Consider the following 57,671-nt stretch of genomic DNA (forward strand, 5'->3'; position numbering starts at 1 on the left):
ATTAAGAATTAAGAATTAAGAATTAAGAATTAAGAATTAAGAATTAAGAATTAATTCACTTTGATGCTAGTTGATCAGCCCAGCGAGTTGTTTCTGGTAATCGATACTTAGATGTGCAGCGCAATACATAATCAATTGCTGTGAGTAAGCTGATGCGATGACCAATGGAAACATAGACTGGCTTAACTCCAGTCCGAGTACGGACAACGGCTCCAATGATTTCTCCATCATGGCTCAGCGGTTGCCAATTACCTTTGTTTTCGGGCAACTCCTCATGATCACCAATGAATCGGGACTTAGCCACACCAATGGTAGGAATATCTGTCAGTACCCCCAGATGGCAGGCAAGACCAAAGCGACGAGGATGGGCAATGCCCTGACCATCACACAAAATTAAGTCAGGGATAATGCTAATTTTTTCCAAAGCATCCAGTACTACAGGAACTTCTCGGAATGATAGGAAGCCTGGTATATAGGGAAAGGTAGTGGGTCTGCGTGCGATCGCATTTTCCCTCAGCTGCAAGTCGGGAAAGCTTAAAACTGCTACTGCTGCCTGTGATATAGCGCCATCCTCCTCAAAAGCTACATCTACACCGGCAACATACTGCACTTCCCCCAACTGATCTTCACAAATTACCTCAGGTTGTAGTTGTTGTTGAATTGCTTTAGCGTCTTCACTATTGACTGGCCAAGGGTGGCGTTGTTGGATTTCCATAGTAATTTCATTATTGGTATGTGGAAATTTTCCATTCCCTGGCGCAACTGAAACGATATTTAATTATAATCAATCAATTAATTAACTAGATTCGGTCCCACTGATATCAAAACTGATATCAAAACGTTGGCGCAAGATAAATTCTGCGATCGCTAAATCAACTGGGGTAGTTACCTTCAAATTCGTCTCCTCCCCTTCCACAATCTTTACTGGCAAGCTGCACCGTTCAAACAAAGCGGCATCATCCGTAACTTCCCAGCCAGCCTTACGTCCTTGGTCATGGCACTGTTTCAACAATTTCACCTCAAATCCCTGGGGTGTCTGTGCTGCCCACAATCCTTTCCGATCCGGTGTATCTTGAACAAGATTGGCTTCATCCACCACTTTAATCGTATCCTTAACTGGCACAGCGGCAATTAGACCGGGACAATCCATTAAGACTTCGGCACACCGTGCCAGTAACTCAGGGGTAGCTAAGCATCTAGCACCATCGTGAATCAACACCCTTTCGGCTTCTGCTGGTAAAGCCTGCAAGCCATTATAGACAGATTCTTGCCGTGTTTGCCCCCCCTGAATTAACTCCACAGGTTTAGATAGGGCAAGTTCAGCTAGAATTGCTTTAAACTCTGGCCAGTCATAGGGTTGTCCGATGATCCCAATCCAGCTAATACTACTGGCTTTCTCTGCTGCTAGTAGTGTCCAAGCAAGTATTGGTTTACCTAGAAGTGTTAAAAGAAGCTTATTGCGATCGCTCCCCATCCGTCGTCCCATTCCGGCTGCTGGAATTAATAAATGCACGATTTCTACCTCTTAGCTGCTGCTTCATGGCTGAGCTTAGGATATTATCCCCTGTATAGAATCAGAATTAGTCGTTCCAGCGTCAAGTTAAAATTAAGCTGATCCGTAAGCTCAAGTAATTTGAGATGAGAATACTAGCCCTTGTTCCTGGTGGAATTGGCGACCAAATCCTGTTCTTTCCCACCCTCTCACAACTAAAACAGTATTATCCCAAAGCTGAGATTGACGTTATTGTGGAACCGCGAGCCAAGGGGGCTTATCGGGTTTGTCAGTCAGTCGATGAAGTTCTAACTTTTGATTTTAAAGACCGCAATGGTCTCGCAGATTTTGGTAACTTGTTGGGAGTGATCCGCGATCGCGAGTACGATGCTGCGATGACCCTGGGACGTCGGTGGTCAGTTGGGCTGTTGCTCTGGATGACTGGTATTGTGCGTCGAATTGGTTACCAAGCTGGTTCAAGGGACTTATTTTTTACCAACCCTGTGCCCCTAAAAACTGAGCAGTATGCTGCCCATATGTACCACGACTTACTACTAGGTTTCGGTATTAACGTTCCTTGTCAAGAACTCGCGGTTAGAGTTCCAAAATCAGATATTGAATGGGCAGAAGCTAAACAGCAACAGCTAGACATTCCAGAAATTGGCTACATTCTTATTCATGGCGGTTCTAGTAAACTGGCTCTGTCCCAAGGAATTGATAAAATCTACCCAGTTGAGAAATGGCAGAAGATTGTTGAGGACATTCGCCAAAAACAACCAGATCTGCCCATTGTCTTGCTAAAAGGCCCAGAGGATGCAGAATGGTGCCAGGCTATGATTGAGTATGATCGTGACCTCAAAGTTACTGCTCCAGAAGATATTGGTAAGTTGGCAGCCATGATTGCTGGTGCTAATTTGATGCTGTGTACCGATAGTGCACCGATGCATCTAGCTGTAGCTGTTGGTACTCCTACCATTGCCTTGTTTGGTCCGACAGAAGCCAAAAAACTACTACCTGTCAAGGAGGGGGTATACGGTATTCAATCACCTAGCGGTCGGATTGCTGATATCAAACCGGAAACTGTATTGGAGCAAATTTGGGGTAGTTAGTATACCAGTATGTCTTGAGGAAATTATCAGCCTGCTTTTATCTTTTCCCCAAACTCTGTTTAAGATGGGAAGCTTACGCTATAGGGGTTGATTAAGATAGATCATCAACCCGATGTGGAGTTATACTTTTCACAGGTACTTTGCGCAGGCATCAACTGCCCTTTGATAGTATCTCTTCTCCAACTATAGCGTTTGTTATAGTGATCAGCCCCGGCTTCATCTCCCCATCTTCCTATCCATCTTTTTTATGATGGGTATTCAACCGGACTTGATATCACCCCCTGAAGTTTCGAGCAGATCAAACAAAGTATCATCTAGTTCATAGCCGAGTAACTGAGCCATCGACTTGAGGCGGGCTCGGCTCTGTATACCCCACTGTTTTAACCATTGAGTAAGTACAAATATCTTCTGCATCACGAAAATTTCTAAGGCTTCAGAGTTGTACTGGATGCCTTCTGTACGATTAAATTGGTGGGGCACTAGCATAGCAGTATAGCGGACGAATTCCCCAGATTTCCAATCTAGTAGAAAAGGTAACCAGGGATAGGTAGCATCCAAGCGCACAAACCATAACCGCACCTCTGGGATTTCTGAGAATTCCCGAGGATCCTCAGGATCGCAATCAAAATCAATCTTAAAGCCTAGCTGCTGCTCATAGTTTGCGATCGCACCGTCTTGCAGCCACCCTTCAATCAGTGTCTGAGCTGGAGACAAGTCTAAGGTTTGGAAATGGTTAGTATTTAAGGAAATGATTGTAGTCACGCAATAGTTCCAATATCAATAAAATCAGTCAAGTCTTACACTATTTTCTCCTGCTAGGCATTTCCGTGCTCAAACACCTAGATGTTGCAGATATTTTGAGCAACGACTACAATAGATTCAGCAGGTTTTACTGGGAAGTTGGTGACTGCCAATAGTGTTTTTTGATCTATGCTCATGTATATAAGGGAACTAATCGGATTTGCGGCAGTAGACTGGGAAAATACCCAGAAACTTCAAGCGACATTCGACAGTGCCCACCTGGTTAGCCAGGTCATAAACTGAGGTAAGACGGCTTCTTGGTGAACCTGTAGGATCAGACAATCATCGTCTGAAAGATGTGTGACTAGTGTTCGGCAACTGGTAAGTAATAATCATTACACAGGAATTGGCTGAAAAGTAATAGATCTAGTTCATAACATTAGGTAAGCAGTAGACCTAAATGTTTTAGAGCTAAGTGTCTTAGCCCTAAGTATGTCACTTTGTACTCAGGGAACCTAGTGGATAAATCCAGACCTATACTAGTCTAGCTATTAGTTTCCTCGAAAGCTAATAGCTAATTAGTTAGGAGGTTTGAGTATAAATCAAAACTATTCAAAATTCGGTGTTATCATAGCTGCTTACAGCGCTGGGGTCACTATCACGCTTAGATCCCAGTAAATCAAGGCGCTCTACTCGGATCACAGGTTGTGAGCGATCAGCTCCGGTGGTGCGATCGCTCCAAGTGTCAATTTTCAAAGACCCTTTTACACCAATTAAGCTACCTTTACGCACATAATTAGCAGCTACTTCCGCCGTCTTCCCCCAAATCTCTAAGTTGAACCAGTCAGGCTGATCACTATTGCGTGTCCGTCGTCTCACTGCCAAGGCCAGTTTACACAATACACCCCCAGACTCAAAATACTTAACATCTGGGTCTGTACCTGCACGGCCTACTAAGTGGACAACATTGAGACTCATAGTTATATTGGTACTTTTGTACTGATTATGGCTCTACAATAGCAGATTTAGCTGGTGTATAACAATTACTAACTTATTTTAACTGACGCCAGTCAATCATCCAGAGTATTCTAGTTAACTTAAGCTTAACTTGAGCCAGTGAAACCGTTGTGTATTTGCAGTTGGGTGTATTTGCATAAATTTGCTCTAAAGAGTATCCGGAGAATCATGATTATGTAGTGTACTAGCGTACTAGACTAACTGGATAAAACATAATAGAATCCACCTCAGTTACAGTTTCGGTGCAATTTCGGTTGTACACAGCATTTTGTGAGGCGTAGAAACTAGTGAGTATTTTAAATCACTTTTCCCTGTCACGGGACATGGGTATAGACCTGGGTACAGCTAACACCTTAGTCTATGTATCTGGTAAGGGCATTGTTCTTCAAGAGCCTTCTGTGGTTGCCATTGATCAAGACGACAATCTTCCTCTAGCCGTAGGCGAAGAGGCAAAAAAGATGTTGGGAAGAACCCCAGGTAATGTAGTTGCCCTACGTCCTTTACGGGATGGTGTGATTGCTGACTTCGATACCGCTGAACTGATGTTGAAGCACTTCATCCAGCGGGTAAACGAAGGCAAAGCCCTAGTTTCACCTCGGATTGTGATTGGTATCCCCAGCGGTGTCACAGGTGTGGAGCGACGAGCCGTCATGGAAGCCGCATTACAAGCTGGTGCTAGAGAAGTTAGGTTAATTGATGAACCAGTAGCAGCAGCCATTGGTGCTGGATTACCTGTAGCAGAACCAACCGGTAACATGATTATTGATATCGGTGGAGGCACCACTGAGGTAGCAGTTCTCAGTTTGCAGGGAACAGTTCTAAGTGAATCAGTGCGTGTTGCCGGAGATGAACTGAATGAGGCAATCACTCAGTATATGAAAAAAGTCCATAACCTAGTGATTGGGGAACGGACAGCAGAAGACATCAAAATCCGCATTGGCTCAGCCTATCCGACACCTGAGGATAATGAAGCTGCCATGGAAGTGCGAGGATTACACTTGCTGTCTGGCTTACCACGAACTGTCACCATCAAACGACCAGAGATTCGTGAAAGTATGGCAGAACCCCTTTCTGTTATTGTTGATGCTGTTAAGCGCACTCTAGAACGAACTCCCCCCGAGCTAGCAGCTGATATTATTGATAGAGGTATTATGCTGGCGGGTGGTGGTGCTTTATTGAAAGGATTAGATACACTGATTAGTCATGAAAGTGGCATTGTAACCCATGTGGCCGCTGATCCCCTCAGCTGCGTTGTTTTGGGCACTGGTCGAGTATTAGAGAACTACAAACAGTTAGAGCGGGTGTTTAGTGGGCGTTCCCGTAATATGTAGTAGTCAGCTATTAAATATCAACCTTAAAGAGTATTTTTCTTCAATATATCAAGAGTGTAGATTGAGTGTGGCTAGTGTAAAAACTCACTAGTTAGCCAAAATCTGACTATTTTATGGATAGGCTATGTACATGCTGCGTCGCTGGTGGGGGAGACATGGAGTAGCAATTATGCTGGGGAGTCTTACCCTAATTGCTGCTTGGTTACTTAGAACAACTCAGGGTGCAACAATTTTTGAAATCTATCAATTGATAACCCGCCCTTTTCAATCGCTACCTGCAAGAGAAGAAAGCCTCTCTAATGCGCGGACACTGGAACTACAACAGCAGGTAGAGGAACTCAAAACCCAAAACCAGAAGCTAAAAGAGCTGTTAGGTTATAAAAAAACCCAGAACAAACTAAGAATTGTTGCGCCTGTTGTGGGACGTAGCGCTGACAGTTGGTGGCAAGAAATCATTCTAGGAAGAGGGAGTGAAGCTGGGATCAAAAAGGGCTTCGTTGTTATGGCACCTGGCGGTGTAGTGGGTAGAGTCGTTAGCGTGACACCCCACACCAGTCGTGCCTTGCTGATCAGTGACCCTACTAGTAAGGTAGGTGCCGTGATCAGCCGTAGCCGTAGCATGGGTTTTTTGGGTGGACAAGGAACTAATCGGGCAATAATGCAGTTTTTTGATAAAGTGCCAAACGTCCGTCCTGGTGATGCTGTGGCTACCTCCACTGTTAGCCAGCTTTTCCCAGCTGGTTTACCCCTAGGACGTGTAGAGTCTGTTATTCTTGACAAAAGTCCAGCGCCAGAGGCGATTATTGAGCTGACAGCCCCGATGAGTTATCTGGAGTGGGTGATTATTCATCCCAATCACCCATGACCCATGACTAATCAACAATAACCCATGACTAATAGACCTATTGCAAAAATATTTTGAGTTATAATAATAGTTTTGGTAAAAATTACCTAGATTGTGTACTAGGCTTATACACAAACTGTACTAGGGTTATACAAAAACAAAGTACAAAGCACGTTTGTTAGTCAAAAGCTATCGCTAACTCGGAAATTCCCAGACTAGTTATTATACCACGAAAAACTTTTGCAAGAGGTCTAATCAACAATGACCAACACGTCTCAGTTTTCTATTTGGGTTCGTCGAACAATCAATTGGGCAGTGACAGTTAGTTCAGTTATCCTCTGCTCAATCTTATTACTGACACGTTTACCTGGAATGGAATTACTGGGAATTGCTCCCAACTGGCTATTGATTTGGGTTGTGGCCTGGAGCATTAAACGCACAGCATTTCAAGGAGCATTCGCAGGGTTGGTATTGGGGTTAGTGAAAGATGGTATGACATTCCCTGAGCCTACCCATGTCTATAGCCTTGTCATCGTGGGGGTCTTGACTGCTCTAATTCAAAAGCAGCGGTATATTCAGGAAGATTTTATTTCAGTAGCTTTAATTGTCTTTGGTATGGCTATTGTTGGGGAAACAGTGACTGCTATTCAGTATAGTTTTCAAGGCTCTCGCCACTTAGCACAAATCTGGACAGACCATCAGCGTATTGCCATCTGTTCTGCCATTCTCAGTAGTCTTTGGGCACCAGTCGTCTACTATCCACTCAATCGATGGTGGCAGTGGTGCAATTCAATGGAGGAATCCTAATGCTTTATGAAGGTTGTTCGCGTAGCGTGGCCAAAGGCCAAGGTTCAAGGTTCAAGGTTCAAGGTTCAAGGTTCAAGGTTATGGCTCTACCGCACCTAGTATCGATAAAACCGCGCTTATAACAGTGTCTTGATCCAAAGCGCGAGTGAGGGAAACGCCCGTAGAGCCACTGCATCGCTTTTACAGAGCAAGTTCGGTAGAGCCAACAGCTCTAGAGAATTCTAATACATAAGAGGTAGCAGAAAGTAAGTCGCTACAGATATGCGTGGGTTCAAACCGCTTCAGATATGATTGAGAACGAATGCCACAGGTAAGAGCTATGGTGGGAATTGAGAGGGCTTGTCCTGCGAGAATATCGGCTTCTGTATCACCAATCATCCAAGCAGATACTGATGGTTCAGCCAGGGCAGATTGTTCGGTGTAGGATGAAGTACTATGGTCAGACAGTGCTTCTTGGAGAAGTTGTTGTTTGACCTGAGCATAGTTTTGATAAGCATGGTGGTTTTCTATTGTCCCATAAATGCCGCTAAAAAGACGAGTTAAACCGTAATTGCTCAATATCTGTTTGACCTCAGATGTGCAACGCAATGTCACCAGAACCAGTCGGATACCATAAGAATGCAGCAAAGCTAAGGCCCAGTTTACGTTTGGTTGCAGCTTATCTTTGTTCAATAAGGCAGATTGATTCACAATCTTGATCACACGCCCCAAGAAGAAATCGATTTGCTCTCCTCGTAACCCTGAGCGGATGGCAATTTCCTCGTCAGGGATGCGTTCTTGCTTCATTTGCCAGAACTGCTGTTTACTCATGGTCTGGATCGGTAAGCTTATACCTTTAGCTTGGTAGAACCCTTGAGTATCGGTTAGTGCTAGCTGGTACGTGGTGTAGTAGCGATTGGAAACATCAACAATCGGACCGTCAAAATCACAGAATATGGTCAGTTTTTGCAAGTAGAGGACTGTATTTTGAGGCAGGTAAAATCGGGATAATTGCCTGTCTGGGGCAGCAACACAGTTCATAGATTAGATTTTGGCTGGGCTGGGCTTTTTGACATACTTCTTTACAATGTACCAGTTTTAGTGTATTTTTCCACCTGCTTGAGGCGACATTGATACCATGCTGCATTCTCTGGAGAAACTATGTTGAGGGTTTGAGGGTTTGAGGGTTTGAGGGTTTGAGGGTTTGAGGGTTTGAGGGTTTGAGGATGTGAGGGTTTGAGCGTTGGGGGTCAAAACCAACTATATATAGTTAAATAAACAATCTAACTGTAGCCCTAAGTAACTCGAGCAGCACTTAGGCAAAATTAAGCAACAATTGCATTCCATTACCGCCACTTTGTACTAGCATGTAAAAACCTATATATTGATATATTGATCTGTTTAATCCTGCTGTTGAGCTACTAGGGGCGTAATGAGCGAAAATCTTGCTTTGAGTAGATTAATTCAAAACCCCCATCCTAATATTGGGATAAGACCACTATCTCTTTGTAGCTAGGCATGAGCTACTGTATCAATCCCCTGTGTCTTCAACCAGATGACCCAGGGAACATGACGAATCTGGTTTGTCGCCATTGTGGCTCAGATTTGTTATTACAAGGTCGCTATCGGGTGATGCGCCTGTTGAGTGACCAAAGTGGCTTTGGTAAGGTTTACGAAGCTTACAACGGGGCAGTACCAAAAATTCTAAAAGTGCTTAAGCCAGAGCACAACTCGAAACCCAGAATTATTGAACTCTTTCGCCAAGAGGCAGCTGTATTGAGCAAGCTGACTCATCCCGGTATCCCTGAAATCGAGCCAGAGGGCTACTTTCATTTTTTTCCTAGACATAGTAAAGAGCCCCTGCATTGCATCATAATGGAGAAAATTGATGGACTTAACTTGAAGCAGTGGATGAGGCAACAGGGCAATCACCCAATTCTAGAACCCCAAGCCCTTAAATGGTTAAAGCAGATAGTAGAGATTCTGCATCTTGTTCACCAAGAAAACTATTTCCATCGCGATATCAAGCCAGAAAACATCATGCTCCGTGCCAATGGGCAATTGGTATTGATTGACTTTGGCACTGCTAGGGAGTTGACCTATACCTACCTAGCGGAAATTGGTGGTGGAGGCAGTGTTACCAAGATTAGTTCCCATGGCTATACTCCCCCAGAGCAAGAAAAAGGGTATGCAGTCCCACAGTCCGATTTTTATGCTCTGGGGCGAACCTTTGTTTATTTACTGACTGGGAAATCAGTCACGGATCAGAGTGTTTATGATCCGTTAAATGATCAATTTCATTGGCGTGATCATGCTCCTCAAATCTCTGAGCAGCTAGCCGACTTTATTGATAGTTTGATGGCACCAACGGCAGCAGCTCGACCTCAAAAGACTCAGCAAATTTTAAATGATATCGCTAATATTTCATCTTTGATTAGTATTTCAGAGGCTAATACTAATCTAGAAGCGATTACAAACAGCCAAAAATTTAAAACTAAATCTCAACCCAATATTTCTATAGAAACGGAAGTTGTAAAAACCCCAAGAATCAAAAGATGGTGGTTAGGTGGGATATTGGCTCTGGTGGTTGGATTATTTGGTGCTGGTGGTTGGCTATTGTATCAATCCTATAATCCTTCCCTTAGAAAATCTCAAGAGATATCTCCTGAAGAATTATCTGTAGTTAACACTAAGACCTTCACTGCTCATTCAAGTTGGGTTAATTACCTAGTCATTAGTCAAGATGGCGAATTATTATTTAGTGGTAGTGCGGATAAAACGATTAAAATTTGGAATATTAACACGGGAGAAGCAATCCACACTCTCGAAGGTCATACTAGCTTTGTTAATTATCTAGCTATTAGTCCGGATGGACAACAATTATTTAGTGGTAGTGCCGATAAGACGATTAAAATTTGGGATATTAACACGGGCAAAAAAATCCGCACTCTCCAAGGTCATAATAGCTTTGTTAATCATCTAGCGTTTAGTCCGGATGGACAACAATTATTTAGTGGTAGTGCCGATAAGACGATCAAGATTTGGAATATCAACACGGGCAAAGAAATTCGTGATCTCAAAGGCCATGGAGGTGCCATTAACTTTTTATTAATTAGCCAGAATGATCAAAAATTATTTAGTGCCAGTGCCGATAAGACGATTAAAATTTGGGATATCAACACTGGGGAAGTACTCCGGACTCTCAAAGGTCATAAGAGCTATGTTAATTCTCTAGCCATAAGTCCGGATGGACAACGATTGTTTAGTGCTAGTGCTGACCAAACTATCAAAGTCTGGAATCTAGATACTGGGGAAGAAGTCAATAGTCTCACTGATCATACCAACTATGTGGAAGAATTAGCTATCGGTGCTCATTGTAAGAAGTTGTTCAGTGGGAGTGCAGATAAAACGATAAAAGTGTGGAATGTTGCTAATCAAAAACTAATCTACACCCTAAATGGTTTTCCAAATCAAATTGAATATTTTGCGATTAGTCCTGATTGCCAGACAATTGCTACTAGTGGTGGTAAAAAGATAATCAAACTCTGGCAGGTGCCACAGTTAAGTAATTAGTTTTGCAGTGATTATTATGGCTGAGCTATTGGTGAGCAATTTCGATTTTATGATGTTTAGAGTTAAAGTTAATTAAATGCTAATGGATTTAATGAATGATTACAAATAACATTTCAATAGTAACAAACGAATAGTAACAGACAAATGGACAACTCTCCTGTGACATCTTTTCCTGAAACTCCCTTGGCGCAAGCCATGATACAGCGGTGCATCCAACTAGCACGGCGAGCCCAGGGACGTACTACACCCAACCCTTTAGTGGGTTGTGTAATTGTCCGCAATGGGGAAATTGTCGGGGAAGGGTTTCATCCTGCTGCTGGTCAACCCCACGCGGAAGTGTTTGCCCTCTCAGAGGCTGGGGAAAATGCCCAGGGCGCAACGGTTTACGTGAATCTGGAACCCTGCAATCATTATGGTAGAACCCCTCCTTGTACAGAAGCGTTAATTAAGGCTGGAGTGGCTAAAGTAGTGGTGGGGATGGTGGACCCTGATCCACGGGTATCTGGAAAAGGTATTGAACGGTTAAGGGCGGCTGGGATTGAAGTGCTGGTAGGTGTGGAAGAGGCTGCTTGCCGTCAGCTCAATGAAGGCTTTATTTATCGCATTCTTTACCAGCGTCCATTGGGAATTCTCAAGTATGCCATGACTTTAGATGGCAAAATTGCTGCTACTAGTGGTCATAGCAAATGGATTACAGGGGAAAAGTCCCGCAGTTGGGTGCATCAACTGCGATCAGCTTGCGATGCAGTGATTGTGGGCGGTAATACGGTGCGTCAGGATAACCCTAATTTGACTAGTCACAATCCAAACCTACCGAATCCTCTACGGGTGATCATGAGTCGCACTCTCGACTTACCCAGAGATGCTCGTGTTTGGCAAACGGATGATGTACCGACGTTGGTGTTTACAGAGGTCGGAACTCAGGGAGATTTATATCAACATCTGGTCAACCAGGGTGTAGAGGTGGTGGTATTGAATCCTCTGACGCCTTCTCAAGTCATGGCATATTTATATGACAGGCAGCTTTCGAGGGTGTTATGGGAATGTGGTGGTATCTTAGCTGCAAATGCGATCGCAGATGGTGCAGTCCAAAAAATCGTAGCCTTTATTGCTCCCAAAATCATTGGTGGTCAAGGTGGTCCCTCACCAGTAGGAGATTTGGGCTTGACACTCATGACTGATGCTCTAACCTTAGAACGAGTCACTTGGACTCAGATAGGATCGGATTATGTTGTGGAAGGTTATTTAGCTTCTGATAGGGAATCGGGAGTCGGGAGTGGAGTCGGGAGTCGGGAGTCGGGAGTCGGGGTCAGTAAATTGACTGTACCTGATAAGTATGATAAATATGATCAATCTTATAAAATTTGAGATAAAAACTGCTTAGTACGTTCATGTTGAGGATTGTTGAAAAATTCCTGGGGTGTACTTTCTTCCACCAACTTCCCATCAGCCATTAGTACCACTCGGTCTGCAACTTCTCTAGCAAAACCTACCTCGTGGGTAACGCAAACCATAGTCATCCCAGAATCAGCAAGCGATCGCATGGTATCGAGTACCTCTCGCACCATCTCCGGGTCAAGAGCTGAGGTAGGCTCATCAAATAACATAATTTTAGGCTGCATTGCCAAAGCACGGGCAATAGCTACCCGTTGCTGTTGTCCCCCTGACAGTTGACCGGGATACTTCTTAGCTTGTTCGAGAATACCAACTTTCTCTAACAGCTGCATGGCAATTTCTTCAGCTTTTGCCTTTTTCCAGCGGCGCACCCAAATCGGAGCAAGGGTGACATTTTGCAGTACAGTTAGGTGAGGAAATAAGTTAAATTGTTGGAACACCATCCCCACTTCCTTGCGAATGGTATCAATGTTTCGCAAGTCATGGGATAGTTCAATGTTATCAATAATAATTTTTCCTTTTTGATAGTCTTCTAGAGCATTAAATGTCCGAATAAAGGTTGATTTACCAGACCCACTAGGCCCCATAATCACTACTACTTCTTTTTTCTTGACTTCTAGACTGACACCACGCAGAACATGAAATTGGTTGCTGGTGTACCACTTATGAACATCTTGAGCGATGATCATGGATTCGGTATCTCCGGCATTCACTGGGTCTTGAGGAGAAGTAATCGGTTGTTGATTGGTCATAATTCTTTTCCCTTGAGTAAGGTTTGATTGGGTTACAGGTTGAAAGTTACAGGTTTAAGGTTACAGGTTGAAAGTTACAGGTTGAAAGTTACAGGTTTAAGGTTATATAGCGTTTATCGCAGTTATGAGGTATTTTCTTCTTTGACGTTGATTCCCTGTTAGGTGCGCTTTCCGTTGGCGAATTTAATTCGCCACGGGTCGCACCTCTTCATGCAGCGCAGGGCTATTCCCTATTCCCTATTCCCTATTCCCTATTCCCTGTTTCCTGTTCCCCGTTCCCTGTTCCCTAAAATCCGTAAATTGTGTACCTCATAATAGCTATGATAATTGCTATAATCTAGATTCAATGGTCTACATTTAATTGTTTTTCTAGGCGTCGGCTGGCTGTAGACATGGCGTAACAAAATAACCAGAATAGGACTCCGTCGAATAGATAAACTTCTTGATAGGGGGTTTGAAATTTGGCTTGGGCAAAGATAGAATCACCGATACCAAGTAACTCCACTAGACCTACAACAAATAGGAGAGTTGTGTCTTGAAACAGACTAATAAACTGACCGACAATAGCAGGAATAACAGCTTTGAGTGCTTGAGGTAATACAATCAGTCCTACCGATAGGGGAGTATTTAAACCCAATGCTTTAGCAGCTTCAATTTGACCCGTGGGTATGGATTGCAGTCCTCCTCGCACATTTTCGGCTAGGTAAGCAGCGCTAAATAATGTCAGACCGATTATTGCCCGTAACACCCGGTCTGGTCGCATTCCTGATGGTAGAAATAGTGGAATAATTACTTGTCCGATGAACAAAATCGCAATCAGCGGTAGTCCTCGGATTAGTTCAATGTAAAGGATAGAGAAGCCGCGCACAACTGGTAAGGTACTTTGTCGTCCTAGGGCTAGTAATACACCTAGGGGAAAACAGATTAAAATACTGACCACTGCGGCTAAGACATTCAGCAGTAAGCCACCCCATTGATTAGTGGATACCTGTTTTAGTCCGAGTCCTCCTCCGAGAAGCCACAGGAAGATTAATAAAGCAATAAACCAAGCTAAAGGTAACCAATTTCCCAGTTTCGGTTGAGTTTTAGCAACCTGTTGTCCTCCCCAAGCAGTAGCTACCAGTAAGACTACTATTCCTAACAGCAATAAGCGATAGGGAATTGCTACTGGAAATAACACTAATATCGAACCACTGATCACAAGATATATTAATACATTGCGACTAAATAGAGTGGTAACATTTCTTGCTAAAATTCCCCACGTTATCCCGGAGAGGAATACAATAATTCCTAGAATCAACCATGGACGCCAGTTTTCGCTGGCGGGATAGGTTCCTACAAAAAACAGACGGAAGTTATCTGTAATAACATCCCACTGGGCTTCAGTGGTTACCCATATTATCAAGCCTTTTACGGTTACGAATAAAAACCATAAAACACTAACCGTTAATAGGCTATTATACCAAGTACTAAATAAATTTTTCTTTATCCAGGTAACTGGATTAACCTGTAGTTCAGGGGGTGGTGCTAGTTCAGGAGGTTGAGAATTAACAGTAGTCATTATCTAGTTATAAGTCAACAGTTAACCAATTATTTTTCCTGCAATTGAACTGTCCGATTCAACAGGTTCATCACGAAAGAAATGATCAGGTTAATGGTTAGATAGGTCAGGGGTATGATCACTACGATTATTTCTATTTCATGACCGGCTTGGTTGAAGGTTGTTTGAGCAATGGAGTAGATATCTGGATAGCCAATAGCAGATGCTAAACTGGAGTTTTTGGCTAGGTTCATATACTGGCTGTTTAGGGAAGGGATAATCACCCGCAAGGCTTGGGGAAAAATAACTAACCGCATAGCTAAGCCTGACTTAAGTCCCAAGGATCTTGCTGCTTCCCACTGTCCCTTCTGTACTGACTCTATTCCAGCTCGGACAATTTCCGCGATAAAGGCACCTGTATAAAAGACTAAACCAGCTAGTAAGGCACAGAACTCAATAGTTAGCCGGAGTCCGCCTTCAATATTACCTGTGTCGAGAACTTGGGGTCTTTGCCAACCAAAACCGATGATGATAATTAAGACAGCAGCAATTGCGATCGCAATTAAAGCAAATAACTGCGGCTGACCGGATTTTGCTTGTTCTACCATCACTTTAGTGCGCCACTGCCAGATTAAAACTGCTGCGATCGCACTGACTAGCAAAACCACCAACCACAGAAACAGCTGGGTGGTGAAGGGAGGCCAAGGAATATAAATTCCCCGCTTGCTCAAAAATATCGACCCAGGTAAGTGAATTTTTTCCGACAGTTTTGGCAGTTGGAAGAAAACACCAAAGTACCAAAATAGTAATTGCAGCAGCAGTGGTGTATTGCGCACTATTTCCACATAAAGCAGACTCAGCTTACTCACTAGCCAATTGTCAGAAAAACTAGCTATCCCGGCGGTAATACCAACAATAGTTGTCAGGATAATCCCAAACACCATCACCCGCAATGAATTAGCCAGTCCGATCAATAAAGCATAGCTATAGGGGTCAGTGGCTTTGTAGGGAATGGGAGTATCGCCAATACCAAATTTGGCTTGATCTTGGAGAAAATCAAACCCCAATTTAATCGCTTGTCGCTGAATATTTCGGCTTAAGTTGGTGCCTAGCCATGCCACGACCGCAATCACCACCAGCACAAATAGGACTTGTATGGCAATGCGCCAAAATCGGTCATCTCGCCACAAAGGAGGCTTTTGACCTATATTGCTTGTCATTCGTCAGTTTTTTTGGTTGCAGGTTACAGGTTTAAGGTTTAAAGTTCAAGGTTTAAGATTAAAGGTTACAGGTTAAAAGTTTTAAGCTTCAACCTGTAACCTTTAATCTTCAATAGTTAACAATCCCTTAACGGAAGGGTGGAGAATACAAAATCCCCTCACGAGTCCAAAGGTCATTCAGACCCCGATTAAGTTTGAACTGAGAACTTTTACCCAAGTTCCGGTCATAGACTTCGCCGTAGTTACCCACGTGCTTAATCACTCGCGCTGCAAAATCGTTTTCTAAACCGAGACCTTTGCCTAAGTCACCTTCAACACCCAGGAAGCGTTTGACAGTTGGGTTAGGACTGCTGCCCATTTGTGCCACATTCGCCTTAGTAATGCCTAACTCTTCGGCTTCAATCAAGGCGAAGGTAACCCACTTGACGACATCAAACCAAGCGGAGTCATTATTTATAGTTACTGGTCCCAAGGGTTCCTTGGACATGGTAACATCTAGGAGTATATGATCATTAGGCTTAGGCAGAGTGCTGCGTTTGGCCAATAGTTGGGATTTATCAGAAGTCATGCCGTCACAACGTTCTTCGTCATAGGCAGTATAAGCAGGGTCTGCTTTCTGAAATACCACTGGCTCAAATTCGACACCTGCTTCCCGCATCTTGTCGGTTAAATTCAACTCAGTAGTGGTTCCAGTTTCCACACAGACCGATTTGCCTTGAAAATCTTTCAGTGTTTTAATCCCACTGTTTTTGCGCACCATCATGCCCTGACCATCATAAAAGGTAGTAGGGGCAAATTCTAAGTTATTGGTAGAGCTATCTCGGCTAAGAGTCCAGGTGGTATTGCGGGAGAGCATATCCACTTCACCATTCCGGACGGCGGGAAATCGCTCAGTGGAGTCAAGGTTACGGTACTCTACTGCTTCTGGGTCATCAAACAAAGCAGCAGCAACTGCTTTACAGACATCCACATCTAGCCCGGAGTAGTTACCGCTCCCATCCACAAAGCTAAATCCGGGAATGCCACCGTCAACACCACAAATCAGCTTGCCACGGCTCTTGACTATATCTAAGCGGCTTTGTTTAGCGCTTGTCCCACCTCCTTCACAGGCTGTCAAGGGTGCAACTAATACTAGAGTGGCTAGTACCAGAGAACTCCATTTAGGCATAAGTTTTTTCTTTATCTTGTTTTTTAGATAGACAACGGCCTCACGCGATCAGCTTACATGAGTTTCCGCTGCTTAAGCTTGCTTGCATTTTAGATCAAGTTGGTTAGATTACTTATGCTGCTAGATTACTTATCTAGCAAAGGGAACAGGTAACAGCGAGTAGGGAGTAAGGAGTAGGGAGTAGGGAGTAGGGAAAAGCGGATCTGGGAATATGGCATCAAAAATTATCAGAATTTCGACACGGATGGCTATCCTATCCGTCGGCTGCTAATGGGTAATTACAGTAGACTTCGCTGCAGTTGTCGGGAACGTCAGACCAGGGAACTTTAGTTATTGTAGTTACCAAATTTTAATTGTAATTATTATTATTTTTTTAACAAACTAATAATTAATCAATCGTTTGTATAGAAAAGCGATCGCTTAATTAACCTGAGCCGATCAGGTCATTCCAATCGTCACATCAGCTCACAGAGGTGAATCTCTGGAGGATGTACCAAGGCTCAAGCAAACCTGCGATCGCTTTTTGGGCAAGCTTTGCGAACGCACCGAATACTGTCCTTAACGTTCTGTTGAGAAATTAGCTCTCATGGCAATGCTTTTGTTGAGATTATCGATCAAGCCTATAGAGCTAGAGTTTGTGACTGAACGGACATTGGGAAGAGCATGTACTCATTCCACATGCGCCAGATGTAAGCTGTAATCGCTTTTTTACGAGTTTTCTGATCCTCAAATGAGTACTGGACTATTGAACTAGCTGCAGCCGACTGAATGTCCGTTAGATGAGAGTTACAGCCGCACCCATGTTGGAGCAGAAGACCGTGACCAGCAGCCTTACTCTGGACAAACATCAGCATCCGCGTCACGTTGAAGGCGTGAAGGCAAGCATCGTAGGGACGTTTGACACCCTGCATGCGAGGATCGAAAGCCATAGCCCGTGATTCTAGAATCGAGTCCCGCTCAATCGGGGACAGAAGCATCTGATAGAAAGAGGCTGGTAATTCATAGTTGAACTCTTCAAACACGTCTACAGCAAAAGCGACCACCCGTTCGGCACCATCTGTTGCCACAGCAGTAGTCTTGGCTAATTCAAAATTTGGGTAAGCTGACAACAAATAGTCAGCACCAAAGAACTCTAAAGTATCCCAAGCTCCCTTCTGAAAAAGAGATTGGCAATCGAAACCTTGCTGAAAAATTTCTGGGCTACCGTCAGTTGCCTTGCTTAGAAACAATTGAGCCAAAGCAACCAGAAACTCAAGGTCAGGATGTCCTACTTCTACCTCACCACTGGCAATTTTTTGCCAAACCGTGGGCAGTTGGTCAATGGCAACAGCGTTAATTCCTTCAAGAATAGACCTAGCAGTCAAAACCGAAACAGTTTGTTGAATTGTCATAAAGCAAGTTAGACTTAACCCTGGATTTTTTGGGAATGATACGTTAGCAACTGTTCAGATATTTCCATGGTGGTAATAGCCAAGACAGGCACCTTGCTTAAAATACCATAAAACTACCAATAAGTATTTCTAGAGTGCAGGTAGTCCCAAATCACGACCAAACCTCAAGTCTTGGGATGTTCCGGTGCCTGCTCCGGATGCATCTGTGTATTCAGCAACGCCGTCACTGGCATCCGTGTAATTCTTAAGAAACTATTTTAATTATAATTATAGGTTATATTTTTGTTTATCCTATTTCTATATAAAATTCTGAAATATTACTAAAAATTACTTCCTGTAATGACAACTCCTCGATTGTATTTGCCGAAACCCCGAGAGGCGGTGGACAACTATCTCAGAATCATTTCAATCAATGATGTTTACGACATCAATAATTATCCCTACGTGGAAACAGTGATTAAATCCCTGAAGGAAACATCGGAAGATGCCGTGGTGATTGCCTGCCTCAGCGGGGACTTTCTCTCTCCTTGTTTAATTACCTCACTTGATGGCGGTAAAGCCATGCTGGACGTACTTAAGGTAGTCAACATTGATTATATTTGCTTTGGCAACCATGAATTCGATGTCAGCCTGGATGTCCTAGGTGAGCGTTTTAAAACCTACGAAGGGAAATGCTTAAATAGCAATATCTTGGACTTGCCAATTGTGGATGCCAGTGGTCAGCCACTACCGAAATATGAAATTGTTGAAGTAGGTTCTCGTAGAGTTGCCTTTGCTGGATTTTGCACTAACAATACCGATATTTTCAGACCAGGGACGAACCTAACCATTCAACCCATCTTTGATGCTTTAAAGGAAACCTGGTCTAAGTGTTCCAATGACGCAACCATACTGATTCCGCTGACCCATCAGACAATTGCCGAAGATCGGGAACTAGCCAAGGGGATCCAGCAACATGACCAACTTAGTGGTAAGGTTCCTGTAATTGTTGGGGGGCACGAGCATGAGATTTATATTGAGAAAATTGAGCGGAGCCTGATTGTTAAGGCTGGTGCTGATGCTACTAATGTGGTTGTTGTTGATGTCTGGTGGGATGCTTCCGAGCAGTGCCATAGTGCTGTTCATCTGTTGCCAGCCAGCCATTTTGATGCCGATCCCAACGCCCAAATGTTTGTAGAAATTACCCAAAATTTTCTAGGTTCGCTGATGGATGTGGAAATTTTTGAGGTAAAAGAACCCATGTCCTCTAAACGGACGCGATTCCAACCCGAAAAAGTGGCCTCAACCCTATGTTCTTATATCAAGAAAAGCTTGAATAATGTCGATCTAGTGATGCTCCAGGGAGGATGCGTTCGAGGTAAGCGAGACTATGAAAAAGGTGCAGGCTTTACCTATGGGGATTTGTTAGAAGAGCTGCCATTTGACACCGAAATTGCCTTGATTCAGGTGCCTGGATACGTCTTACAAGAGGCCATTACCGAAACTCGCAGCACCCCTGATCGGGAAGCACCGAATTTTCTTCATGCTGATTTTGATGTAGTAGTTGAAGACTACCCCAGTCTGAAAATTGTCAGCATTAACCACGCCCCATTTGACCCCCAAAAGATGTACACCCTTGGTATTTATCAATTCTTGCTGACGGGGCTTAATGAAATCAAACCGTTGCTAGATTATGTCAACGCAAACGGTGGTGCTCCCCCTTTGGAGCAATGTCTACCTGGCAAAAACCTGATTATGGAAAGCTCCATGAAAGATGCTTGGAGAGTCCTGATTAATTATGAGCAATGGGACGCCGATGGCGATGGGCAAATCACCAGAGAAGAGCTCAAACAGGGTGTCAAAAATGCCTTTGCCTTTCTCGATCAAAATCAGGATGGCTATATTTCCCCGCCAGAACTAAGGGCAGCATTGGCAGAACGGACAGGCCGCACCCAGAAAGGATTAATCAGCCTGATGTTTGAGGTGTTGGATATCGATAAAGATGGTATGGTGTCGATGGATGAGCTGGCATCGTTAGCAATGTAAGGAGAAGACAATGGTTAATTCCCAAGCCCGTCCCATGATTATCGATACTGATGGAGGTGTTGATGATGCCCTCGCGATTATCATGGCTCTGAATTGTGAACAAATTGAGCTCAAATCGGTCACCGTGTTAGCTGGCAATATTGATGTTCATCAAGCTGCGAATAATGTGTTGCGGGTAATTGACATTGTTCAACCAAACCAGCGTCCCCTGGTGGCAAAAGGCTGTGAAAAACCTCTGGTGCGTCCTCCCTTCAATGCTGCAGGCATTCATGGCTCCGATGGACTGGGAGAACTGCATCAGTTCAAAAATGCTGATGGCAGCCCTTGCTATCCCCAACTTACCATCGAGCCTTCTTCAGAAGATGCTATTGATGTATTGGTGAAAGCCGCCCAGGAATATGGCAGCGACTTGACCATTGTGGCTCTAGGACCATTAACCAATATTGCAACAGCTCTGCAGCGCGATCGCACCACCCTGCAAAAGGTAGGCCGCATCGTGATCATGGGTGGAGCGGTGAAGGTTCCGGGCAACATTTCAGCCGCTGCTGAGTTTAACTTCTTTGTGGATCCTGATGCAGCCCAAATGGTAATGGAATCCGGCATTCCCCTGACCCTGGTGGGTTTGGATGTGGCCATGAAGGCACCCCTTCCCCGAAAAGATGTAGAGAATTACGCTCAGAAACATCCGTCAGCAGTGGCTCAGTTCATTGGCGATTGCACGGGCATTTATATGGCATTCTATAGAGACAACGAAGGTTTCCACGGCTGCTACCTGCATGACCCATTAGCTGTGGGTGTTGCCATTGATCCGAGCCTGGTTTCTACAGAATCGGTCTATATGGTGGTAGAAACTGAAGGAAAATTTACCTCTGGTATGTCCCTAGCCGATCTGCGCGATCGTCGGGATGAAGCCACCTATCCTCCCAATGTAGAAGCCTGTTTGGATGTTGATACTGATCGTTTTCTCAAACTATTTTATGAACTGATTTAGAGCAATTCAGTCTTGAGTACAAAGCATATCCTTAAGGTTTTAGCCCTGTTCAATAAATAGCCGCACAGGAGTGGATCTCACCCAACAAAAGCATCAATTTACCATGTCTCAAACATCTGAAATTTCTCAAAACAACTCTCAACCTTTGCCCCTCCATGAGCTGTTATCTCGTTTATTGAAGTCAGAGAAAACATCTCATCGGCATCCCTTGCCCATCATGGGAACTCTGCAAGACCTGAACCAAGCGTGGGAGCGGCGTCCGCTGTTAGATTTTATCAATGCTAGTTTACGCGGTATCGGTCAGGTAGGGTTTGCCAATAATCCTATCACTGGATTACTGATTACTCTTGCGGTTTTTCTTCAGTCGCCCTGGGTAGCCTTGATGCTAGTGGTCGGAGTTGTTGTGGCTACATGGACGGCTTATTTGATGGGTCTCGATCGCGCCAGTATTCGCAATGGCATTTTTGGCTTGAACGGAAGCTTAGTGGGTCTAGCTTTAGGAACGTTTGGCACTTGGGGCAATGGTACTGGAAACTTGCTTTGGGTACTGGCGGTTATCATTTGTGCAGCCCTGAGCACAGTATTGATGCAGTATATCGGGCTATGGATGGCCGTATATTTAGGGCTGCCCTCTATGGGAGTGCCATTTCACATTGTGACCTACAGCTTTCTGGTCATTGCCCTCTACGTTCCGCAACCCTTCTTTGAATTAGGGGCACCACCGCCCTTCCCTAACCCAGCTGAATCCCTAGATGGAGTCAGCGTTTTATCCGGCCTAATCACCGGAATTGGTCAAATCTTTTTTTCAGGCAGCTTAGTATCTGCCTTGTTAATTATCATTGCCTTGGCCTTGTGTAGCCCAATGGGAGCCCTGGTTGCGGTTCTAGGGTCGGTTATTGGTTTGTTCACTGGCATGGTAATGGGGGTAAATCTCAATGTGCTGTACGCTGGACTGTGGGGATACAACTCAGCTTTAACGGCAATTGCTATTGGAGGCATTTTCTATACCCCTAATCGACGAAGCCTTTTGTTTGCAAGTGGTGGAGCTTTTGGGGCAGCCCTGATTGCCTGGGTGCTGAGTCTGGTAATGACACCCTTGAAACTGCCAATTTTGGCCATGTCCTTTCACCTGGGTACTTATGCCTGCTTCGTAATCTTGCAGCGATCGCTTTCTTCCTTGGTACCTGTTGCACCCTACTCCATTGCTAGCCCCGAAGAGCATCGATTCCGCTACCTCACAGCCAAGGAAGTGATTTCGGCCTTCCGTCGGCAGTTGCAGGGAGCCATGGTTGGGCAGCATCACAAGGTATTATTTGACAAAGCACCCCAAGAGATCAAAGGTGACCTGCGTTACATCTTTGATGCTATCGACCGGGATCAAAGCGGCAGCTTGTCTTTGGAAGAACTTAGCTATCACTTCCAGCAAGCGGGGCATAGCATCAGTGACGATGAACTCAACTTTGTCTTTTCCAGCATGGATGTGGATAACAGCGGAGAAATAGGCTTCGAGGAATTTGGGGAATTGCTGCTGCGCCACCGTCGTCTGATGTCGAGACTTAATGAGTTTGCCACATACTTTATTCCCATTGATAAGAATAGCAATGGAGTGGTTGAGCTAGAGGAAATGAATATAGTGTTAGCCAGTGTGGATCAGCCTCCCCTTTCAGAGGATGAAGTGACCTTTTTGCAACAGCGAATTGGAGGCAAAGAGCTTAACTGGGAAGGATTTCTCGAATTGTTGCTAGTGATTTAGATCAATCAATAGAGTTTCTCAACTCCTACCCTGGCGATCAAATAGTACTCGGGGTTTCAGCAACATCTTAAACAACAGTAAAAGCGATCGCATTTCTGATGGACTTTCCCGTCGCTGCCATCGACCCGGACGGCAAAAGAGCATCTCTACCAATGTGCGATGCTGTTGGAGAGTTAATGGGTCAAACATAATCCGTAGACTAGCTTCTTCACTACTGTTGTCAATTTCAGTAACTACTCCTGACAACTGTAGCTTTTCCTCGATCATCTCCAGTGTCACTGGCAACGCTTCAGTGGCAGTGTTTCCGGTATCGAATCGTAAATCAGCCACCTCGGTCAAAGCCACTTGAGCACCAACTTCTGAAATCTTGGTGGTCATACCCCAGACAGTGCGATTTGCGATCTCAAGCCGCACCACTCGGCGCAACTTGAACCACTGGTAAAGGTCCGGATTGGGGACATCCACTACAATCAATAAAGCAATACCCAACATGATCAGGTTATAGATACTCCAAATCCAACCTAGACTCAGACCTTGAATCATCTGAGCGTCAGTAGCTGATATCCCACTCCCCCAATACATCACAGAAGTACTCAAATTTTGCCATAAGCTCACTGCTGTCGCGATAAATAGGATAATCAAAGGCAATCCCAACTTCGAGTTAAACACAAAGCGATCGCTTTTTACGCCCTTAGGTGTTACCTTAAATCCTTTACCAAAAGGATTGAACATGACTTGTATCACTGTCAAGCTCATAGGAACACACCAAGGCAATGAGTAAATATCCGACAACAACCCTGACCGGGAACGGAGGTTTAACCAAGAAAAAACTGTGAGCTGTATCAGATAATAAGGTAGCAAGAAATACAACAATTCAGTAGCCGTTGCTTGTAAGGGAATCACCCCTAGAAAGGAATAAGCTAGGGGCATTAACAGGAATCCGAAGCGAGATAAACCGGTAAACCAATTTAGTAATCCATCTAAATGGGCTAGCCTTTGGATTGGTTTTAACCCCGGAATAGTGAGAGGATTAGCATCAATAAAAAATGCCTGTAATGTTCCTTGAGCCCACCGCAATCGTTGAGCTACATGGGCAGCAATATTTTCTGCGGCTAAACCAGCACTAAGTTTTTCATCTAAATAAATAACCTGGTAACCCATCGCTGCTATGCGAATACCAGTAAAGTAATCTTCAGTCAAAGAATCGGTTACAAAACCACCAGCTGCTTCTATAATATCACGTTTTACAACAAAGGAAGTTCCGGCACAAACCACACCGCCAGCACCATCCCTGATGGGCTGAAGTTGCCGATAAAATATCTCTTCTTCTGGCAGTAGCACATCTTCTAAACCTAAATTGTAGGCAATCGGATCAGGATTATAAAAGCTTTGAGGAGTTTGGACTAATCCCACATTACTTTTGTTAAAAAAGCCTACGGTGCGAGTCAGAAAATTTTTAGTTGGTACAAAATCTGCATCAAAGAATACAATCAAATCCCCTGATGTCTTTGGAATAGCATGGTTTAAGTTTCCTGCTTTGGCATAGGAATTATCTGGACGAGTGATATAGTTACACCCCAATTCAGCAGCTAGTTCTTTGACATTTTGACGTTTGGTATCATCTAATAAATAAACTTTTTTGTTGTCATAATCTATCCCTTGACAACCCATAATTGTTCGCTTTAGTATAAAACAAGGTTCATTATAGGTTGGGATTAAGATATCCACAGAAGGATTAAACCTTCCTGAAATGACATCTAATGATAACTGGGAAGCCTGAGCGCTACGGTTTTTGACCCTTAACATTAAAAATAGCTGGATAATACTGCTGGTTAGCAACAACATTTCCAGTAAAAATAATCCTAGGCTAAAGACACCATTAAGGGGATCCACTAAATTGAGGGTAGAGAAGATTCGCCAGAGCAGATATCTTACCAATAGTGCTAGCAAAATCCCCACCACTAGATTTCTAGACCAAGTTCGAGGACGGGGAGAGAGTTTCGTTACCCCCAAGACAACTACCATTAACATAACTGTTGGTAGCAATAAGTAGTAGTGCTGAGTCACCATTGGTGCTTCCAGCCACATCGGTGGGTTTCTTTGCCAGACATGCAGCTGATCAAATAGCTGTATAATCTGCCCCTGACCAGTCAACCAACCTAAAGCGATCGCACTGAAACTAGTAACTAGAATCAGGATCACGACCGTTGCGGCTCGTAACCTAAAAACTGGTTTGTTAGAAGAACACCTAGAGTTTGAGTAGCTCACTTTGGGAACTGTCATGTCTAAAAACAGGTATAGCGCTGTGGGCAGGGAATAGGTAATAGCAAATTAAAAAGCGTGCTAGTATTCTCAAGCTTGGTAGTATAAAGGTTATAGAATTATTTGCCCCTTGAATTGGGCAACACCATTACACCCATTGCTGTATCATAACTTGTTAGTTTAAACTCAAGCAAACACCTAAAATAGTATGGGAATAATCTAGATGATATTGATAAGAGATTAATCTAACCTGAGGCAAATATTAAAATTCACTTAACTTGCCGATTTCGATATATTTTAATGAATAAAATTTTTTCTGAGCTAGAGTTGAGAAGTATTCACTAAATTTTTTAACAAAAACTCAGGCTAATGCCACCGAAGACTAGACATAATAGCAAATAGAGTAATGTTTCCACGAGATAGATAATCTGATGAAACTTCACTATTTAGCCATCTTTGGTGCTACTGCCTTTTTAAGCGTAGGTTGTGTAGCAGGAGTACCTGGGAATCAGAGTACTGTTCAGGCAAAACCATCCACCTCTACCTCTACGACAACGAAGATTGATGTGTCCAGTGCTCCAGCTGCTAAACCAACTGCAACACTGGCACAGGCAACAAGTAGATCAGGAAATTTTGTAACAGCAGCCCACTCTACTCAAGGCATGGTAAGTTTAGTCACAGACAATGGACAACGTTACCTGAAGTTTGACGAAACCTTTAAGACCGACAATGGACCCGATTTAATGGTGCTGTTGCACCGCCAAACTGTCCCCAAATCCTACAGTAAGGAAAATTATGAAAGTCTTGGTCGTCTTCAGCAGGTCAGTGGCACTCAACGGTACCGTATCCCTGCTGATGTTAATCCAGAAGACTTTAGCTCTGTAGTCATTTGGTGCCGTAAATTCAACGTCACCTTTGGCTACGCCACCCTTAGTAATTAGTAGCACTAATTACTAACTAATAATTAAGGCAAGTTCCTAAGGACTAACGACTAAACAGCCTATAGTATAGGCTGACAAAAAATTCCTTGACTGGAAACGCTAAATAGGTTATGGGATTAATCGTCACAATGATGTTACGCACATCACGAGTGGCTAGATTAAGGATTTGCTGGGCTACCCAATCCCCTGACATGACCCCAAATGGATTGAGATTACTTTTAAATGGTCCGAGGATTACTTTACGTACCACACAAGGAGCATCTAGACGACGCAGGGTAACTAGGTCTCCTAGGGTACGTTTGCTCAGTTCATACAAAGGACTAAAGGCTGGATTAACTTCCGCTTCCGAAGTATTAACCCAAACTTCCTTGCGAGCAATATCTTGGTTCGTCCGAACCGTGGATAAAAACATCTCTAGCAACCGCCAACTTGATAATGTGTTGACCTCGTAGGATTTTGCGATCGCATCGGCTGTCCGTTCTTGATGAACATTGATGCCGTGATTGAGAATTAGAATATCCACATTTTCCAAATGTGGAGCTAGTTCAGACTCTTTACTCACTTGCCAAGTCAAAGTTTTTACTGGCAAGCTTTCACCATTGACATTTAACGTAACAGTTTGTTCTTGGGAGGTCAGAGCAATCACTTTTGCTCCCCGTTGCTGGAGATGGTACAACAGTGATTTTCCCAGAGTTCCCGATGCTCCCGTCACTGCAATAGTTTTTCCTTGGAGCGATAGTGCTGTCCCCATCAGTTTGTCTACTAAAGTGAATGTGCCGCCATAGTAAGCCTTTTGGTTATCAAAGTGATGTCGCCAATGGTAGCTGCGATTCACCATCCAAGGGGAAGGAGGATACAGGAATGGACCCGGAAGGTGGGTCATATCAGTCAACTTATCGGCTCCCTTGATGCCATAGCCACGAGCGATCGCACCCAATACAAATACCATAGTGTACACAGAACCCGCCAAAGCTGCCCAATGCAGATTTGGTGTCCAGGTAAAAGCCAACCACCATAGCACCAAGCCTAACATTAGCATGACCAAGGCTTCTGGTAAATCATTACGCCAGTGCGCCTGTCGATAAATGGTATCACTGACAGCAGTTAAATCCTGACGGAAGACCCGATGATGCCACACATGCAAGCGATATAGAGGTGTCCAGTGATGGGACAGGACGTGATAGAAGTCTCGCACCAGTTCTACCCACAGAATAGAACCCAGTCCCAAAACTCCTATACCTAGCCAGAAATCTACCATGAACATGATTATGATGCCTAGAGTGAACAGTAACTTGTTGTGTTGGCAAATTGCCCATTCACATCATAATTACGTAGGTACAAATAAAACTAAGATACTTACGGTGAACGGTTAACACTGGCCCATTACCGATCACCCCTCACCCCTCATCCTTGGCCAATAGGCCACGGGTGCGCGTTCAACTTTCAACCTTAAACCTTAAACCTTAAACCTTCAACCTTGGCCAATAGGCCACGGGTGCGCGTTCAACCATCAACCATCAACCTTCAACATTCCATCTTCCATATAAGACACTTGGTCAGCTACATCGATAATACGAGGATCGTGGGTTACCATCAGCACTGTGCAGCCTTTTTCCTTAGCCAGACGACGCAGCAACTCAATCACTGTATGACCACTGTGAGAGTCCAAGGCTGCCGTTGGCTCATCTGCCATAATTAGGGGTGGCTCTTTAGCTAAAGCCCGCGCGATCGCTACCCGTTGCTTCTGTCCCCCTGACAAGTCACTCGGTCTAAGATGTCCTTTCCCCTCTAAACCAACCTGCTCTAATAAGGTTTTTGCCTGCTGTCGAGCATTGACCCCATGAATTCCCTTAATGTTTAGCACAACTTCCACATTTTCTGCTGCTGTCAGTGCCGGAAATAGGTTGAAGTGTTGGAAAATAAAGCCAATGTGTTCCCGTCGAAACTCTGCCAGCTTAGTTCTAGACATACCGGTAATTTCTTGACCCAGTAAATAGACTTTTCCCAATGTCGGGGTCAGTAATCCCGCCAAGATTGACAAAAGGGTAGTCTTGCCAGAGCCAGACGGTCCCATTAAAAGTTGGATATCACCACGTTTGACTTCCCAGTCAATTCCTTTGAGGACTTGAACACGGTTTTGTCCTGACTGGAAGTCCATCTGCACCCCTTTAGCAAGAATGGAGCGTATACCATACTTAGGTAAATCTATAACTTTAGATACTTTAGAGCCGCCCTTAATCAGTTTTTTGGGAAACACCATATATTAAACTTTAGCAGCACCAGTTGACTAGACTCTTAGGTCGTACTGCTGGAAATTGACGACTCCCCATCGCTAAAGCTAGGGGATTTTGGCAGGTTGATCGGTGAACCGGCGAGCTAAACCCAATAGAAACGTTTTGTTTCACATCAGAGGGACTCGCCATAAGTCCTACTGCCAGAGATAACACTTACTATGCTACATCTTATCTCTAGATGGGTTTTGTCGGATACTTGTTCCGACTGCTTCTACTTCACCCTTATATTGCTAAGCATCGTAGATAAAAGCGTGGGTGGAAGCTACACCTGTGAACTACCATAGGCTGAGCTTACGCTACAGCAATCTATTCGGAACTCACAACCAACCGCCTAAATTTAGTTGCCCAAACCCAGGTCTTATATTCGTGCCCTCACCAGCAGTCCTAGTTTCTAAGACCGATGATTCTGCTTGGTTGTTTTTTTGCCAACGAAGCTTTTTGACTTGGTTATCGTCAAAGCGCGTTTTTGATGCTACCAACTTCTTAGCACAATTCCGAGAAAAAGGCTCTCCCATACAACGCTTACCAAGCACCGATAGAGCGCGGGACTTCCCCCCTAACCCTTAATTCTGGCAGATAGCTATTTTATATTCTAAAGTATAACAGAAATCTCAACCACTGGGACTATTCCCATCCCATAAAGCTAGGGGCAAAGATAGCTGATTGCTGATTGCTCAATGCTTAACCCCTTTTTGCGCTTTGAGAAACCCAAGGCAGCAATTGATTAACATCTAGCAAAAAGACTGTCAAAGATGTATTTTCTTGGGGAATCACCGCAACATGACTAGCAATTCCTAGGGTATCAGCTTGACGAAAAGACTCTGGTAGGGTACGAATAGCAGTCACAGAAACCTCTATCAAATTCGGTGTTTTGAGTACAGGGATCCCAAATCCTTCACCCATTTTATTTTGAGCAATCAGCAGGAAACGTGCTGGGTTAGAAGTGGTGATTTGGCTAGATTTAAATAACCGGCGATGCAAGTCGATAATAGGAATTTCCTGATCATCGATATGGGCAATGCCTATATCATTAAGTCCACTGCTATAAACAGTTGTGTAATTAATTACTTTGTTGACACACTCAATCGGAAAGGCGAAATTGATGCTGTGTATTCTAAATACAACTAATTTAAATAATGATTTAGTATTATGATTTTTTAAGGGATTAGTATAACTAAGCTTGGAGTCAATTAAGTTTTTTTTCATAATGTCGATTCATCGTGTAAAAAAAGTATAAATGATTAAAAATTACAAGTCTTATAATCAGGATTTTTCAGCAAGGTTAATTAAATATATTAACTCACTATACTAAGTTTGTAAAGTTAGGATTAAAAGTATAATGATGCACTATAATTCAAGGCTCTGGGTGCAAGTAACTGATTAGTACTGGAGACCCCTCAAGAAAGAAGCTAATTGCTTATTGCTTTGAGCTAAACGCTGATTAGGAATGGCTGATAGCACATCAAGTAGCACCATCTGTAGCGCATTAGCTTATAAATTAATACTTAAACTTCAGATTTACTTTGTTCAATAATGTTTTTTATTTTTCCAATAAAATCTTGTTCAATATAAGGTTTAGTAAAGTAAGCGTTAGCACCCAAATGCATTGCCAAACGCTGATGTTTTTCACTGCTACGGGAAGTAAGCATTGCTATAGGAATTTTTGATAACCGAGGGTCTTGGCGACGTTGACCAAGAAACTCAAAACCGTTCATATTCGGCATTTCAATATCACAAATTATCATCTGCACTTTGGAACTTTGCCGTAATTGTTCCAAGGCTTCGTGTCCATCCCGAGCCTGTAACACTCGGTAACCTGCTTTTTGCAAGCTCATAGCCAAGGTTCGTCGTAAACCTGTCGAATCATCCACAATTAAAATTGTGGGAACTGGAGCAGTTTTAGCAGGAGTTTGATTCCGGTTAACCGATGACTTTTTCTTAGTGGTAGCTTCGAGTATATGAGACAAGCTTCTCGGTTTAGTCTCTTCATGGCTTTGAGCTAAACATTGCTCTAACAGGGCGTTACCATCTATCACCGGAATTAAACTACCATCCCCCAAGATGGTACAACCATAGGTATAACTGGGAGCCGCAAGCACTTTGCCAAAGGGTTTAATCACTAGCTCTTGCTCTGTGATCACGCGATCGATTTCTAACGCAAAAGCCTGCTGGTCTCGACGCATTACTACCATAGGTAACGCCCAATCTTCAGGGGTCGGAACATAAACTAAAGCTTTGCTAGGAGTGCTTTCCCTGACTGGACAGTTATATTCCAAAAGATCAGACATGGTATAAGTGGGAACCATTTGTCCGCGCCAGAGCAAAAACCGTTTTGTCCCAGATTTTTGCATCTGATCCCCCTTAGGAACCACAATTTCTTCAATACTGTCTGACGGTAAAGCGATAACAATTGGACCGACTGTAGCAATTAGTAATTTAGCAATCGTTAGAGTTAACGGCAGCCGTAGGGTAAAGGTTGTACCCTTACCTGGGGATGAGGTGACAGAGATTTTACCTTTGAGAGCTCGAATTTGAGAGCGTACTACATCTAAACCTACTCCCCTACCAGACAGTTCACTGACTTTAGCTGCGGTGGAAAATCCTGGCTCAAAAATCATCTTTAACAGACGGGATGGGGGAGCTTTAGCAATTTGTTTGGCTGACAACAATCCCTTGGCCAATACTTGGTTACGAATGCGTTCAATATTGAGACCTTCACCGTCATCCTTGACTTGAATGATGGTTTGATTGCCTTTATGATAGGCCCGAATTTCAATTTGTCCTTGCTCTGATTTACCTCGTTTGCGCCGAATTTGAGGGGATTCAATGCCATGATCAAAAGCATTCCGGAGTAAATGTAGTAAGGGGTCATAAAGTTTTTCGAGCACTGCTCTATCCACCAAAACCCCTGTACCACTAAGCTTGAGTTTGGCTGGCTTGTGGTGTTGGGTAGAAAGATCCCGTAAAGCCCGAGGAAAGCGGTTGAGTACTTGACCCAGAGGCAACATTCGCGCCCACATCAGCTCGTCTCGTAGCTGAGAAAGCATTTGCCGCTGTTGTTCCAAGGTCTGATCAGACTGCTGGGCAAATAGGGTTATATCTCCCACGGCTTCTTTAAGCAGCATCATTTCTTCCTGTAGTCCTTGGATCAAAGAATGGACGTTGCTATAGCTATCCATTTCCAAGGAATCAAACAGGGGTTTGTTCAATGGGTCTAACTCACTATCTAGGCTCTTTTGGCCTGACCACGTTACCGATTGCTGGGGTGAATTTCTCTCACCGAGAGAATTCGTCCCTTGCTGGTTCAACTCATTCTGACTAAGGGAGGCAAAGCTAGAATTTGACACCATTGATCCAGCACTTGAGGCACTAGCTAGACTCTGATCAGATAATTCTTGTAATTGACTAACAATGGATTGACAAAGGTTAAATCTTTGGGTGAGTTCCCGCACTGCTGCTTGTAATTGTTCATTTTGCAGCCCAATACTATTGCGGTTGATCACCAGTTCCCCTACCTGATTGTTCATCCGTTCTAGTCGCTTTAAGTTAACCCGGACTGAACTCTCAGGGGAGATAGAGGTTGGACTTTGGCTGGGATGGTTTGACGGCTTAGGAGTAGCTTGATTAGATCGAGTAGGTTGATGCTGCTGGGATTTAGCCGATTGAGTGGGTGGGTTGATAGCTAATTCATTGGCTAAGAATGCGGCTGCTGGTAGGGTTGGTGATGATGGAACATCTGAAGCAGGCATATCCTGGAGCGGTGGCAGGCTTTCAAAGATTTTTTCAATCTTTTCCACTGCGGCTTCCAGGGTTTTTGGTACCTCTAGGGATGAGTTCTTCAGGGGAGCAGAAGCAGTGCTTGATGGATTTGGCGAATTCGCTACTGGTTTAGATTCTGGGGTAGGGTCAGCCTTAGAGTTACTCAGGTCTTGCTGGTCTTGCTCCGAGCGTCGGACAGTTTCTGGGGTCGAGGAAATGGTTTCCTCTGGGAAAGATGCTTCTGCTTCTTGGACTGGGTTAACTTGATCTTCTGAAGGCGTAGATTGATCAGATGGTAGGTCTTGACTGACTTGCCCCAAGTCACTAGTTGTGAGCTCAGCAAGAATGGGTGGGGTCAGAGTAACTTGCTCAGCTGGCAAGTTCACTTGGGGTTGCTGGGCAGTAGTTTCAGTTTCCTGGGCTAGAGCAACGTCTTCAAAGAGTAAGGTCTGTTGATCTTGGTTAAAGTTGTTAAAAATATCAGTAACATCAACTGAGTCGGTAACCTTCCAAGATGGTGGCTCAACAGTTGCTTGATCTAGGTCAGTTTCCTGATGGGCAACAGTGGGTGAGGTCTCGAAACTCTCTTCGACTAGTGGATTCAGTTGGGATGGTTGGGTAGCGGTTTGCTCGGATAAGGTAAAGTCTTCAAAGGCATTGCTTGCTTCGCCTAGGTTAAAGTCACTAAAGATATCTTCAAATTCAGAGGTGGTATTTAGACTATTTGTGATGTCATTAGCCTGAGTAGCAGGGGCTTCTGTTAAAGCCACTAGAGCAGTCGAGGGATTTCCCCCTTGAGTGCGATCGCCTGCTAGTACAGCAGCTCGTCCTGTGGTAAAATCAGCTAGGGCGAGTTCAATAATTTTCAAGACTTGGTGGGGATGTTGCTCTACTGCCGCTACAGCCGTTTGGGCAATCGCTCCAAATCCGGACAAGTTAAGTAACTCGGCAAAGCCAGCAAATACGTCTGCTTGTGCCTTTAATTCCCCCACGACCTCATAATTTTGGGGATTGGCTAAAACCGCAGCAAGACGTTCTAGTCCCTGAGCCACATCCACATCAAAAATGGAGGATACAATATCAATACCCAAATCACCGGAACTAGGAATGTAGTTATGAACCTGTGTCAGGGCATCACCAAGTCGTTCTTCAATCTGGGCATAAGTGGATTGAGCAGTGGCTAGGGCTTGCTCTGGGTCAAAATAGCCTTGCTCAATTTGCTGGATGAGGGGGTTCCGGAGGCAGTCATAAGCTTTGAGCAGCAAGCTTTCTAACTCAGTATCAAGTTGTACCTCGTCGCTGTAGAAAGCCTTGAAGATATCTTCGAGACGATGAGCCAAGGTTTTAATTGCCTCTAGCCCAACACTGGCAGCACCTCCCTTGATGGAGTGAGCGGCTCGCATTAAATCGTGGATCTTAGCCGTGGTTCGTTCTTGCTGGAGATTCAGTAAGCCTGTCTCGATCAGTTGCAACAGCTCTGGTGCCTCTTCGATAAAAAACTGATAGGCTTGGTCTTGGATCTCAGAGTGAGTTGCCATGGTTCTTCATTGGTCATTGGTCAAGAGAAAATTGGTCATTGGTCATTGGTCATTGGTCATTAACAACATACTAATAACTACAATGACACTAACTCACCTTGAACTTGCCCACACTATCTTGGAGTTGCTCAGCCACTGTTAGCAGTTGTTTGAACGAGTTAGATACTTGGCTGACTTCTGTGGAGGTTCTATTCGCGATCGCTGCTACGTCAGTCATAGTTTCAGTAACTGATTCGCTCGCTTGGGTTTGTTCAACAGCTGTGATGGCAATTGCTTTGACCAACTCATTGATCTTGACCGTTACGGCAGTAATTTGATTCAAACTCTGCCTGGTGTCATCCACCAGTTGAGTCCCAACTACCACTTGCTCAGTTCCCTCTTCCATAGCAGCTGCCACCTCATTGGTTTCCGCCTGAATGTCTGCTACCAGCTTTTCAATTTCCGCCGTTGCCTCTGCCGATTGATGGGCCAAGGCTCGTACTTCATCAGCAACTACCGCAAAGCCTCGACCGGCTTCCCCAGCACGAGCCGCCTCAATAGCGGCATTGAGGGCTAACATATTGGTTTGCTCAGCAAAGCCACTAATCAGGTTGACTACCTTAGAAATCTTTTGGGACGATTCCCCAAGACGTTTGACCTTCTTAGCCGTACTACCTACAGTTTCCCGAATCGCCATAAAACCTTCTACAGTACGGTTCATAGCAGCATCTCCGGCTTCTACCGTTTGAGCTGCTTGTTTGACTGCGGCTTCGGCTTCAGAGGCACTGACAGCCACAGAGCGAGTTGAGACTGTCATGTCATGAATTTTTTGTAAAGCATTAGCAATTTCCTCCGCCTGTCGTAAAGCTTCTGTGGATAGCTCTCGGATCGCTGCTTCATCTTGAGTAGTGGTGGTAGTGACTTGCTTGGTTGCCTGTTGGACTTGCAGTACAAGTTTTCGCAAGCTTTCGATGGTAGCATTGTAGGAATCGGCAATAGTTCCCAATTCATCGGCAGTCACGTGGGCTCGAATTGTGAGGTCTCCTTTACTAACTGGCTCTACTTCCATCAACAGTTCTAGAGCACGCTTTTGCAGATCCTCTTTGAGCTGGCGCTGTTCCTGAGCAAGATTTTCGGCTTCTTGGCGGGCTGCCTCCATTTGTTCTAAGGATGTGGCTCGCTCCATAACATTGCCCACCTGAACAGATAACTGCGTCAGGAAAATGATTTCAGACTCTTGCCACTGGTATGGAGCCGTACAATGATGAGCAATAAGTAAACCGTATAGTGTTTCTCCGTGGACAATTGGTGTCACTAAATTTGCTTTGATTTGCAATCGTTCCATCAACTTCTGGTGGTCACGATGGAAACCTGCTTCAAAGACATTATTGTTGGCAATGACACGTCCATGTTTGTAGTCATCAATCAGCTGCTTTGGAATACAAGCATCTTCAATTTTATTCTCAATCCTATCCTCAACCATATTTTCAACTGCTTTGGGCCAACCGGGTTGAACTGCCTCCAATTCAATGTAGCCACTACCATCAGGATTCAGGCGGTAGATAACTACCCGGTCGGCATTTAATTGATTGAGGGCTTTTTCCACCGCCTCTTGGAAGACAGCTTTGAGGTCGAGAGATTTGTCGATGGGGGTAGCAGCAAGGTTAATAATGACCTCTGTCCGATTTGCCTCTTGACTTACCACCTTTTCCTGACTGGTAACACTGTCAGCCATTTCATTAAACGTCCTCGCGAGCTTACCGATCTCATCGTTAGTGATCAGATTGCTTCGGACTTCACGTGACCCTTGAGCAAATTGCTCGGTTAAGTTTTGTAGGTGTTGGATCGGTTTAGCAATGCCTCGTCCTAGCACCATAGCTAGTAATATATCAGCAGTCACAGCCAAGATCACTACTACCAACTGTAACAGTAGGTTGTCGGTAAGCAGGAAGTTGAGTTGAGCTTCTGAGGTTCCCCGGAGCAAAAGTGCAACTGGCTTACCACTAAAATTATTTAGCGTCCTGGCAGCCATTGTATAGGTTTGACTCCCTATATTGATGCGTTTGGTAATCGGATTACCCTGAGCTGTTACCGCTTGATTCAGAAAAGCGGTATTGGGCAAGGAGACTTTCGGTTGAGCTTCTGCTAAATTGGTACTTTCACCCTGATCTAAGGCAGTTACCAAGACGAATTGACCATCGGCTTGACGTAGATATACCGCACTATAACCTCCCCCAAAAGACTTTAGGGTATCCTCGACGATAGGCAGCTTGCCATTGACAATATCCCCAGAAACGAGTACTCCTAAAACTGCTCCTGTGTCAGTGGCTCTAACCGGTGTCACGGTGTAGCGAATCAACAGATTGTTTTGCTGGAGAATCCCAGCAGGTAGGAAGGGAGACTCTTGAGCAACCTCAGACGAGCTGACCAGTTCACTGGTTTTAATTTGCTGAGGATTTTCCAGGACCTGACTCACTAAGTCATTGGGATCGAAAAACTCCCCAGTTCGATCAGCATTAGCATTGACAATAATTCGCCGATCCTTTCCCACCAACGTGGCATATTCAATCCGACGAGTCTGGATTTCTTGCTGGAGAATATCTTTCACTTGTTTGATCAATCTGGGGCTTAAGGGTTTGCCTTGAGCATAGGTTTCAACCGCTTGAATAATTGCGCTATTGTCAGATTGTCCCCGAAAACCAAACCCCATCTGATTAATTTTGATATTATAGATAATATCCATAACCGCCAATTCGGATTTGGCTTGGTTGATTAACTGAGCACGACCTCCTGTAACAATCAAAAAAGCCCCCACACCTGCTAAGCCAACCACGGAGATAAATTCTGAAGTGAACAAGGCTAAGACCTGCTTCCCTTGTATGGGCAGGTTATAAAACCATTTCAAAAATAAAGATGGAAGTCTTTGGCGTGCTGCAAGCTTTGACTGGATTAACTGAGATAGTGGTAGCAGTGATTTACCCAGTTTAGTTTTCAGTGTAGATTTTGACAGCTCCAAAGGTTGGTAGCTGCCATTATGACCATTTTCTGATAATTTATCTGATAAATTATCAGAAAATTTAATATCATAATTATCAATTTGGTGACCATTGTTATTTTTAAGGGAGTTATTCTGAGGAGGGATTTGAGTCATGGAATACGGCCAATTAATTAAAATAGGTAGTTTATCGTGGTGATAACGTCCATAGTTTGGACATTATTGCCACCATTGCCTAACTCGGGGTGACTGATAAATTTCAGGAGTTACAATCACAGAATTCCCTGTCAATATTGTTGAGAACACAGTTACTTTTAAAATTGCAATTAACAATTAAACATTAACAATTAAACATTAACAATTAACTAACAACACTAACTCACCTTGAACTTGCCTACACTATCTTGCAGTTGCTCGGCAACTGTAAGCAGTTGTTTAAACGAGTGGGATACCTGCAACGCTTCTATAGAGGTATGATTAGCGATCGCTGCCACATTAGTCATCGTCTGAGTCACTGAAACGCTTGTTTGAGTTTGCTCAACAGTTACGCTAGCGATCGCTTCGACCAACTCATTAATCTTGACCATTACTGCAGTGATTTGATTCAAACTCTGCCTGGTGTCATCCACGAGTTTTGTTCCTCCTACCACTTGTTCAGTACCAGCTTCCATGGCAGCTACCACCTCATTAGTTTCCATCTGGATTTGTGCCACAATTTTTTCAATTTCTGCCGTTGCTTCTGCTGATTGATGGGCTAAGGCTCGCACTTCATCAGCAACCACCGCAAAGCCTCGACCTTCTTCCCCAGCACGAGCTGCCTCAATAGAAGCATTTAACGCTAGCAAGTTAGTTTGAGCTGCAAAGTTACTAATCAGGTTAACTACTTTAGAAATCTTTTGGGAGGATTCCCCAAGGCGTTTGACCTTCTTGGCAGTGCTGCCTACAGTTTCCCGAATCGCCATAAAGCCTTCCACAGTGAGGTTCATAGCAGTATCCCCAGCTTCGACTGTCTGAGCCGCTTGTTTAACTGCAGCTTCAGCTTCAGAGGCTCTAGCAGCCACAGCTTGAGTTGAAGTGGTCATATCTTGAATTCGTTGTAAAGCTGCCGTAATTTCCTCCGACTGTCGCAAGGCTTCTGTGGATAGTTCTCGAATCGCTGCTTCATCTTGAGTAGTGGTGGTGCTAACTTCCTTTGTTGCCTGTTGGACTTGCACCACAAGTTTCCGCAAGCTTTCAATCGTAGCGTTGTAGGAATCAGCAACAGTTCCCAATTCATCGGCAGTCACACGGGCACGGATCGAGAGGTCTCCTTTACTAACTGGGTCTACTTCCATCAGCAATTCCAGTGCTCGTTTTTGGAGCTGCTCTTTAGCAGTCCGTTGCTCGGCTTCAGCAATTCTTTGCCGTTCCAAGAGGTTGATGCGGTCAAGGGTTATTCCTACTTGGTTAGCTACTTGGGTTAAGAAATCGATTTCCGAAGCTTGCCAGGTTCGAGGTTCACTGCATTGGTGAGCAATTAATAAGCCTAAGAGTTCCCCTTCAACCACAATCGGGGTAACTAAATTGGCTTTGACTGCAAAGGGTTCTAACTGTTTCAGGTAACACCGGGTCAGACCAGCTTCATAAATATTCGGTGTTGCCTTAACTCGACCTTGGATGTACTTATCAACGTAATTCTTTGCAAAGCAAGGGTCAGCAATTTCCGCACCGAGAGCCTGGGGCCAACCCGCAGCCACGGATTCAGCAATGACAGTACCTTTCCAATTGGGATCAAAGCGATAGACAACCACTCGATCTGTATCCAGCCCTTGTCGGCTTCCTTGGACTACCATATCCAGGATCTCTTGGAGGCTCAGGGCTTGAGTTAGCTGAATCGTAATATCTTTGAGTTCCTTAGCACGCTTAGCCTCAAGGCTTTGGTCTTGTACCAGAACTTTAATCCGGGCTACTAGGTTATTAAAGGTGTGAGCTAAGGTTTGGGTTTCTGCGGTACCACTTGGTTGAGCAATCGCATCTAAATTACCCCCAGCCACCTCCTTGGCTGTATCAGACAATTGACTTAGAGGAGCAGATAGGCGGCGGGATAAAAGCAGAACAACGATCAGAGTCACTGCTCCCAAGGCTAGGGCTATCAACAGAAACACTACAATTAACTCATTACCAGCGTTTTGCTGTTCTGATTTGTCCACGGAAGCAACGGATACCCAATCCGTGTGTGGGTTAGTGACAATGGTATAGAACTTATTTTTATAGAGGAAGTAAACAATTTTTACCTGGTTTCCCGTTTTATTTGTATAGGTCGAAAGTTTTGCTTCCTTTAGTGAATACTTAGCTTTGAACTGATTGAAGTCTTGCTTAGTATTAATAGTTAGCTGGGTCGGTGCCTTGACTAAAAACTTAGCAATTTCCCAAATCGCTTCACCCCCAATGATATCCTCCTCATCCAGACTACCTTCAGGGGTGAGGGTACTAATTACCATGCCTTGGCTACTGTCTACCAGCTGCACTTGTTGGGAACCCATCAATCCGATATGTTCTAGATAAGGGAACAGTTGCTCTAATTGATTCATGGGTAGCACAGCTTTAATCACCCCAAGAAATTCTCCTGATTGAGGATCCTTGATGGCCTGAGCTAGATCAAAACCAAAGATATTAGCTGAATCATCAAAGTCCAGTTCACTGACCCAACGCCCTCGACGCTTCGCTTGTTGCCACCAGTCTTCATCCCTTTGCACAAAGTCAGAGGTGAGATTACTATAAGCAATGTTGTACCCATAGCGGTCAGTGACAAATAATTCCCCTAGACCTACATCCTGGACGATTCTCTTTAAGTAACGATTGAGTTGTGGATTGGGTTGGAGGAGCTTTGTTTTTTGAAAACGTAATTCAATCTCCTGAATAGCCAGTTTCTGAAGTTCTTGCTGTTCTGCGGTTTTTCTACTAGCATGAGCTGCCTTGATGACTAAGGGATTACTAGCTAATAAGGTGGGTACGGTAAAGGTATCCTTAATCAGTTGGCTAGCTGCTTCACCAGCAATTAGAGCTTGTTCCTGCTGCTGTAATTTATTTCGGTCTTTCTCATGGTCGTGAACAATTCTGTAACTTACTAGGCTAGCCAGAGTCAGAGGAATCAATACCGTTGGCATAATCGTTGTCAACAACTGGCGGCTGAGAGTATTTTTATTCCTCTGATTTTTTTTTTGAGTTTTGACCACTTCCAGGAGCTGATCTCCTGCATTAATATCTTGGTCTGCCCAATGTTTAACCTCGGGTTCAGCTTCTGTTAACTCTTGAACAACCCGCAAGTTAACGTTAGAAAGAGTTGACTCAGGTAAGAGTGTATTTACCAGCGATTTTTTTGATTTTACCATTTCACTATTATTGGCATTTTCACCATTTAAACTCAAATTATTCGGTTCTTTTTTCATAATTAAACACTTAGTTTTTATTCCAGTTTTTTTTAGTAACGTTATAAGTAATTAACTAATCATCATCTCTAATGGTTGTGATGATTGATTATCGAATAATAGGTTCAGGTTACCGTCCCTGAAGAGTAGAATTAAAACTTGGTATCAAAAATTAGTTGGCCATCAAAAACTACTAGCAGTTCACCACCATGTTTCAGCCAATATCCCTGTAAAAACTTTGCCAATTCAGGATTCATACTTGATGATGGCAGAGGTTGAATCAAATCCGGATTGCACCATTCAATGTCCTCTACCCGGTTGACCACCAACCCTAGCATTTGGTTGTATTTTATGGACTTAGGATCATGAGACTGGATATGCAACACTAAGGAGGTGTAGTGTGATGTGTTTACCGGTTGCTGATGCCAAGGAGTTAATCCCACAATGTGTCCGAGATCGATCATCCAAAGAACTTCACCCCGCCAGTTGTAAACACCCATCACCCAAGGTGGCATATGGGCAATTGGAATAATTTGACCAACACCAATAGTCAGCACTTCAGTCAGCTGATTAATTGGCATTAAAGCTGTAGTATCAGGTACTAGATGAAACCGCAGAAACTGCTGTCTAATTTCATTGGCAGCAGTTTCTCTCGCTGATAATGGGAAAGCTGAAGCTGGGATAAACTTGGACACCATGATGATCTCTCTTTTTTTATATCTCAGATTTAGCCCTTGACCAGTTGTTTAATGATTTTTAGGAGTTCTGCGTGATCAACAGGCTTATACAGGTAAGCATCTGCTCCCTGCTTCAACGCCCAAAATTTATCCATTTCAGTATCTTTGGTGGAGCATATTATCACAGGAATTTGGCTTGTCTTAGCTTCATTTTTAAGGGTTCGACAAATTTCAAAACCACTGCGATCTGGAAGCACAACATCAAGGACAATCAAATCCAGCTGATTACTGCTAATTTTTTCTAGGGCTTCTGATCCATTATTTGCAGTTAATACATTAAACCCATTTTGCTTGAGATAACCTCTGAAGATTTCTAGATCTGTTAATGAATCTTCAACAATTAATGCGGTAACCATTTTTCTCCGATTTTTTAAATAACTATAAAATTATAAGCAGATAAGCAAGTGTTTAAAGGTATTTTTTTGTAAATACTCAAGTTTCGGCTATCTAGTCAATTCTAATTAACTTGTTTAAGATGTTTAATGATAACTTTCAATACCTCTTCAGGATTGATGGGTTTACTCATAAAATCTGAGGAGCCAACCATCTTAGCTCTCACACGGTCGATGATGCCGTCGTTACCGGTCAAAATTACGATCGGAGTATTGCGGAAAAAGGAGAGCCTACGCAATTGACCACAAATTTCATAACCATTAGCATTTGGCATGACCAGATCTAAAAATATCAACTCTGGCTTAGTAGCTAACAAAGTAGCGATCGCCCTAAGTGCATCATTAATAGCCACAAAGCGATAGCCTTCTGAGGTAAGAATTTTTTCCATGCTTTGGCAGATCAGGGGACTATCATCCACACATGCAATCAAAGGTTTCTGCTCAGGAACAGTTTTTACCGATGTTTCGTTCGGAGGTAGCGAAACTGGAGCAGGTAAATCCGGAATATCTATCAGTTCGACTAATCCTGATTGCAGGTGAGGCAGAATGGAGAGAGTAACTGCCCTAGCATCCCGTTTCATTAGTATGGCCAAGTCTCGTAGGGTATATTGTCCATTCAACAGCTTGGTCATAGTTTGATAAGCCTGAGGGGATGTTTTAACTCTCAGTTGCTCGGGCTGCCTGATTATTGGTGCCCGATTAGGGCAGCGGTCTGCTACACGAGCACTTTGCCAAGCTTCCCAAAGTTGATCAGCTTCATGGATGACTTGCTCTGCGTCAATCAAGACCAGTGGTTTAAAGAATGATGATGATGATGAATCTGGTTTGATTTGATAGGTGATCTGCATCCCTTGGGTAACATCAAAAAGTATTTCTACCATGACAGACTGAATCATTTTGATAGCTTGATCACGGGTAACCTTGTGCAGATCTACCCATAGGCATAGCAAATGATAGTCCCAACAGACATTGACATCTTCCCAATTGGTATTAGCTAGATCGTCTTGCAGTGATGAAAGCTGAGCAGATGTCTGAGGACAGTGAATGAGTAGGTTTCTACGCCACCGTCTGACTGGATGAGTTCCTCCGGTAGCGTACATCAGGCGACCCATATAAATGTGAAATATCCATTCTTGTTTACTAGGATCACTTAGAATGAGTTGACCGCTAAACCGAGGCTGCTTCAAAATTTCAAACAACCCAGCTTGTTTGACGGAAGTAAACTCTTTGATTGGAATTAGAGGATAATTTTGTTCTATCGCCATCATTGCCTTTGGTTTACCTGATTGCCGTTGTCAGCAAAACTCATTGTCCTAGTGTTGCCTATTACCGGATGGGATTTGCCAATTGGGAAGAGGCTCTCTTAACCATAGGCAAGAAAAAACACCGGGAACAGTTAAAGACTTTCACCGAGATGCACAAGTAAAATATGATTGATCAGGTAACTGCTAGCTCAATGCTACAGAATTTTATAAGGTTGAGGTATCCGTGAGTTTACACAAATTACACGACAGAGACTATGGGGTATTTACGCATTGACGAAAGTTTTTGATTATTTATGACCTTCTATGCCAGAAAACTACTGAAATGTATCACTTTTACCACTGAGCCATGTTGCCATCTTGGCAGGGATTTACAAAAATTTACTGGCTCGTTAGTGTTAGTTAATTAAAAGTCTATGAGCTACACTGCCTTTATGAGGTTGACTGTAAGCATTCACCAAGGATGCGCTACGACTATAAAACCCTTGCCCTATTCAGTGAAGGACGCGCTTTTTCAATCAAAAGAGTCAGCCCATAGAGTCAGCCCATAGACTAGTTTTCGTGGCTGACGCTTGGGATCAGGCCTTCTTCGTACCAAGGTTGGAAGAAATAACAATTACCAAAAACCCACACCTTACAATTTCTAAGCTCTCGGACGTGATATTACTTAAAAGTTCTCTCGGCATCATCTTCTATGGTCTCTATTGCTCGCAAAAACCTCTGGGCAGACATCCCTCGCTTTCTGGTCGCTCAAGCAGGAATTATGTTTGCCGTTAGCCTAGTCACAATCCAAACTGGTCTGCTCAACGGGTTCACTCGCTCTACAGTTCTTCTGATCGAGGGGTCGGAGGCAGATATATGGGTAAGTTCTGAGCGAATGGTTCAGTTTGAGCTAACCGAGCCACTTTTAAAGAATCAGCTGGATCAGGCTCAACGAGTCAAAGGTGTAGAGCGAGCAGAAGCACTACTGATGGGGTCAGGTCGATGGCGTCCTCTTAAGGGAGATACCAGTCCTGTTAAGTTGATTGGATTTGACCTAGGGGGAACACTGTTCCAACCCGGAAAAATCACTCGGGGTAGACTGAAGACCCTTAAGGAGCCTTACACGGTTATGGTGGATCAAAGCAGATTACCGACGCTCAATGTGACAGATATCGGTGATACTGCTACGGTTAACTTCTTGCCTGCTCGATTGGTCGGCCTAACCACAGAGAGTCAATCCCTTGTCGCTAGCCCATTCTTATTTGCTTCCTTAGAAAATGCCAATACCTATATCAACACAAGCTATACCTCTAAGCTTAACTGCACTGTAGAATCTTCAGATAATTTGCAGTGTACCACTATTTACGAAAAGTCAAAGTCTTTGAATAAGTCTGATGAGTCGGAGATTCCTGAACCTACACCTTTGACCTTGACAGACCCCATTACCTATATCATGGTAAAGGCTAAACTAGGGCAGGATCTTGAGCAACTCAAACAGAATTTAGAAGCTGCTTTACCCGGGACTAGTGCTTATACAAAGGTTGAAATGGCACGCAGGACCCGAAATTACTGGCAGGTGCGAACAGGTCTTGGTTTTGTATTGGGTCTAGGTGCTGCTGTGGGAGTGATTGTTGGCATGGTAGTTGTCACTCAGATTCTCTACGCCTCAGTTTCTGACCATATCAAAGAGTTTGGTACCCTAAAAGCGATGGGCGCACCGGATCGGTTTATTTATAGTGTTATTGTCGAACAAGCATTGTGGATGGCTGTTCTTGGTTATGTGCCTGGTATGCTGCTTTGCTGGGGGTTGAGTGTGTGGGTTAAATCAAAAGGAATTATCCTTTTGATCACGCCAGTATCTGCAACAGGTGTTTTTGGCATAACTGTGGTAATGTGTGTAACTTCGGGTTTGTTCGCTATCCAAAAGGTGACTCGTATTGATCCAGCTATTGTATTTAAAGCCTAGAAACCCTTTTGAGTCATATCATGTTCAATTTCATACTTATCATTCTTGGTTGTTTCTGAATTGTTAATTGTTATTAATTGTCAATTGTTAATTGACCGTAGACCATTAACAATTTATAATTGACGACAATACGAATTGATTAACTGGAATCGATATCACCAAGTTATAAAATTTAACTATTAATAGTTAAAAAAAATTAGTAAACCGGTATCTTCTGACTATTCTCGCTCAGCAATTAATTGGTTAGTAACTTCCATGACTGCAGGAGGCAAGGTGAACCCGCCTTCAGATTTTTCCACTAGGGATCGCTGTCTCAAGGAGGCTAGAGCCCTGAGTAATTCCTGAGGCGATATCTCCAGTAATTCATCCTGTAATTGAGTTAGGATTACAGGTTCTTTGTGACTAGCCATGGTATATATAATTTTATGTTCCAAATCTGATAACCGATCTAAGATTTCTTCGATAAAGTCACTAACGTCATGGGTAAATAGGGTAGTTGCCAAAAAATCGGTCACACTGCCATCAAAAACTTCTTTTATGGTTATGGCAACAAGTTTTAACATCAAGGGATTGCCACGATACCCCTTAATTAAATAGTTCCAGTTTTTCTGCCCAGACAATCCTTTTTCCTGCAAAATATACTGAGCGGCTTCCCCTAAACCTTCAAGTTTTAAGGAACGCACAGGTGAAGTCTCTCCTTCTTGTAACGAAATTTCGCTGAGTTTCTCCTGACTGGTAATCAACAAACAGCTTTCATGGGGTTCTTCTCCCCAGCGTCTGATGAATTCACCATAGCCTTCATACCCTTCTCGGTAGATGCCGGCAAGTGTACCAATCTGTAGAATAGATTCGGCACCGTTGAGGACTATCAAACAACGGTGTTGACGGCAGTACTCAATTAGTTGGGAGATAAGCTCCTTGGCAGTTTTAGAACTAGGGAGTGGGTTTAACCCTCCTGCTGTTTCATATCCTACAGTTTCTAGGGGCCTAGATAAAGATTGGAACAGTGCTGCTAGGATATCTTCTAACCGGGGTGCCTGACGTAAGGAACGCCATACGACATACTTGAACTGATCCTGAATTTGTTTAGCCAGCTTCACTGACAAGGTGGTTTTACCAATCCCTGCCATACCCTGTAGTGCCACCAATCGGCAACGATCCTTAACAATCCATGTTTCTAACTGGCGTAGTTCTTCAGTGCGACCATAGAAAACAGAAACATCTGGTGCCTCACCCCAATCCATCTGCTTGGGATTTGAGGATTGGACAGTAGAGATAGGGGTATAGCTTCTGCAGTTAGAGGAGATATCCTGGGTTTCTAGATGAGTCTGATAGCGATTGACCAGCAGCTGTTGCAGTTTGGTTAGCTTTACAGGCCCTGTCCCCGATATCGGAAACTTTTTGTAGACCTCGCTGAGTCTTTTGCGCACTGCATGTTCACTAATGTCAAGGGTTTTTGCGATCGCGTTTGTCGATTGACCCTCCATCGCCAAAGCCACAACCTCCAGCTCGGCTTTAGATACACCGTGTTCATTTGCGATCGCTTTTAGAAAGTCATAGGGAATCACAGTTGCACGCTCATACTCATAGAAACCTGATAGTTCATTGTAAATCCTCTTTCTGAGAACTGCTTGCCATTTTGGTCATTGATATGAGTTTTACCTTGTTGTTGTGTCCCGATCAATTCAAACCCATCTCTAGCAGAAACACTTTGTCAAACCCCTATCGTTGATGGATTTGCTGCCGGTTCGTGTTTCTTAAATCCATTCTTGATGCAAAGGGCGAGTGAGGGTTTCCCCCAAGACCACCCTGGCTCCCCTGTTCCCTTGCTGAATCCCTAACAGATGTAAGTCTGTTCGTGAAGATCTTCCTAAGAAACTATGGCTACCGATATCAATGTTGTTTTAGTACATTGCAGTGCGACCCAAGGGCGCGAGGGATTGCTCACGCCCTTGGAGGCGCGCACCGTGATTTTTTCTGGAGTGTACCCTGATCTCGAACTCAGGTGAAGAGAGCACTCACAACCAATCTAGACCATGCCTTGCTGTGTAGGACCAGTTCTACTTCCCATTAAATACTCACTCTGCTAAAATTCATTGTTATGAGTTAGACATAAGAATGAATGTTAACCTGAGTTCAACCTGACGCTGAAAGCCTTAATCTACCCTAGTTGCCCAAATCTTCTATCCGTTACTCGTTCATGGAGCGATCGCTAATCTCGAACTCAGGTTGAGCAGGTGTTTTGTTGCCCTTCACCACTGACTAATGACTGTGGAGTTGATCTGAGTAAACAAATTCGGATATCAGCCAATTTTATCGGCACAATTGACCTTGGCAAGCTTTATACACTTGGCCATTAACTGCTAAAAACTGATTTACCTTGGCAGTAATGATGGTAATTTTCTAGTTAATGGTGCAATGCGGAAGCGAAAATAGCGGTAAATACAGCCGAGGTTTAGTAAAAGCTTAGATTAGGCGGATGAATCTCGAAGAACCCGCCATTAATCGATTAATCAAGCAGCACAATGGTTCAACGATTACTATCTAGTATCGGTTTCACCACTAAAAAGCCAGCACCAAATGCGCTCAAGACAATTCCCAAGATGGCTATAACCAACACCCAGCCATTGACATATGAGACTGCTTCTGATTGGGAACTTCGCAGGGAGCGATTGTCTTGTTGTTCAATCACTAAAGTTTCTCTATAGGAAGATGAAGGGGTTTGAGGTTTCCTCTGAGGTGGGGAAAATTCACCCCCTGGGATAGTTGTAGCGGTGCGCTGGGATGGAATTGGTGGAGCTTGACGGGGTTCCGGCGGCTTTACTGGCTGAGCTCGATTGACTTCAGCTGGACTCACTGGTTCTAAGGAATTGATCACCTGCTGTAGATGCAGAGCTGAATTAATAACTTTTTTAACTTCCTGTCGCAGCTGCTGGTGTTGTTTAACTAAATGCTGGTTTTGAGAATGGAGAGAGTCCAACATCGCCTGTGTTGCTTGCAACTCAGCTGCTAGTTCCCGGTATACAGAAATTGGTACTGACGGACAGTATGTATTCGATTTGTTTGCCGATGTTGAACTAGGGTAACGATCGCTACTGGATTTGGGCATAGGGGGGTTGGTTCGGTGATTAGAAGTCATAAGTATAGCTAAACTTCATTCAAGGCAAGAATAGTTGAAATTTTAATCTGTGGGCAGCCCTTGTTGGCTCAAAGCTAGGGAGATAGTCAACAAAAACTCCCGCTGCATAGTCTGGTTGATTCACCCTATTGATAGTGATAACCGAAAAAAGTTTCCCATGGGTTCAGACAATGGAGCAATGTCTAGGAAATTTTTCACGCTTAGTAGTAAAACCAGCAATTACCAAGGGAAGCGACAACAGTCTTGCCTTGGCTATAGGTTGCGAAAGCTTTACTTCAATGCCATCTGGATTTGTGCCAGTTTTTTTCTACTCCTTTGGTCCTCTGGGAAAACGACGCCGTTGCAGGAATTCTGGAATATCTAATCCTGGTCTACTCTTAGGCTCAACCTTGGGAGTAGGGGGCATCGGTGTAGGAGCAATTGGTCGCCGATTCAGGGGAGTTTCCACGGATTTAGGTGCAGACTGGGCTTCTCCGGTAAATCCCGTAGCAATCACAGTAATTCTAATTTCACCCTGGAGCTTATCATCAATTACTGCTCCAAAGATGATATTGGCATTGGGGTCAACCACTTCATAAACCGTTTCTGCTGCTGAATTCACTTCATGGAGGGTCAGATCACTGCCACCAGTAATATTTAAAACTACCCCTCTAGCCCCTTCAATAGAAGACTCCAGCAGAGGAGAAGAAATGGCGGCTACTGCTGCCTCTCTAGCTCGGGATTTTCCAGAACCCATCCCGATGCCCATCAGAGCCGAACCAGCATCTGCCATCACCGCTCGTACATCGGCAAAATCCACATTTACCAAGCCAGGAATAGTAATAATATCAGAGATCCCTTGCACCCCCTGACGCAGGATATCATCAGCTACTTTAAATGCTTCTTGAACAGGAGTCTGTTCTGAAATCACTGACAAGAGTTTATTATTGGGAATAACAATTAGGGTATCGACTCGACTCCCCAGAGCGGCAATTCCTTCCTCGGCTTGGGAAGTACGACGGCGTCCTTCAAAGGTAAATGGACGAGTGACCACTCCCACGGTTAAAGCACCCATCTCTTTAGCAACTTCTGCTACAATCGGGGCAGCTCCTGTGCCAGTGCCACCCCCCATTCCAGCAGTAATGAAAACCAGGTCAGTGTCTTCTAGAGCCTGAGCAATTTCCTCCCGGGATTCTTCAGCGGCTTTTTGACCAATGGCTGGGTTACCTCCTGCTCCCAACCCTCGGGTCAACTTCTGCCCCATTTGTAAGCGCTGGGGTGCTGCTGATTGGGCTAGTGCTTGAGCATCTGTGTTAATTGACCAGAACTCTACTCCACTGACATCACTGGCAATCATGCGGTTAACTGCGTTACCACCACCCCCGCCAACACCAATGACCTTGATTTTTGCAACGCTACCTGGCACGATATTGTCACTCCTAGTTTCTTCCCTGGGTATGCGATTAGAATCATAAGTTTGACCGAATTGTAATACAGAGTTACTAAAAGGATGTGTATTGTCAGATCCTAATGAAAGATCTGCTTCTGCGATGATTTTAGAACTTTGAGCAGCAAGCCCTAGTTTACTATTAAGCGTCATTGCAAGAGGTGAGGGTAAGTGTTTATCTTTATCTTTATAAGTTATATGTAGCAGTCTGAGTTAACTATAGAGTAAGTTGATTGAAAAACCAAAGACCCTGGCAAAGGCTGGCTCTATACCCGATAACTGACCTCAAACAAAACATAGGTTGCTGGAAATATCACCTCGGTTTAACTGTCAGAGTAGGGATTTACACCTGTCTGACCTTCAACGCTTATCCTTATTTAACTCTGGATTCCACACTGTCATGGTCTGTGATCATTTGAATCGATGGTAAGTCTGGGTTTTGCAGGTCAATGTAAGCTATTTGGCTTTTTTGTGTGCGCTTCGGCAATTCTCGCATCTGGTCTAGAACTCTCAGTTGCGTGGGGAAGCTTTCACTGTAAGGACCTAAATGTACATTTCCTAACTCGGTTTTCAGAATTAAGTTGCCTGGATTTCGCCAATCGATCTCGAAAACTTTGACAGCCGAATGACTCACAGCTTGATAAAAATCGAACCAGTAAGGACGATAAACGGAATTTTTACCAATCACTTTCAACTTCGGTAACTTCAGGTTGGCCGAGAGTGGTTCGTAACTGCTCTTGGGGCTCCAGATCCCTTGTTCATCGACTAAACCCAACGTTGGGGTAGAGTTTTTGTTTTTTCTGGTTTCGGGTTTACTCTGCTCAGCAATAGCCACTGGTTGACGCTCTCTAATTTGTATTGTCAATCCTGGTGGTATGAGTTGACGGCTAACATTAGCCGAAGCAATAGGAGCTTCAGACTCCAGAAACTCGGCAAGGACTTGGGGTTGTACTTGCAGTAAAGACTGGGGATAGGATAAAGGCAGCAGGGAGCGAATCGCTTCAGCAGAAAGCCAATAATTCCCTTGAATCTCGATTTGTTCTGGGTGACGAATCATCCAATCTGGTAAAGTTATTGCCCAGAGTAAACTTCCAGCCATACCGCCCACCAAAAGTGTACGCCAAATCCTTTGATAAAACTTAATCCGGCGTGTCCGTCGCATTTGTTTGCGTCGATTAGACAATTGTGATTGAGAGACTGATGCGATGTTGGTCATCTACTACCGATCAATCGACAGAGTACATTTATGACTTGAAGTAAGCTTGACAATTGGCGCGTGGGCGTTTGCGCAATTTGCGATCGCTTCACGCCAATCTACCCAAAAATCTGGGTAACGACAAGGTTTGAACTTTGCAATTCCTGACTGAGCACCAAATACTTTTTTTAATTTAACCACTACTAGGTTCCCACGTTTTATACTTAACAGGTTCCATCAGCCTGATAGGAATTGGCATTGCTGCCGGCAGCAGTCCTCTATAGTTAACTCATCCCACGTACCTTAGTCGTGGGATGGGCCAGTGATTAGTGATTAGTCTTTTACAAAAGACTATTTACTGGCGACGCTTTCTATCTCACCCTGTTAAAGGAGTGGGCTTTATAACCGCCTTCTGTAAACCATAACCATCACCACAGGGAGTGGGAGGTTCATTTATGGAACTGCATCTACCAAGATTTTTCAAAGCGTGTAACCCAGCTAAAACCTTAGATATGGGTAATCCGGAAGACCATCCATACTATATCGATTTTTCCGCTGTCAGGGGAGGAAAGATTATCGAAGCTTTAGGACGAACGATTACCCGTCTGTCACCAGATGAACCTACCTGTCAATTGTTTACTGGTCACATTGGCTGTGGTAAGTCTACTGAGTTGTTAAGACTTAAAGCCGAGTTGGAAAAGCAGCAATTTCATGTTGTTTATTTTGAGTCCTCTCAAGACCTAGACATGGTAGATGTTGATGTTAGTGACATTTTACTCAGCATCGCTAGGTCAGTCTGTGAAAGCCTAGAAGCGATCAGCATACAGCTCAAACCGAGTTACTTTAGTAAATTATTTAATGAAATCAAAGACTTTTTGCAAACTCCTATCGAGTTTTCAACAGAAGCGGAATTTTCGGTAGGCATTGCCAAGATTACAGCCAGAAGTAAAGACAGTCCTCAGCAACGCCAACTGCTACGACAGCACCTAGAACCCCGCACCCAAAGCATTTTGAATGCCATCAACGAAGAAATTTTACAATCAGCGATTCAGCAGCTGAAGTTGCTTGGCAAAAAGGGTTTGGTGGTGATTATTGATAATCTTGACCGAGTTGATAATCGCTCCATGGCTTCAGGTCGCTCCCAGCCAGAGTATCTGTTTATCGACCGTGGTACTCAGTTAAGGCGTTTGAACTGCCATGTGGTTTACACTCTACCCTTGTCCTTAATGTTCTCCAACGAGTACGAAACTCTCAAAAATCGAGTCGGTGGTGGTGTGGCTCCCAAAATTTTGCCCATGGTGCCCATACAGTTACGGGATGGTCGTGACTATCCAGAAGGTATGGCACTGCTGCGACAGCTATTGCTAGCCCGAGCTTTTCCAATGGTTGATCCTCAACAGCGGCTAAACTTGATTCCACTAGTATTTGATAGCCCAGAAACCCTCGACCGGATGTGTCGCATTAGTGGGGGTCATGTCCGTAACTTGTTAGGGTTGCTCTATAACTGTTTGCAACAGGAAGACCCGCCCTTTTCCAGGAGTTGTTTAGAGCGTGTGATTAAGGGATACCGAGATGATTTGACTCTGGCTGTTGAAGAGGAAGAGTGGAAGTTGCTATCTCAAGTCGTGCAACAGCAGTCCGTCAAGGGGGAACAAGAATATCAAACCTTGTTGCGCAGTATGTTTGTGTATGAATACCAAGATGAACAAGGGCGCTGGTTTGGGATCAACCCAGCGTTAGCAGAAACAGAAAAGTTTCGGTCTCTAGCTCTGTGACAAGGTTAAAATCCCTTGGCTTCCAAGGGATTTTGCCAAAGAAGGGGGTGTACGGTCTAGGCGGCAGGGAGCAGGGTCTAGGGTGTTCTAGAAAATTAAGCCAGACTAAATTTTGTCCCTAATTGAGTTAAAAACCGATCTAGTCAGGACTTTGGCAGTAACTTTAGCAGGGACTCAGGCGCGCGCCTACACCTAGAGTTTGGTGCCCAGTTTTGCGGAAGTTTTGATAGTTTAACTGTTTTACCTATTTTCGTCTAGGAAGTTAGAAGGGGGTTTGTATCTGGGTTGTAAACACATGTATTGCAGAAATTGGCTGGCATACAAGAGGCAAAAGTCAAGAGCAGAAAGAGCTTTGGAGTTGTATTGCACAATAAAAAAAGACCATACAGCTTTACATCTCATTTATAAACCCTATACTTCCACCCCACTATAGAATCATAAAAATTCCGGGAAATCACTGATATCGACGCTATGGACTTGAGGCTCAATAAGTGAATTTATCATTGCTATTCAGTATTTCAATTAAATATATTTATAAACTAAGTAGTAGTAATTACTGAACTATTTATCAAGGTACTTATGATAGACGTTTTTCTGGAGTAAGGCCTGATTATGCTTGTGGTTTTTTATAAGTAAAAACCCATACTTACCGATAAGTTCTGATAGTAAGATTACTATCTAGAGGGAAAATCACCCTAGTAATAGGGAATTTCTACCAGTAGGGGTCAAAAGGTTAGTGACATGAAGCAGCAAAATCCCCCAGAAACACTAGCCCCATACAGTGCTCGTTCTCTATTAACCCTATCCCGGGCAATAATGTTCTCCCAAGGAGAATTTGCACTGATTTTGGTGCGATGCAACTACGAGTTATTTAGGAAGCAAATATGGCAGTACGTCCGAGAAATTACAGAGCTCACCATAGGTGAGCTAGTTTGTAACAAGTCTAGTCAAACTCTATTTAGTAATATCTTTACTACCCAACAGTATGGGACAACATCTGCCCTAATGGTATCGGGTCTAGAGTTAGTTGATGGCATCAACCAGGTACTACTTTCAGCTAACCAGGTGCGAGATGAATTGCCCAAATGCTTAACCTGTCCCTTAGTGGTATGGGTAACTGACAAGGGACTTCAAAAGTTGATCAGGCTTGCTCCATATCTTAAAAATTGGGCTACTACCTCGATTCGGTTTGAACTTACTATTGACCAATTACTCGCTTTATGTTATAAAACGGCAGATGAAATCTTTGCCAATATTTTGGCTAGAGACTTGGGAGAGTTTTTGCCCAACAAGGTGCTTTCGTTGGCTCCCGATTGCCGCCAACGCCAAGAATTTGAGTGGGCATTACAGGATTTGCAATCTCATGACATCAGCGTAGATTCTGTGCTACTAGCTAGCAAGCATTTTATTCTCGGGCGAGATGCCTTTGAAAATGACCAGATTAATCTGGCCTTGGAGCATTATCAGCAGAGTCTAAATTTTTGGCAGCAGGAAATAGAAGAATGGGGCGGCTGCTTCGGCAGTGAGGCTCCCGATTCAGATGAACACTATAAACAGGTTAAACCGGTAAAAGCATGTAAAACTATCCTAGGTAGAGCTTCTAGGAAGACAAAAGAAGGCAAAAGGGACACAGCTCAATGTTTCGAGCAACGTCTTGGGCAAACTAACCAATCAATCCCCCCCTTCTCTCATCCCCCCCTCACCCCTTCAGGTTTAGAACGGCTTGGTTTAGTGTTCCATCACATTGGCTTGTGCTATTGCCGTCAAGCCCAGTTACAAGACTCCATCGGTTGCCATCAGTGGGAGCAAGCCCAGAAAAACTTTTGTACTGCCATTGACCTGTTTACTAAAACAGCACGCTTGGACTTGGTGGCTCAGTTGACCATAAAATTGGGAGAAGTCCTACAACACCTGGAACATTGGACAAAATTAGAAGCTTTAGCGCTAGCGTTTCTGGCAAATCACACTCAAGATAATCCAGTTCAGCTCTCTCGAGCCTATGGCTTTTTGGCAACAGTTGCCTATGAGCAATCGAATTGGAACCATGCTATAGACTTAGCCCTCACAGCTGTGCGCACTCTGGAGACATCTCAGCCGACTCTCAACGCTCAAAAGTTTTGCCACCGAGGTTCCTATCTGCTGCTAGCTGCTAGATCTGTGCGCCAGCTGGGCAAGCCAAAATCTGCGATTAATTATCTTGAACAAGCCATAAACCTCAAAACTATGGAGCCCAACCCTCTACAGCAACAGCCTCAGCTGTTCATGGAGCTGTTGGAGGAATTGCGTACGCTCTACTTTGAGCAAAAAGCATACCAACGAGGGTTTGAACTTAAGCAACAAAAACGCTTGATAGAACAACAGTTTAGGTTTTCTACCTTTGCTGGTATGGCTCCCTTACAGAGTGTCGGGGCAAGTCGAGAAACTGACGCAACGATTACCAAGAAAGGTTTTTGTCCATCAGCCCTAGAAATTTCAGCCTCTGGACGTCAAACCGATGTCAACGGCCTGCTCGAACGGATTAGCCGCAATGACCACAAACTAACCGTGATTCATGGGACTTCTGGGGTTGGCAAGAGTTCCCTGATTAATGCTGGTTTAGTTCCTGCACTTAGCTCCAGAATTATTGGTGCTAGACAAACCTTGACGGTGGTGCAAACCGTTTACAGGAATTGGCTCGGTGAGCTGGAAAAACGTCTAGACCTTGAATTAGCAAGTACAGTAGTCTTCAAGTTTAAAGATGCCAACGTTTCACCTTTAACCGTTCAACCTACCGGAAGGGAAAACCTACGGCTAACAACCTACCGGAAAAGAACGCCTACGGCTAACAACTTACCCGACTCCAACCCCTACGGTGAACAATATTTAACCCTTAAAGCAATTCTGGATAAGTTGTATCGGTGTTCCCAGCACAACTTATTAACCGTCCTGATTTTTGACCAGTTTGAAGAATTTTTTTTCCTTGCCACCGACTTAGAGCAACGGCATCAGTTTTATGATTTTTTAGCCCAGGCTCTGAATCTCCCCTTTGTAAAAATAATCTTGTCTATGCGAGAAGATTATCTACATTACTTGTTAGAGTTTGAGCGCTTTAAGGATCTCAGTGTCATTAACAACAATATCCTAGATCAGAAGCTGCGTTATCACTTAGGGGATCTGTCCCCAGAGAATGCCAAAAACGTTATTCACTGCTTAACAGCAGTATCTCAGTTTAAGTTAGAACCTGCTCTAATCGAGGCACTGGTAAAGGATTTAGTCACCAATACGGGAGTGGTGCGCTTAATTGAGTTACAAGTCGTGGGTGCTCAGCTACAAGCGGAAAAAATTACTACCCTTGAAGGATACCGAGCATTGGGAAATGACCCCAAGACAGTTCTAGTCGAGCGATCGCTTTCCCAAATTATTTATGATTGTGGGCCAGAGAATGAAGATGCCGTCTGGGAAGTTTTATTCTCCTTAACCGATCAACGAGGTACCCGTCCGTTGAAAACTCAAGCTGAGTTAGTACTGTCCAATTGGGACAACTCCACACTAACTCAAATCCCCTTGATTTTGGAAATTTTGGTCGGTTCCGGTTTAGTCTTCCGAGTCCCAGAAACACCACAAAACCGATATCAGCTGATTCATGATTATCTAGTTCTACCGATTCGTCAAAAATATAAGCAACGTACCCAATCTAATATTAGAGTACGGCTAAAACAAAGTGAGAGTCAACTGTTGCGGGTTCGTAAACAACGACTGCGTGCCATGGCCATTAGCACAGTGATGGCACTTTTAGCAGTGACCAATGGTGGCTTGAGATGGCGAGCCGAAGCTCAACGAATCAATGCTATGCTTAGTGCCCTGAGTGCCTCTTCAGAAGCTCTTTTCGTGTCCAATAAAACCTTTGATGCTTTGCTCGAAGGGTTAAGAGCGGCAAAAAAACTACAACAGGAAGAGCAGCAATATCTACCATCTCGAACAGTAGAGGCAGATACCCGTCTACAAGTAATCACAGCTCTGTCCCAGGCAGTGTATTCAGTTTCTGAACACAATCGACTCGAAGGACATAGTGATATTGTTTCCAGCATCAGTTTTTCCCCAGATGGTAAGTTTATTGCCTCCACGAGCCGCGATAAAACGGTCAAACTGTGGCATCCTGATGGCAAGTTGATCCAAACCCTAGAAGGTCATACTGATAGTGTAACCACCGTATCCTTTAGTCCAGATAGTCAGTTAATTGCCTCTAGTAGCTGGGATGGCACAGTCAGACTATGGCGTCAAACTGGCGAGCTAGTCAGAACAATTACCACTCATGCCGGTCATATATACAGTGTCAGTTTTAGTCGAGATGGCCAGATCATTGCTGCAGCTGGCAAAGATAAGAAAATTCGATTATGGACCGTTGATGGCAAATTAATTAAAACCTTTTCCGGTCACCGGGGTGTAGTGCGGTCGGTAAGCTTTAATGGAGATGGCAAGATCATTGCTTCTGCTAGTGCGGATAACACGATTAAGCTGTGGAGTCAAACGGGAAAATTGCTAAATACTCTTAGAGGACATAGCGCTCAGGTTAACTGTGTCGTATTTAGTCCTGATGGTCAGTTAATTGCCTCCGCTAGCGATGATCAAACGGTAAAGTTGTGGAGTGCCAATGGCAAGCTAATCAAAACCTTTCCCAAGCATCAGCGATGGGTTAATGGTGTTGCTTTCAGTGCTGATGGTCAGCTGATTGCCTCTGCCAGTGATGATAATATAGTGCGGCTATGGAACCCTGAAGGCACTTTAATAAACACGTTTAAGGGACACAGCGATGGGGTTAGTGCTGTCAGTTTCCGTCCTACTAAACCTTTTAGTTCTCAATACAACCTAGCTCACAGCAAGTCCCATATCCCTCTACAACCATCCAACCCTCAAACTGACCAACTAATTCTGGCTTCAGCCAGCCACGATAAAACTATCAAGCTCTGGAGTAGTATTAATCAGTCTCACGTGATTTTAAGAGGGCATCAGGATGATGTACAGGATGTAACCTTTTCTCCAGACTCTCAACAGATTGCCACAGCTAGTAATGACAGAACTGTTAAGCTTTGGGATCGCAACGGAAACCTGCTCAAAACCTTAACAGGGCATCAAGATCGAGTCTACAGCATCAGTTTCAGTCCTGATGGTGAGCTAATTGCCTCTGGTAGTCGAGATGGTACGGTGAAACTCTGGCATCGTAGCGGTACTTTGATTAAAACAATAAAGGGACATCAGGACTGGGTATTGAATGTTAGTTTTAGTCCTGACTCGGAGCGACTCGCGTCTGCCAGTCGGGACAGGACAGTCAAAATTTGGGATCGCACTGGTAAATTGCTTCATACCCTCACTGGTCATAGTGAGCGGGTTAATGCAGTTAAGTTTAGCCAGGATAGTCAGCGATTGGCATCGGCCAGTGATGATAAAACTGTAAAGCTGTGGAGTGCTGATGGGCAACTTCTGAAAACACTACCAAGTCATCGCAATTGGGTTTTGG

Annotated in this window: 39 protein-coding genes and 1 other RNA gene (1 of these 40 running past the window's edge); 15 read left to right on the top strand and 25 right to left on the bottom strand. The window is 44.0% G+C overall.

Going from position 1 to position 57,671, the window contains the following annotated elements:
* Positions 1-55: 55 nt before the first annotated feature.
* Both nfi and ispD read right to left on the bottom strand, forming a co-directional pair.
* Positions 56-715: a deoxyribonuclease V gene (gene nfi, locus AC4II3_RS05125; RefSeq protein ID WP_488009132.1), complete on the bottom strand. Its 660-nt coding sequence runs from the start codon at positions 713-715 to the stop codon at positions 56-58.
* 81 nt (positions 716-796) lie between these two features.
* Positions 797-1,513: a 2-C-methyl-D-erythritol 4-phosphate cytidylyltransferase gene (gene ispD / locus AC4II3_RS05130; protein ID WP_488009134.1), complete on the bottom strand. Its 717-nt coding sequence runs from the start codon at positions 1,511-1,513 to the stop codon at positions 797-799.
* 125 nt (positions 1,514-1,638) lie between these two features.
* Here ispD and AC4II3_RS05135 point away from each other — a divergent pair, with 125 nt between their 5' ends.
* Positions 1,639-2,601, top strand: a complete 963-nt coding sequence (locus AC4II3_RS05135; protein ID WP_488009136.1) for a glycosyltransferase family 9 protein — start codon at positions 1,639-1,641, stop codon at positions 2,599-2,601.
* 258 nt (positions 2,602-2,859) lie between these two features.
* On the opposite strand, the gene AC4II3_RS05140 is transcribed toward AC4II3_RS05135, so the two are convergent.
* Positions 2,860-3,363, bottom strand: a complete 504-nt coding sequence (locus AC4II3_RS05140) for a CRR6 family NdhI maturation factor (protein ID WP_488009138.1) — start codon at positions 3,361-3,363, stop codon at positions 2,860-2,862.
* Between the two features lie 124 nt (positions 3,364-3,487).
* On the opposite strand from AC4II3_RS05140, the gene ssrS reads away from it, so the two are divergent.
* A non-coding RNA gene (gene ssrS, locus AC4II3_RS05145) (6S RNA) lies at positions 3,488-3,670 on the top strand.
* 284 nt (positions 3,671-3,954) lie between these two features.
* Here the strand turns inward: ssrS and AC4II3_RS05150 are convergent.
* Entirely contained in the window at positions 3,955-4,320 is a 366-nt protein-coding gene (locus AC4II3_RS05150) for a single-stranded DNA-binding protein (protein ID WP_070393269.1), read from the bottom strand.
* A 362-nt stretch (positions 4,321-4,682) separates the two neighbouring features.
* Between AC4II3_RS05150 and AC4II3_RS05155 the strand changes: the two genes are divergently transcribed.
* The 3 genes from AC4II3_RS05155 to mreD all read left to right on the top strand — a co-directional run bounded on the left by AC4II3_RS05155 (position 4,683) and on the right by mreD (position 7,341).
* Positions 4,683-5,690 carry a rod shape-determining protein gene (locus AC4II3_RS05155; RefSeq protein WP_293078379.1) on the top strand — a complete coding sequence of 336 codons (1,008 nt, stop codon included), beginning with the start codon at positions 4,683-4,685 and terminating at the stop codon, positions 5,688-5,690.
* Positions 5,691-5,814: 124 nt separating this feature from the next.
* Entirely contained in the window at positions 5,815-6,555 is a 741-nt protein-coding gene (mreC, locus tag AC4II3_RS05160; protein ID WP_488009140.1) for a rod shape-determining protein MreC, read from the top strand.
* A 240-nt stretch (positions 6,556-6,795) separates the two neighbouring features.
* On the top strand, positions 6,796-7,341 hold the full coding sequence (gene mreD / locus AC4II3_RS05165) for a rod shape-determining protein MreD (protein WP_488009142.1): 546 nt from the start codon (positions 6,796-6,798) through the stop codon (positions 7,339-7,341).
* A 180-nt stretch (positions 7,342-7,521) separates the two neighbouring features.
* Here mreD and AC4II3_RS05170 read toward each other — a convergent pair whose 3' ends face one another.
* A complete protein-coding gene (locus tag AC4II3_RS05170) occupies positions 7,522-8,361 on the bottom strand; it encodes an HAD family hydrolase (RefSeq protein WP_488009144.1) in 840 nt (279 codons plus the stop codon).
* A gap of 477 nt (positions 8,362-8,838) precedes the next feature.
* On the opposite strand from AC4II3_RS05170, the gene AC4II3_RS05175 reads away from it, so the two are divergent.
* Both AC4II3_RS05175 and ribD read left to right on the top strand, forming a co-directional pair.
* Positions 8,839-10,893, top strand: coding sequence for a protein kinase domain-containing protein (locus tag AC4II3_RS05175; protein WP_488009148.1), 2,055 nt, complete (start codon positions 8,839-8,841; stop codon positions 10,891-10,893).
* Between the two features lie 144 nt (positions 10,894-11,037).
* Complete coding sequence (ribD, locus tag AC4II3_RS05180) at positions 11,038-12,261, top strand: bifunctional diaminohydroxyphosphoribosylaminopyrimidine deaminase/5-amino-6-(5-phosphoribosylamino)uracil reductase RibD (RefSeq protein ID WP_488009150.1); 1,224 nt, start codon at positions 11,038-11,040, stop codon at positions 12,259-12,261.
* Here the strand turns inward: ribD and AC4II3_RS05185 are convergent.
* The 5 genes from AC4II3_RS05185 to AC4II3_RS05205 form a co-directional block, all read right to left on the bottom strand.
* A complete protein-coding gene (locus AC4II3_RS05185; protein WP_488009152.1) occupies positions 12,249-13,040 on the bottom strand; it encodes an amino acid ABC transporter ATP-binding protein in 792 nt (263 codons plus the stop codon). The two genes, ribD and AC4II3_RS05185, sit on opposite strands and share 13 nt — an antisense overlap.
* Before the next feature lie 343 nt (positions 13,041-13,383).
* The gene (locus AC4II3_RS05190) at positions 13,384-14,601 is read right to left on the bottom strand and encodes an amino acid ABC transporter permease (RefSeq protein ID WP_488009156.1); all 1,218 of its coding nucleotides are present in this window, start codon (positions 14,599-14,601) and stop codon (positions 13,384-13,386) included.
* 29 nt (positions 14,602-14,630) lie between these two features.
* Complete coding sequence (locus AC4II3_RS05195; RefSeq protein ID WP_488009158.1) at positions 14,631-15,800, bottom strand: amino acid ABC transporter permease; 1,170 nt, start codon at positions 15,798-15,800, stop codon at positions 14,631-14,633.
* 127 nt (positions 15,801-15,927) lie between these two features.
* On the bottom strand, positions 15,928-16,968 hold the full coding sequence (locus AC4II3_RS05200; protein ID WP_488009160.1) for an amino acid ABC transporter substrate-binding protein: 1,041 nt from the start codon (positions 16,966-16,968) through the stop codon (positions 15,928-15,930).
* Positions 16,969-17,588: 620 nt separating this feature from the next.
* Positions 17,589-18,359, bottom strand: coding sequence for a hypothetical protein (locus tag AC4II3_RS05205; protein ID WP_488009162.1), 771 nt, complete (start codon positions 18,357-18,359; stop codon positions 17,589-17,591).
* Between the two features lie 339 nt (positions 18,360-18,698).
* On the opposite strand from AC4II3_RS05205, the gene AC4II3_RS05210 reads away from it, so the two are divergent.
* From AC4II3_RS05210 to AC4II3_RS05220, 3 genes are all read left to right on the top strand, one after another.
* The gene (locus AC4II3_RS05210) at positions 18,699-20,384 is read left to right on the top strand and encodes an EF-hand domain-containing protein (RefSeq protein ID WP_488009164.1); all 1,686 of its coding nucleotides are present in this window, start codon (positions 18,699-18,701) and stop codon (positions 20,382-20,384) included.
* Between the two features lie 10 nt (positions 20,385-20,394).
* Positions 20,395-21,375, top strand: a complete 981-nt coding sequence (locus AC4II3_RS05215) for a nucleoside hydrolase (RefSeq protein ID WP_488009166.1) — start codon at positions 20,395-20,397, stop codon at positions 21,373-21,375.
* 103 nt (positions 21,376-21,478) lie between these two features.
* Positions 21,479-23,128 (top strand): urea transporter, encoded by a 1,650-nt coding sequence (locus AC4II3_RS05220; protein ID WP_488009168.1) that lies wholly within the window; start codon positions 21,479-21,481, stop codon positions 23,126-23,128.
* Between the two features lie 18 nt (positions 23,129-23,146).
* On the opposite strand, the gene AC4II3_RS05225 is transcribed toward AC4II3_RS05220, so the two are convergent.
* On the bottom strand, positions 23,147-25,411 hold the full coding sequence (locus AC4II3_RS05225; RefSeq protein WP_488009170.1) for a glycosyltransferase: 2,265 nt from the start codon (positions 25,409-25,411) through the stop codon (positions 23,147-23,149).
* Positions 25,412-25,821: 410 nt separating this feature from the next.
* Between AC4II3_RS05225 and AC4II3_RS05230 the strand changes: the two genes are divergently transcribed.
* Positions 25,822-26,331: a DM13 domain-containing protein gene (locus AC4II3_RS05230; RefSeq protein ID WP_424103203.1), complete on the top strand. Its 510-nt coding sequence runs from the start codon at positions 25,822-25,824 to the stop codon at positions 26,329-26,331.
* A 43-nt stretch (positions 26,332-26,374) separates the two neighbouring features.
* Here AC4II3_RS05230 and AC4II3_RS05235 read toward each other — a convergent pair whose 3' ends face one another.
* From AC4II3_RS05235 to AC4II3_RS05280, 10 genes are all read right to left on the bottom strand, one after another.
* Positions 26,375-27,589 (bottom strand): bifunctional sterol desaturase/short chain dehydrogenase, encoded by a 1,215-nt coding sequence (locus AC4II3_RS05235; RefSeq protein WP_488009173.1) that lies wholly within the window; start codon positions 27,587-27,589, stop codon positions 26,375-26,377.
* Between the two features lie 252 nt (positions 27,590-27,841).
* Positions 27,842-28,591 (bottom strand): ABC transporter ATP-binding protein, encoded by a 750-nt coding sequence (locus AC4II3_RS05240; RefSeq protein ID WP_488008040.1) that lies wholly within the window; start codon positions 28,589-28,591, stop codon positions 27,842-27,844.
* 351 nt (positions 28,592-28,942) lie between these two features.
* Complete coding sequence (locus AC4II3_RS05245) at positions 28,943-29,140, bottom strand: hypothetical protein (protein WP_488008038.1); 198 nt, start codon at positions 29,138-29,140, stop codon at positions 28,943-28,945.
* Between the two features lie 166 nt (positions 29,141-29,306).
* Complete coding sequence (locus AC4II3_RS05250; RefSeq protein WP_488008036.1) at positions 29,307-29,831, bottom strand: chemotaxis protein CheW; 525 nt, start codon at positions 29,829-29,831, stop codon at positions 29,307-29,309.
* A 299-nt stretch (positions 29,832-30,130) separates the two neighbouring features.
* Positions 30,131-33,922: a hybrid sensor histidine kinase/response regulator gene (locus AC4II3_RS05255; protein ID WP_488008034.1), complete on the bottom strand. Its 3,792-nt coding sequence runs from the start codon at positions 33,920-33,922 to the stop codon at positions 30,131-30,133.
* 88 nt (positions 33,923-34,010) lie between these two features.
* Complete coding sequence (locus AC4II3_RS05260; RefSeq protein ID WP_488008032.1) at positions 34,011-37,052, bottom strand: methyl-accepting chemotaxis protein; 3,042 nt, start codon at positions 37,050-37,052, stop codon at positions 34,011-34,013.
* A gap of 218 nt (positions 37,053-37,270) precedes the next feature.
* Positions 37,271-40,324 (bottom strand): methyl-accepting chemotaxis protein, encoded by a 3,054-nt coding sequence (locus AC4II3_RS05265; RefSeq protein ID WP_488008030.1) that lies wholly within the window; start codon positions 40,322-40,324, stop codon positions 37,271-37,273.
* 131 nt (positions 40,325-40,455) lie between these two features.
* Entirely contained in the window at positions 40,456-41,001 is a 546-nt protein-coding gene (locus tag AC4II3_RS05270; protein ID WP_488008028.1) for a chemotaxis protein CheW, read from the bottom strand.
* Between the two features lie 29 nt (positions 41,002-41,030).
* On the bottom strand, positions 41,031-41,396 hold the full coding sequence (locus tag AC4II3_RS05275) for a response regulator transcription factor (RefSeq protein ID WP_070393290.1): 366 nt from the start codon (positions 41,394-41,396) through the stop codon (positions 41,031-41,033).
* Positions 41,397-41,497: 101 nt separating this feature from the next.
* Positions 41,498-42,700 (bottom strand): response regulator, encoded by a 1,203-nt coding sequence (locus tag AC4II3_RS05280; RefSeq protein WP_488008026.1) that lies wholly within the window; start codon positions 42,698-42,700, stop codon positions 41,498-41,500.
* Between the two features lie 5 nt (positions 42,701-42,705).
* Between AC4II3_RS05280 and AC4II3_RS05285 the strand changes: the two genes are divergently transcribed.
* Positions 42,706-42,858: a hypothetical protein gene (locus AC4II3_RS05285; RefSeq protein ID WP_488008024.1), complete on the top strand. Its 153-nt coding sequence runs from the start codon at positions 42,706-42,708 to the stop codon at positions 42,856-42,858.
* A 530-nt stretch (positions 42,859-43,388) separates the two neighbouring features.
* Complete coding sequence (locus AC4II3_RS05290) at positions 43,389-44,642, top strand: FtsX-like permease family protein (RefSeq protein ID WP_488008022.1); 1,254 nt, start codon at positions 43,389-43,391, stop codon at positions 44,640-44,642.
* 218 nt (positions 44,643-44,860) lie between these two features.
* On the opposite strand, the gene AC4II3_RS05295 is transcribed toward AC4II3_RS05290, so the two are convergent.
* The 4 genes from AC4II3_RS05295 to AC4II3_RS05310 form a co-directional block, all read right to left on the bottom strand.
* On the bottom strand, positions 44,861-46,210 hold the full coding sequence (locus AC4II3_RS05295) for a helix-turn-helix transcriptional regulator (protein ID WP_488008020.1): 1,350 nt from the start codon (positions 46,208-46,210) through the stop codon (positions 44,861-44,863).
* Positions 46,211-47,172: 962 nt separating this feature from the next.
* Positions 47,173-47,751, bottom strand: coding sequence for a hypothetical protein (locus tag AC4II3_RS05300; RefSeq protein WP_488008018.1), 579 nt, complete (start codon positions 47,749-47,751; stop codon positions 47,173-47,175).
* A gap of 337 nt (positions 47,752-48,088) precedes the next feature.
* Positions 48,089-49,360: a cell division protein FtsZ gene (gene ftsZ, locus AC4II3_RS05305; protein WP_488008016.1), complete on the bottom strand. Its 1,272-nt coding sequence runs from the start codon at positions 49,358-49,360 to the stop codon at positions 48,089-48,091.
* A gap of 220 nt (positions 49,361-49,580) precedes the next feature.
* Positions 49,581-50,423: a cell division protein FtsQ/DivIB gene (locus tag AC4II3_RS05310; RefSeq protein ID WP_488008014.1), complete on the bottom strand. Its 843-nt coding sequence runs from the start codon at positions 50,421-50,423 to the stop codon at positions 49,581-49,583.
* Between the two features lie 434 nt (positions 50,424-50,857).
* Here AC4II3_RS05310 and AC4II3_RS05315 point away from each other — a divergent pair, with 434 nt between their 5' ends.
* Both AC4II3_RS05315 and AC4II3_RS05320 read left to right on the top strand, forming a co-directional pair.
* On the top strand, positions 50,858-52,177 hold the full coding sequence (locus tag AC4II3_RS05315) for a P-loop NTPase fold protein (RefSeq protein ID WP_488008012.1): 1,320 nt from the start codon (positions 50,858-50,860) through the stop codon (positions 52,175-52,177).
* A gap of 741 nt (positions 52,178-52,918) precedes the next feature.
* Positions 52,919-57,671, top strand: the 5' portion of a protein-coding gene (locus tag AC4II3_RS05320) for a WD40 domain-containing protein (protein ID WP_488008010.1). Its footprint extends 443 nt past the window's final position; the window shows 4,753 of its 5,196 coding nt (coding positions 1-4,753); it begins with the start codon at positions 52,919-52,921; the stop codon falls past the right edge of the window.

Source organism: Moorena sp. (assembly GCF_982860115.1).

Bases quoted from the DNA above. Each gene is read 5' to 3' on its own strand.
- nfi (WP_488009132.1), bottom strand. From the start codon at position 715: ATGGAAATCCAACAACGCCACCCTTGGCCAGTCAATAGTGAAGACGCT.
- AC4II3_RS05135 (WP_488009136.1), top strand. From the start codon at position 1,639: ATGAGAATACTAGCCCTTGTTCCTGGTGGAATTGGCGACCAAATCCTG.
- AC4II3_RS05150 (WP_070393269.1), bottom strand. From the start codon at position 4,320: ATGAGTCTCAATGTTGTCCACTTAGTAGGCCGTGCAGGTACAGACCCA.
- AC4II3_RS05155 (WP_293078379.1), top strand. From the start codon at position 4,683: ATGGGTATAGACCTGGGTACAGCTAACACCTTAGTCTATGTATCTGGT.
- mreC (WP_488009140.1), top strand. From the start codon at position 5,815: ATGTACATGCTGCGTCGCTGGTGGGGGAGACATGGAGTAGCAATTATG.
- mreD (WP_488009142.1), top strand. From the start codon at position 6,796: ATGACCAACACGTCTCAGTTTTCTATTTGGGTTCGTCGAACAATCAAT.
- AC4II3_RS05170 (WP_488009144.1), bottom strand. From the start codon at position 8,361: ATGAACTGTGTTGCTGCCCCAGACAGGCAATTATCCCGATTTTACCTG.
- AC4II3_RS05175 (WP_488009148.1), top strand. From the start codon at position 8,839: ATGAGCTACTGTATCAATCCCCTGTGTCTTCAACCAGATGACCCAGGG.
- ribD (WP_488009150.1), top strand. From the start codon at position 11,038: ATGGACAACTCTCCTGTGACATCTTTTCCTGAAACTCCCTTGGCGCAA.
- AC4II3_RS05185 (WP_488009152.1), bottom strand. From the start codon at position 13,040: ATGACCAATCAACAACCGATTACTTCTCCTCAAGACCCAGTGAATGCC.
- AC4II3_RS05190 (WP_488009156.1), bottom strand. From the start codon at position 14,601: ATGACTACTGTTAATTCTCAACCTCCTGAACTAGCACCACCCCCTGAA.
- AC4II3_RS05195 (WP_488009158.1), bottom strand. From the start codon at position 15,800: ATGACAAGCAATATAGGTCAAAAGCCTCCTTTGTGGCGAGATGACCGA.
- AC4II3_RS05200 (WP_488009160.1), bottom strand. From the start codon at position 16,968: ATGCCTAAATGGAGTTCTCTGGTACTAGCCACTCTAGTATTAGTTGCA.
- AC4II3_RS05205 (WP_488009162.1), bottom strand. From the start codon at position 18,359: ATGACAATTCAACAAACTGTTTCGGTTTTGACTGCTAGGTCTATTCTT.
- AC4II3_RS05210 (WP_488009164.1), top strand. From the start codon at position 18,699: ATGACAACTCCTCGATTGTATTTGCCGAAACCCCGAGAGGCGGTGGAC.
- AC4II3_RS05215 (WP_488009166.1), top strand. From the start codon at position 20,395: ATGGTTAATTCCCAAGCCCGTCCCATGATTATCGATACTGATGGAGGT.
- AC4II3_RS05220 (WP_488009168.1), top strand. From the start codon at position 21,479: ATGTCTCAAACATCTGAAATTTCTCAAAACAACTCTCAACCTTTGCCC.
- AC4II3_RS05225 (WP_488009170.1), bottom strand. From the start codon at position 25,411: ATGACAGTTCCCAAAGTGAGCTACTCAAACTCTAGGTGTTCTTCTAAC.
- AC4II3_RS05230 (WP_424103203.1), top strand. From the start codon at position 25,822: ATGAAACTTCACTATTTAGCCATCTTTGGTGCTACTGCCTTTTTAAGC.
- AC4II3_RS05235 (WP_488009173.1), bottom strand. From the start codon at position 27,589: ATGGTAGATTTCTGGCTAGGTATAGGAGTTTTGGGACTGGGTTCTATT.
- AC4II3_RS05240 (WP_488008040.1), bottom strand. From the start codon at position 28,591: ATGGTGTTTCCCAAAAAACTGATTAAGGGCGGCTCTAAAGTATCTAAA.
- AC4II3_RS05245 (WP_488008038.1), bottom strand. From the start codon at position 29,140: ATGGGAGAGCCTTTTTCTCGGAATTGTGCTAAGAAGTTGGTAGCATCA.
- AC4II3_RS05250 (WP_488008036.1), bottom strand. From the start codon at position 29,831: ATGAAAAAAAACTTAATTGACTCCAAGCTTAGTTATACTAATCCCTTA.
- AC4II3_RS05255 (WP_488008034.1), bottom strand. From the start codon at position 33,922: ATGGCAACTCACTCTGAGATCCAAGACCAAGCCTATCAGTTTTTTATC.
- AC4II3_RS05260 (WP_488008032.1), bottom strand. From the start codon at position 37,052: ATGACTCAAATCCCTCCTCAGAATAACTCCCTTAAAAATAACAATGGT.
- AC4II3_RS05265 (WP_488008030.1), bottom strand. From the start codon at position 40,324: ATGAAAAAAGAACCGAATAATTTGAGTTTAAATGGTGAAAATGCCAAT.
- AC4II3_RS05270 (WP_488008028.1), bottom strand. From the start codon at position 41,001: ATGGTGTCCAAGTTTATCCCAGCTTCAGCTTTCCCATTATCAGCGAGA.
- AC4II3_RS05275 (WP_070393290.1), bottom strand. From the start codon at position 41,396: ATGGTTACCGCATTAATTGTTGAAGATTCATTAACAGATCTAGAAATC.
- AC4II3_RS05280 (WP_488008026.1), bottom strand. From the start codon at position 42,700: ATGATGGCGATAGAACAAAATTATCCTCTAATTCCAATCAAAGAGTTT.
- AC4II3_RS05290 (WP_488008022.1), top strand. From the start codon at position 43,389: ATGGTCTCTATTGCTCGCAAAAACCTCTGGGCAGACATCCCTCGCTTT.
- AC4II3_RS05300 (WP_488008018.1), bottom strand. From the start codon at position 47,751: ATGCCCAAATCCAGTAGCGATCGTTACCCTAGTTCAACATCGGCAAAC.
- ftsZ (WP_488008016.1), bottom strand. From the start codon at position 49,360: ATGACGCTTAATAGTAAACTAGGGCTTGCTGCTCAAAGTTCTAAAATC.
- AC4II3_RS05310 (WP_488008014.1), bottom strand. From the start codon at position 50,423: ATGACCAACATCGCATCAGTCTCTCAATCACAATTGTCTAATCGACGC.
- AC4II3_RS05315 (WP_488008012.1), top strand. From the start codon at position 50,858: ATGGAACTGCATCTACCAAGATTTTTCAAAGCGTGTAACCCAGCTAAA.